This is a genomic window from Promicromonospora sp. NPDC050249, from assembly GCF_040656015.1.
GTDB lineage: Bacteria > Actinomycetota > Actinomycetes > Actinomycetales > Cellulomonadaceae > Promicromonospora.
Genome location: NZ_JBFAKY010000011.1, coordinates 115,344 through 169,521, shown reverse-complemented (window position 1 = coordinate 169,521; position 54,178 = coordinate 115,344). Strand labels below are relative to the sequence as shown.

49 protein-coding genes and 3 tRNA genes (1 of these 52 running past the window's edge) are annotated in these 54,178 nt (G+C 71.6%); 17 read left to right on the top strand and 35 right to left on the bottom strand.

Features of this window, described 5'->3' with window-relative positions; genetic code table 11:
• Positions 1-91 precede the first annotated feature (91 nt).
• Positions 92-1,660, bottom strand: a complete 1,569-nt coding sequence (locus tag AB0I32_RS11710) for an NAD(P)/FAD-dependent oxidoreductase (RefSeq protein ID WP_357505996.1) — start codon at positions 1,658-1,660, stop codon at positions 92-94.
• Positions 1,661-1,709: 49 nt separating this feature from the next.
• Positions 1,710-4,121: a Tex family protein gene (locus tag AB0I32_RS11705; protein ID WP_357505994.1), complete on the bottom strand. Its 2,412-nt coding sequence runs from the start codon at positions 4,119-4,121 to the stop codon at positions 1,710-1,712.
• Positions 4,122-4,377: 256 nt separating this feature from the next.
• Between AB0I32_RS11705 and AB0I32_RS11700 the strand changes: the two genes are divergently transcribed.
• The 3 genes from AB0I32_RS11700 (at position 4,378) to AB0I32_RS11690 (ending at position 7,294) form a co-directional block, all read left to right on the top strand.
• Positions 4,378-5,637 carry a serpin family protein gene (locus AB0I32_RS11700; protein ID WP_357505992.1) on the top strand — a complete coding sequence of 420 codons (1,260 nt, stop codon included), beginning with the start codon at positions 4,378-4,380 and terminating at the stop codon, positions 5,635-5,637.
• 104 nt (positions 5,638-5,741) lie between these two features.
• Positions 5,742-7,133 carry an OFA family MFS transporter gene (locus tag AB0I32_RS11695; RefSeq protein WP_357506014.1) on the top strand — a complete coding sequence of 464 codons (1,392 nt, stop codon included), beginning with the start codon at positions 5,742-5,744 and terminating at the stop codon, positions 7,131-7,133.
• Positions 7,134-7,135: 2 nt separating this feature from the next.
• The gene (locus AB0I32_RS11690; RefSeq protein ID WP_357505990.1) at positions 7,136-7,294 is read left to right on the top strand and encodes a hypothetical protein; all 159 of its coding nucleotides are present in this window, start codon (positions 7,136-7,138) and stop codon (positions 7,292-7,294) included.
• 15 nt (positions 7,295-7,309) lie between these two features.
• Here AB0I32_RS11690 and AB0I32_RS11685 read toward each other — a convergent pair whose 3' ends face one another.
• Positions 7,310-7,798, bottom strand: a complete 489-nt coding sequence (locus tag AB0I32_RS11685) for a MarR family winged helix-turn-helix transcriptional regulator (protein WP_357505988.1) — start codon at positions 7,796-7,798, stop codon at positions 7,310-7,312.
• Between the two features lie 28 nt (positions 7,799-7,826).
• On the opposite strand from AB0I32_RS11685, the gene AB0I32_RS11680 reads away from it, so the two are divergent.
• A complete protein-coding gene (locus tag AB0I32_RS11680) occupies positions 7,827-8,708 on the top strand; it encodes an alpha/beta hydrolase fold domain-containing protein (RefSeq protein WP_357505986.1) in 882 nt (293 codons plus the stop codon).
• Here AB0I32_RS11680 and fdhD read toward each other — a convergent pair.
• A complete protein-coding gene (gene fdhD, locus AB0I32_RS11675; RefSeq protein ID WP_357505984.1) occupies positions 8,681-9,493 on the bottom strand; it encodes a formate dehydrogenase accessory sulfurtransferase FdhD in 813 nt (270 codons plus the stop codon). The genes AB0I32_RS11680 and fdhD overlap by 28 nt on opposite strands.
• A gap of 164 nt (positions 9,494-9,657) precedes the next feature.
• On the opposite strand from fdhD, the gene AB0I32_RS11670 reads away from it, so the two are divergent.
• Together AB0I32_RS11670 and AB0I32_RS11665 are read left to right on the top strand one after the other, a co-directional pair.
• Positions 9,658-11,655 (top strand): hypothetical protein, encoded by a 1,998-nt coding sequence (locus AB0I32_RS11670; RefSeq protein ID WP_357505982.1) that lies wholly within the window; start codon positions 9,658-9,660, stop codon positions 11,653-11,655.
• A 90-nt stretch (positions 11,656-11,745) separates the two neighbouring features.
• The gene (locus AB0I32_RS11665) at positions 11,746-14,061 is read left to right on the top strand and encodes an FdhF/YdeP family oxidoreductase (protein WP_357506012.1); all 2,316 of its coding nucleotides are present in this window, start codon (positions 11,746-11,748) and stop codon (positions 14,059-14,061) included.
• 96 nt (positions 14,062-14,157) lie between these two features.
• Here AB0I32_RS11665 and AB0I32_RS11660 read toward each other — a convergent pair whose 3' ends face one another.
• The 3 genes from AB0I32_RS11660 to trmB all read right to left on the bottom strand — a co-directional run bounded on the left by AB0I32_RS11660 (position 14,158) and on the right by trmB (position 17,174).
• Positions 14,158-15,795: a cation acetate symporter gene (locus tag AB0I32_RS11660; protein ID WP_357506010.1), complete on the bottom strand. Its 1,638-nt coding sequence runs from the start codon at positions 15,793-15,795 to the stop codon at positions 14,158-14,160.
• A gap of 11 nt (positions 15,796-15,806) precedes the next feature.
• Positions 15,807-16,145, bottom strand: a complete 339-nt coding sequence (locus AB0I32_RS11655; RefSeq protein WP_357505980.1) for a DUF485 domain-containing protein — start codon at positions 16,143-16,145, stop codon at positions 15,807-15,809.
• Between the two features lie 231 nt (positions 16,146-16,376).
• Positions 16,377-17,174, bottom strand: a complete 798-nt coding sequence (gene trmB, locus AB0I32_RS11650) for a tRNA (guanosine(46)-N7)-methyltransferase TrmB (RefSeq protein WP_357505978.1) — start codon at positions 17,172-17,174, stop codon at positions 16,377-16,379.
• A 181-nt stretch (positions 17,175-17,355) separates the two neighbouring features.
• Here trmB and AB0I32_RS11645 point away from each other — a divergent pair, with 181 nt between their 5' ends.
• A complete protein-coding gene (locus tag AB0I32_RS11645; RefSeq protein ID WP_357505976.1) occupies positions 17,356-17,646 on the top strand; it encodes a hypothetical protein in 291 nt (96 codons plus the stop codon).
• Between the two features lie 12 nt (positions 17,647-17,658).
• On the opposite strand, the gene AB0I32_RS11640 is transcribed toward AB0I32_RS11645, so the two are convergent.
• Positions 17,659-18,234, bottom strand: a complete 576-nt coding sequence (locus AB0I32_RS11640; RefSeq protein ID WP_357505974.1) for a TetR/AcrR family transcriptional regulator — start codon at positions 18,232-18,234, stop codon at positions 17,659-17,661.
• A gap of 86 nt (positions 18,235-18,320) precedes the next feature.
• Between AB0I32_RS11640 and AB0I32_RS11635 the strand changes: the two genes are divergently transcribed.
• Positions 18,321-19,322 carry an alpha/beta fold hydrolase gene (locus tag AB0I32_RS11635; RefSeq protein ID WP_357505972.1) on the top strand — a complete coding sequence of 334 codons (1,002 nt, stop codon included), beginning with the start codon at positions 18,321-18,323 and terminating at the stop codon, positions 19,320-19,322.
• Here the strand turns inward: AB0I32_RS11635 and AB0I32_RS11630 are convergent.
• Positions 19,313-20,563 (bottom strand): HupE/UreJ family protein, encoded by a 1,251-nt coding sequence (locus tag AB0I32_RS11630; protein WP_357505970.1) that lies wholly within the window; start codon positions 20,561-20,563, stop codon positions 19,313-19,315. The two genes, AB0I32_RS11635 and AB0I32_RS11630, sit on opposite strands and share 10 nt — an antisense overlap.
• Positions 20,560-24,069: a metallophosphoesterase gene (locus AB0I32_RS11625; RefSeq protein ID WP_357505968.1), complete on the bottom strand. Its 3,510-nt coding sequence runs from the start codon at positions 24,067-24,069 to the stop codon at positions 20,560-20,562. The genes AB0I32_RS11630 and AB0I32_RS11625 overlap by 4 nt, the downstream gene beginning before the upstream one ends.
• Before the next feature lie 193 nt (positions 24,070-24,262).
• Here AB0I32_RS11625 and AB0I32_RS11620 point away from each other — a divergent pair, with 193 nt between their 5' ends.
• Positions 24,263-24,574, top strand: a complete 312-nt coding sequence (locus tag AB0I32_RS11620) for a hypothetical protein (RefSeq protein WP_357505966.1) — start codon at positions 24,263-24,265, stop codon at positions 24,572-24,574.
• Between the two features lie 48 nt (positions 24,575-24,622).
• Here AB0I32_RS11620 and AB0I32_RS11615 read toward each other — a convergent pair.
• From AB0I32_RS11615 to AB0I32_RS11605, 3 genes are all read right to left on the bottom strand, one after another.
• Positions 24,623-24,695: transfer RNA gene (locus AB0I32_RS11615), tRNA-Lys, on the bottom strand.
• A 106-nt stretch (positions 24,696-24,801) separates the two neighbouring features.
• Positions 24,802-24,877: transfer RNA gene (locus AB0I32_RS11610), tRNA-Lys, on the bottom strand.
• A 93-nt stretch (positions 24,878-24,970) separates the two neighbouring features.
• Positions 24,971-25,267: a co-chaperone GroES gene (locus AB0I32_RS11605; RefSeq protein WP_357506008.1), complete on the bottom strand. Its 297-nt coding sequence runs from the start codon at positions 25,265-25,267 to the stop codon at positions 24,971-24,973.
• Positions 25,268-25,415: 148 nt separating this feature from the next.
• Between AB0I32_RS11605 and bcp the strand changes: the two genes are divergently transcribed.
• The 3 genes from bcp (at position 25,416) to AB0I32_RS11590 (ending at position 27,222) form a co-directional block, all read left to right on the top strand.
• Complete coding sequence (gene bcp, locus AB0I32_RS11600; protein WP_357505964.1) at positions 25,416-25,895, top strand: thioredoxin-dependent thiol peroxidase; 480 nt, start codon at positions 25,416-25,418, stop codon at positions 25,893-25,895.
• Entirely contained in the window at positions 25,895-27,106 is a 1,212-nt protein-coding gene (locus tag AB0I32_RS11595) for an acyl-CoA dehydrogenase family protein (RefSeq protein ID WP_357505962.1), read from the top strand. Before bcp ends, AB0I32_RS11595 begins: the two co-directional genes overlap by 1 nt.
• Before the next feature lie 34 nt (positions 27,107-27,140).
• A tRNA-Leu gene (locus tag AB0I32_RS11590) sits at positions 27,141-27,222 on the top strand.
• A gap of 55 nt (positions 27,223-27,277) precedes the next feature.
• On the opposite strand, the gene trxA is transcribed toward AB0I32_RS11590, so the two are convergent.
• The gene (gene trxA, locus AB0I32_RS11585; RefSeq protein ID WP_357505960.1) at positions 27,278-27,640 is read right to left on the bottom strand and encodes a thioredoxin; all 363 of its coding nucleotides are present in this window, start codon (positions 27,638-27,640) and stop codon (positions 27,278-27,280) included.
• A 157-nt stretch (positions 27,641-27,797) separates the two neighbouring features.
• Here trxA and AB0I32_RS11580 point away from each other — a divergent pair, with 157 nt between their 5' ends.
• On the top strand, positions 27,798-28,367 hold the full coding sequence (locus AB0I32_RS11580; protein WP_357505958.1) for an NUDIX hydrolase family protein: 570 nt from the start codon (positions 27,798-27,800) through the stop codon (positions 28,365-28,367).
• On the opposite strand, the gene AB0I32_RS11575 is transcribed toward AB0I32_RS11580, so the two are convergent.
• Positions 28,364-29,995, bottom strand: a complete 1,632-nt coding sequence (locus AB0I32_RS11575) for an ATP-binding cassette domain-containing protein (RefSeq protein ID WP_357505956.1) — start codon at positions 29,993-29,995, stop codon at positions 28,364-28,366. The genes AB0I32_RS11580 and AB0I32_RS11575 overlap by 4 nt on opposite strands.
• A gap of 121 nt (positions 29,996-30,116) precedes the next feature.
• On the opposite strand from AB0I32_RS11575, the gene AB0I32_RS11570 reads away from it, so the two are divergent.
• A complete protein-coding gene (locus AB0I32_RS11570) occupies positions 30,117-31,322 on the top strand; it encodes a sulfotransferase (protein ID WP_357505954.1) in 1,206 nt (401 codons plus the stop codon).
• A gap of 63 nt (positions 31,323-31,385) precedes the next feature.
• Here AB0I32_RS11570 and AB0I32_RS11565 read toward each other — a convergent pair whose 3' ends face one another.
• Positions 31,386-32,390: a trypsin-like peptidase domain-containing protein gene (locus AB0I32_RS11565; protein WP_357505952.1), complete on the bottom strand. Its 1,005-nt coding sequence runs from the start codon at positions 32,388-32,390 to the stop codon at positions 31,386-31,388.
• Between the two features lie 179 nt (positions 32,391-32,569).
• On the opposite strand from AB0I32_RS11565, the gene AB0I32_RS11560 reads away from it, so the two are divergent.
• The gene (locus AB0I32_RS11560; RefSeq protein WP_357505950.1) at positions 32,570-32,968 is read left to right on the top strand and encodes a DUF3054 domain-containing protein; all 399 of its coding nucleotides are present in this window, start codon (positions 32,570-32,572) and stop codon (positions 32,966-32,968) included.
• Between the two features lie 6 nt (positions 32,969-32,974).
• On the opposite strand, the gene rdgB is transcribed toward AB0I32_RS11560, so the two are convergent.
• The 9 genes from rdgB to AB0I32_RS11515 all read right to left on the bottom strand — a co-directional run bounded on the left by rdgB (position 32,975) and on the right by AB0I32_RS11515 (position 41,064).
• Positions 32,975-33,652 carry an RdgB/HAM1 family non-canonical purine NTP pyrophosphatase gene (gene rdgB, locus AB0I32_RS11555; RefSeq protein ID WP_357505948.1) on the bottom strand — a complete coding sequence of 226 codons (678 nt, stop codon included), beginning with the start codon at positions 33,650-33,652 and terminating at the stop codon, positions 32,975-32,977.
• Between the two features lie 34 nt (positions 33,653-33,686).
• A complete protein-coding gene (gene rph / locus AB0I32_RS11550) occupies positions 33,687-34,436 on the bottom strand; it encodes a ribonuclease PH (RefSeq protein ID WP_357505946.1) in 750 nt (249 codons plus the stop codon).
• Positions 34,437-34,466: 30 nt separating this feature from the next.
• Positions 34,467-35,294: an MBL fold metallo-hydrolase gene (locus tag AB0I32_RS11545; RefSeq protein WP_357505944.1), complete on the bottom strand. Its 828-nt coding sequence runs from the start codon at positions 35,292-35,294 to the stop codon at positions 34,467-34,469.
• Positions 35,294-36,097, bottom strand: coding sequence for a glutamate racemase (gene murI / locus AB0I32_RS11540; protein ID WP_357505942.1), 804 nt, complete (start codon positions 36,095-36,097; stop codon positions 35,294-35,296). Before murI ends, AB0I32_RS11545 begins: the two co-directional genes overlap by 1 nt.
• A gap of 101 nt (positions 36,098-36,198) precedes the next feature.
• Positions 36,199-36,969, bottom strand: coding sequence for a DUF2017 family protein (locus AB0I32_RS11535; protein ID WP_357505940.1), 771 nt, complete (start codon positions 36,967-36,969; stop codon positions 36,199-36,201).
• Positions 36,966-37,274, bottom strand: a complete 309-nt coding sequence (gene clpS / locus AB0I32_RS11530) for an ATP-dependent Clp protease adapter ClpS (RefSeq protein ID WP_116674082.1) — start codon at positions 37,272-37,274, stop codon at positions 36,966-36,968. The genes AB0I32_RS11535 and clpS overlap by 4 nt, the downstream gene beginning before the upstream one ends.
• A 127-nt stretch (positions 37,275-37,401) precedes the next feature.
• Positions 37,402-38,850, bottom strand: coding sequence for a nicotinate phosphoribosyltransferase (locus AB0I32_RS11525; protein WP_357505938.1), 1,449 nt, complete (start codon positions 38,848-38,850; stop codon positions 37,402-37,404).
• A 109-nt stretch (positions 38,851-38,959) separates the two neighbouring features.
• Positions 38,960-40,765, bottom strand: coding sequence for a DEAD/DEAH box helicase (locus tag AB0I32_RS11520; protein ID WP_357505936.1), 1,806 nt, complete (start codon positions 40,763-40,765; stop codon positions 38,960-38,962).
• Positions 40,762-41,064, bottom strand: coding sequence for a DUF3039 domain-containing protein (locus tag AB0I32_RS11515; RefSeq protein ID WP_357505934.1), 303 nt, complete (start codon positions 41,062-41,064; stop codon positions 40,762-40,764). The genes AB0I32_RS11520 and AB0I32_RS11515 overlap by 4 nt, the downstream gene beginning before the upstream one ends.
• Positions 41,065-41,200: 136 nt before the next feature.
• Between AB0I32_RS11515 and AB0I32_RS11510 the strand changes: the two genes are divergently transcribed.
• The gene (locus AB0I32_RS11510) at positions 41,201-42,589 is read left to right on the top strand and encodes an ATP-binding protein (RefSeq protein ID WP_357505932.1); all 1,389 of its coding nucleotides are present in this window, start codon (positions 41,201-41,203) and stop codon (positions 42,587-42,589) included.
• A 20-nt stretch (positions 42,590-42,609) separates the two neighbouring features.
• Here AB0I32_RS11510 and nagB read toward each other — a convergent pair whose 3' ends face one another.
• From nagB to AB0I32_RS11480, 6 genes are all read right to left on the bottom strand, one after another.
• Positions 42,610-43,389, bottom strand: a complete 780-nt coding sequence (nagB, locus tag AB0I32_RS11505; protein ID WP_357505930.1) for a glucosamine-6-phosphate deaminase — start codon at positions 43,387-43,389, stop codon at positions 42,610-42,612.
• Positions 43,389-44,390, bottom strand: a complete 1,002-nt coding sequence (locus tag AB0I32_RS11500; RefSeq protein ID WP_357505928.1) for an ROK family protein — start codon at positions 44,388-44,390, stop codon at positions 43,389-43,391. Before AB0I32_RS11500 ends, nagB begins: the two co-directional genes overlap by 1 nt.
• 62 nt (positions 44,391-44,452) lie before the next feature.
• Positions 44,453-45,304: a carbohydrate ABC transporter permease gene (locus tag AB0I32_RS11495; protein WP_357505926.1), complete on the bottom strand. Its 852-nt coding sequence runs from the start codon at positions 45,302-45,304 to the stop codon at positions 44,453-44,455.
• Entirely contained in the window at positions 45,301-46,248 is a 948-nt protein-coding gene (locus AB0I32_RS11490; RefSeq protein ID WP_357505924.1) for a sugar ABC transporter permease, read from the bottom strand. The genes AB0I32_RS11495 and AB0I32_RS11490 overlap by 4 nt, the downstream gene beginning before the upstream one ends.
• A gap of 138 nt (positions 46,249-46,386) precedes the next feature.
• On the bottom strand, positions 46,387-47,679 hold the full coding sequence (locus tag AB0I32_RS11485) for an extracellular solute-binding protein (protein ID WP_357505922.1): 1,293 nt from the start codon (positions 47,677-47,679) through the stop codon (positions 46,387-46,389).
• 102 nt (positions 47,680-47,781) lie between these two features.
• A complete protein-coding gene (locus tag AB0I32_RS11480) occupies positions 47,782-48,933 on the bottom strand; it encodes an ROK family transcriptional regulator (RefSeq protein WP_357444814.1) in 1,152 nt (383 codons plus the stop codon).
• A gap of 308 nt (positions 48,934-49,241) precedes the next feature.
• On the opposite strand from AB0I32_RS11480, the gene AB0I32_RS11475 reads away from it, so the two are divergent.
• On the top strand, positions 49,242-50,216 hold the full coding sequence (locus tag AB0I32_RS11475; protein ID WP_357505920.1) for a DUF4349 domain-containing protein: 975 nt from the start codon (positions 49,242-49,244) through the stop codon (positions 50,214-50,216).
• A 21-nt stretch (positions 50,217-50,237) separates the two neighbouring features.
• Here the strand turns inward: AB0I32_RS11475 and AB0I32_RS11470 are convergent, their stop codons facing one another.
• The 4 genes in view from AB0I32_RS11470 to AB0I32_RS11455 are tightly spaced (at most 47 nt apart) and all read right to left on the bottom strand, a layout consistent with a single transcriptional unit that may run on beyond the window.
• Positions 50,238-50,642, bottom strand: a complete 405-nt coding sequence (locus AB0I32_RS11470; protein WP_357505918.1) for a RidA family protein — start codon at positions 50,640-50,642, stop codon at positions 50,238-50,240.
• 47 nt (positions 50,643-50,689) lie between these two features.
• Positions 50,690-51,895 (bottom strand): alanine racemase, encoded by a 1,206-nt coding sequence (locus tag AB0I32_RS11465; RefSeq protein ID WP_357505916.1) that lies wholly within the window; start codon positions 51,893-51,895, stop codon positions 50,690-50,692.
• A gap of 46 nt (positions 51,896-51,941) precedes the next feature.
• Positions 51,942-53,549: an amidohydrolase family protein gene (locus AB0I32_RS11460; RefSeq protein WP_357505914.1), complete on the bottom strand. Its 1,608-nt coding sequence runs from the start codon at positions 53,547-53,549 to the stop codon at positions 51,942-51,944.
• Positions 53,546-54,178: the 3' portion of a family 20 glycosylhydrolase gene (locus AB0I32_RS11455; protein ID WP_357506006.1), read on the bottom strand. The gene runs 84 nt beyond the window's last position; only the last 633 of its 717 coding nucleotides appear in the window; its start codon lies beyond the right edge, outside the window; it ends in the stop codon at positions 53,546-53,548. The genes AB0I32_RS11460 and AB0I32_RS11455 overlap by 4 nt, the downstream gene beginning before the upstream one ends.

The window sequence follows — 54,178 nt, the reverse complement described above, 5'->3', positions numbered from 1 at the left end:
GTCGAGCAGGCCACCCAGCAGGAAGTAGAGCTGCCGCAGACCCATCAGCGCGAATGGACAGGCGCTCTACTTCGGCAGTCGCCGCTCCGGGTCAGAGGCCGTAGGACTCCAGGAAGCGGAGCCAGACCTCGCTGACCGTCGGGTAGGCCGGGACCGCGTGCCAGAGGCGGTCGAGCGGCACCTCGCCGACGACGGCGATCGTCGCGGCGTGGAGCATCTCCCCGGCGTCGGGCCCCACGAAGGTGGCGCCCACCAGCACACGCCGCTGCCTGTCGACGAGCACCTGGGCGCGCCCCTTGTAACCGGGCGTCTCCACGCTCGCGCCGGCCACCCAGGCCAGGTCGTACGACACTGCCTCCACCGGGATGCCCGCCGCGCGCGCCTCACGTTCGGTCGGTCCCACCCACGAGACCTGCGGCCGCGTGAACACGACCTGGACCCGAGCGCTGTGGTCGGCGGTCGCGGCATACCGCGACCACGCCTTGCCCTCCTGCCCGACGGCGGGCTCCGGGTCACCGCTCGTGGGCGACCGGTCCCCCGCCTCCGTGCCGTACCGCGCGGCCACGACGTCACCGACGATCCGCGCCTGGTACTTGCCCTGATGGGTGGTCGGCGCACGGCCGGTCACGTCGCCGCAGGCGTACAGCCAGCCGCCCGGCACGCCGGTGACCTGCAACGACTCGTCGACGACGAGAGCGCCGCCGCGGCCGAGCCCTGACTCGTCCAGGCCCACGCTCTCGAGACCCACGTCGGCCGTGCGCGGCACGCGCCCGGTCGCGACGAGGATCTCGGCAGCGGTGATCTTGTCGCCGTCGGCGAGGGTGACGGTCACCGGGCCGGGGCCGTCCTCGGCACCGACGCCGGGGCGCTCGACCGAGGCCACCTCGGCGCCGGTACGCACGTCCACGCCCAGCGCGGTCAACGACTCCGCGACCATCTCGCCGGCGAACGGCTCGGCGGCGGACAGCAGCCCGCCGCGCGACAGCAGGGTCACCCGCGCGCCGAGGTCCGCGTACGCGTTGGCCATCTCGACGCCGACCACCCCACCGCCGACGACCACCAGCGACTCGGGGACCGTGTCCGATGCCGTCGCCTCGCGGCTCGACCAGGGCGCGGCTTCCGCCAGCCCGGGCGTGCCGGGCAGGACGGGGACGCTGCCGGTCGCGACGATCACCGCATGCCGGGCGCGCAGGAGCCGCTTCGCCGGGGCCTCTCCCGTCTCGGCCTCCCCGAGGCCGCTGTCCGCCCCGCCCTGCGCCTCGCTGTCGGAGCCTGCCGGCACCGTGACCTCGACGAGCCGCTCCCCGGCCAGGCGCCCGTGCCCGCGCACCAGGGTCAGCCCGGCGCTCTCGACCCAGGAGACCTGCCCGGAGTCGTCCCAGTTGCTGGTGATCTCGTCGCGCCGGGCGAAGACCGCAGCGACGTCTGGCGCGCCCGGATCCCGTAGGCCGGGCGTCTCCTTGGCCAGGGCGCGCACGGCGCCCGCCCGCAGCAACACCTTGGACGGCATGCAGGCCCAGTACGAGCACTCACCGCCCACCAGCTCGGACTCGACCAGGGCAACGGACAGGCCGGTGCGCGAGGCCCGGTCGGCGGCGTTCTCACCGACCGGGCCACCACCGATCACTACGACGTCGAACGTCTCCTCAGGAATGCTCATGCCGTCATCGTGGCCTTCCGGCGGCCCGATCGCCAGACGGCTCGGCGTGTCAGGCCAACCCGGCCTTGCGCAGCGCGTCCGCCATCGCGGTGTCGGCAGGCGCGGGGCGCCCGCGGCCGCCCTGACCGCCCTGGCCCTGACCGCCCTGCCCTCGCCCGTTCCGGCCGCGACCCTCGTCGCCACCGGGACGTCCGCCGCGCTGACCGCCACCCTGGCCACGAGAGCCCTGCCCGCCCGGACCTTCTCCGCCGGAGCGCGAGCCACCCGAGGTGCGGCCGCCGGTCACGCCGATCTCGTCGTCCAGGCGCAACGAGAGGGCGATCCGCTTGCGCGGCAGGTCGACGTCCATGACCTTGACCTTGACGATGTCGCCCGACTTCACGACCTCGCGCGGGTCGCTCACGAAGTTCTTCGACATGGCCGAGACGTGCACGAGGCCGTCCTGGTGCACGCCGACGTCCACGAACGCGCCGAACGCCGCGACGTTGGTGACCTGGCCCTCCAGGACCATGCCGGGCACCAGGTCGCCGAGCTTCTCGACACCGTCCGCGAAGGACGCCGTGACGAACGCGGGGCGCGGGTCACGGCCGGGCTTCTCCAGCTCGGCGAAGATGTCGGTGACCGTGGGCAGACCGAACGTCTCGTCGACGAAGTCGGTGGGCTTGAGCGTGCGCAGCGCGCTCCCGTTGCCGATGAGGGCCTTCACGTCAGCGCCCACCGCCGTCACGATGCGGCGCGCCAGCGGGTACGCCTCCGGGTGCACCGACGACGCGTCCAGCGGCTCGTCGCCGCCCGAGACCTTGAGGAAGCCCGCGCACTGCTCGAACGCCTTGGGACCGAGCCGCGGCACCTTCTTGAGCGCCGCACGCGAGGGGTACGGGCCGTTCGCGTCGCGGTACGAAACGATGTTCTCCGCGAGTGTCGAGGTGATGCCGGAGACGCGCGACAGCAGCGGCACCGACGCGGTGTTCAGGTCGACACCCACGCCGTTCACGCAGTCCTCGACCACCGCGTCCAGCGACCGCGAGAGCTTGGTCTCGGTGATGTCGTGCTGGTACTGGCCGACGCCGATCGACTTGGGGTCGATCTTCACGAGCTCGGCGAGCGGGTCCTGGAGGCGGCGGGCGATGGACACCGCGCCCCGGATGGACACGTCGAGGTCGGGCAGCTCCGCGCTCGCGTAGGCGGACGCCGAGTACACGGACGCCCCCGCCTCCGAGACGATGGCCTTGGTCAGGCCGAGCTCCGGCGCCTTCTTCATGAGGTCGGCGGCCAGGCGCTCGGTCTCGCGCGAGGCCGTCCCGTTCCCGATCGCCACGAGGTCGACGTCGTGCTTCCTGGCCAGGGTGGCGAGCTTCGCGAGCGACTCGTCCCAGCGGTTCGCGGGCGCGTGCGGGTAGATCGTCGCGTACTCGACGACCTTGCCCGTCGCGTCGACGACGGCGACCTTGACGCCCGTGCGCAGACCCGGGTCGAGGCCCATCGTGGCCCGCGTGCCTGCCGGCGCGGCGAGCATCAGGTCACGGAGGTTGGCCGCGAAGACGCGGACCGCCTCGTCCTCCGCCTCGGAACGCAGCCGCAGGCGCACGTCGATGCCGAGGTGCACGAGGATCTTGGTGCGCCAGGCCCAGCGCACGGTGTCGGCGAGCCAGCGATCGCCCGGGCGGCCCTGGTTCGCGATGCCGAACTGGTGCGCGATGGTCGCCTCGTAGGACGTCGGCACGCCTGCCTCGATGCCCTCCTCCGGCTCGATCGTCAGGTCCAGCACGTCCTCCTTCTCGCCCCGGAAGAGGGCGAGCACCCGGTGCGACGGCAGGCTGGACAGCGACTCGGCGAAGTCGAAGTAGTCCGAGAACTTCGCGCCCTTCTCCTGCGCGCCGTCGCGGACGGTGGACAGCATGCGGCCGCGCTTCCAGAGGCGCTCCCGCAGCGTGCCGATCAGGTCGGCGTCCTCACCCATGCGCTCCACGAGGATCGAGCGGGCGCCGTCGAGCGCCGCCACCGTGTCCGCGACGCCCTTGTCGGCGTCGACGTAGGGGCCGGCAGCCGTCGTCGGGTCGAGCGACGGGTCGCCGAGCAGCGCGAGGGCGAGCGGCTCCAGGCCGGCCTCCCGGGCGATCTGCGCCTTGGTGCGCCGCTTCGGCTTGAAGGGGAGGTAGATGTCCTCGAGGCGCGACTTGGTCTCCGCCGCCAGGATCTGAGCGCGCAGCTCGTCCGTGAGCTTGCCCTGCTCCTCCACCGACGACAGGATCGCCGCGCGCCGCTCCTCCAGCTCGCGCAGGTACCGCAGCCGCTCCTCGAGCGTGCGCAGCTGCGCATCGTCGAGCGTGCCGGTGACCTCCTTGCGGTAGCGGGCGATGAACGGCACCGTCGCGCCGCCGTCGAGCAGGTCGACTGCCGCCGCGACCTGCCCCTCCCGAACACCCAGCTCCTCGGCGATGCGCCGATTGATGCTTGCCACTTGATCCCTTACCTCACGTCTAGAAGGTCGGGACAGATTGTGCCCGCCGCCACTGACACTTGTCGCATCCGCCGGGCGTGTCAGACAGCCGGATCATGATGGCGACCTGAGAGTCCCCGCACGAACCGCTGCAAGCCCGACGCGGCTCGGCACACAAGAGGTCAGAACCTCGCCGCAGGCGCTCCCGCGTGCGGCATCCCCAGGAGGAACAGTGCAGCGTCCCAGCCCAGCCCACGGTCGAAGTGCCCACCGTCGGATGACGGCCCCCGCCGTCGTGGCCGCAGCGGCACTCGCCCTGACCGCTTGCTCCGGCGCCGACCCCGACGAAGGCCTGGAACGCTCCGACGCGGAGCGCACGGTCATTACCGTCGCCGACGCGCCCGCGAGCGCCGACGCCGTCCGCGCCACCGAGGAGCTGGGCCTGCTCGCGCTGCGTGCGACCGAGGAACCGGAGGAGAACGCCCTCGTCTCCCCCGCGTCGCTCTCGTTCGCCCTGGCGCTGCTCGCCGAGGGCGCCGACGGCGACACGGCAGCGGCTCTGGACACGGCGCTCGGCGCCTCGGGTGCCGACCGCACGTCCACCTACAACGCCCTCCAGGGCGCGCTCGCGGAGCACGACGGCGACCCGGGGGTCGCGCAGGACGACGAGCTGCCCGAGAAGCCGGTGCTGCACCTCGTGAACCAGGCGGTCCTGGACGACGAGCTCGAGGTCGAGCCGGCCTACCTCGACGCTCTCGCGACGTCGTTCGACGCCGGGGTCCAGCGCACCGATCTCGGCAGCGCCGGAGGCAAGCGGGTCCTGGACGCGTGGGTGAACCACCACACCGGCGGCCTGATCAAGAAGTCGGCGATCGAACCCGACGCGAGGCTGCGCCTGGTCCTGCAGAACGCCCTCCTGCTCGCGGCGCGCTGGGAGACGCCTTTCCAGGAGGGCGCGACCAGTGACGAGGAGTTCACGGGCCCTGACGGCACCGCGCCCACCGAGATGCTGCACGGTGCTCAGTTCTGGGCGTACGCGGAGAGCGACGGGTGGGCCGCCGTCCGGCTGCCGTATATCGACGCGTTCCACGCGGACGTGCTCCTGCCGCCCGTCGGCACGGACCCTGCGGAGGTCTCGCCCGAGACCCTGACCGCTCTCACCGGCAGCCTGGACACGGCCGCACCGCGGACCGTCGAGCTGGCGATGCCGACCCTGGAGCTGGAGCCGCCTGTCCTCGATCTGGCCCCCGCGCTGGAGGAGGCGGGTCTTGGTGGCCTCTACGACGGCCCAGACCTGTCCGGCATCACGACGACGGAGCCGCTGCGGCTGAGCCAGGCGTTCCAGCAGGCCTACCTGCGGCTGGACGAGGAGGGCACCGTCGCGGCGGCCGTGACCGAGTTCGGCATGGAGACGAGCGGCGCGGCGCCGGAGGAACCCGTCCGGATGACCGTCGACCGCCCCTATCTGCTGCGGATCGCCCACACCGAGACGGGCCTGCCCCTCTTCCTGGCCGCGGTGCGCAGCCCGCAGCACTGACCATTGACCGGGGCATCCGGCCGCCAGTAGCGTGCGCAGCGAAACGGGTGAAACCGCACCTCCCGCGGCCGGATCCCCCGAGCACGAGGAGGTGCGTGGTGGCGTTGTCGTTCCTCGACCGCGAGCACACGGTGGCCAAGCCCGGTTACAGCAGATGGCTCATCCCGCCGGCGGCGCTCGCCATCCACCTGTGCATCGGCCAGGCGTACGCGACCAGCGTCTACAAGAGCGCGCTGGTGGCGCACTTCGAGTCGAGCCTGACGGCGATCGGCGTCATCTTCTCCATCGCGATCGTCATGCTCGGGCTCTCCGCATCGGTGCTGGGCACCTGGGTGGAGCGTGCGGGTCCCCGGGCCGCGATGTTCGCGTCGGCCTGCTTCTGGGCCTCCGGGTTCCTCGTCGGCGCGCTGGGCATCGCGACGTCGCAGCTGTGGCTCGTGTATCTCGGGTACGGCTTCATCGGCGGCATCGGGCTCGGCATCGGCTACATCTCGCCGGTGTCCACGCTGATCAAGTGGTTCCCGGACCGGCCGGGGCTGGCCACCGGCATGGCGATCATGGGCTTCGGCGGCGGCGCGCTCGTCGCCTCGCCGCTCTCGCGCCAGCTCATGGCGTTCTACGACAGCGGCTACGACCCCTCCGACCCCACCTCCGTGGCCTCCGGCAGCGCCGTCACCTCGCTCTTCGTGACGCTGGGCATCGTGTACTTCCTCGTGATGATGCTCGGCGTCTTCACGGTGAAGGTCCCGCCGCCCGGCTGGGCGCCAGCGGGGTTCAACGCTGGTGCGGTGGCTGCCAGGCCGATGGTGTCGGCCGCGAACGTCTCGGCGGCGAACGCGATCAGGACCCCGCAGTTCTGGTTCCTGTGGACCGTCCTGTTCTGCAACGTGACGGCAGGCATCGGCATCCTCGAGCAGGCCTCGCCGATGATCCAGGACTTCTTCCGTGACGGCGGCACCTCGTCGGTCGCGCCGACGACGGCGGCAGGCTTCGTCGCGTTCCTGTCCCTGTTCAACATGGCCGGCCGCTTCGTGTGGTCGTCGACCTCGGACTACATCGGCCGCAAGCCGACCTACATCATGTATCTGGGCGTCGGGATGGTCCTGTACCTGCTCCTTGCGACCGTCGGGCACCTCTCCACGGTGATCTTCGTGCTCGTCGCCGCGGTGATCCTCTCGTTCTACGGCGGCGGCTTCGCCACGGTCCCCGCGTACCTGCGTGACCTGTTCGGCACGTTCCAGGTGGGCGCCATCCACGGCCGCCTGCTCACCGCGTGGTCGGCGGCCGGTATCGCCGGACCGCTGATCATCAACGGGTTCCTCGACGCCCAGGGCACGCCGGGCGAGCTGGTCGCCGCCGACTACCGGCCCGCGCTGTTCACCATGGTCGCCGTGCTCGCGGTGGGCTTCGTCGCCAACATCCTGATCCGCCCCGTGGCGGCACGGTTCCACGAGGCGCCGAGCCGCGCCGACGCGTTCTCCGAGGGAAAGGCGTGACCATGCCGGAACAGACCGCGACGCAGGCCGGACGGCCGGCCCCGGAGCCGACGTCGAACCAGGTCCCGCGACTGGTCGTCACCTGGTTGGTGGTGACCGTCCCGCTGGCCTACGGCCTCTTCCAGACGATCAGGAGCGTCATCCCGCTGTTCGCGGGGTAGGGCTGTCCGTCCGCCTCACCTCGTGCGGCCGTCCTCCAGCGCACCACGCACCGCCGCGAGGATCCGCGCGAGGTGGGCGAGGTCGCCGTCGGGCACACCCGTGCCGTGCAGCACCGCTGCCGCCTCCTGGTCGAGCGTCGGCAGCGCCTCGTCGAGGACCTGCTGCCCGGCGGGTGTGAGCGCGAGGAACGACGAGCGGCCGTCCTCCGGGTTGGCGGCGCGGCGCACCAGGCCGTCGCGCACCTGCCGCTCGACCCCCTTGCTCGCGGCACCCACCGTGATGCCGAGGCGCCGGACCACGTCCGAGACCCGGCAGTCGGGAACCTCGGCGATCACGCGAAGCAGGTCGATCCGGCCCAGCCCGTGGCCGTGCAGGCCGCGCAGCCGGGCGTCGAGCAGGGTGTAGAGCCGCACCTCGACGCGGACGAGATCGTCGAGCAGCCGCGCGCCGGCGGATCCCGCGTCCCGAGGAATAGATTCCTGGGAATCTTGTTTGGCTTCCATGGAATCTATCTTCGGGCATGGAGGAACAATGGACCAGAAGTCGCTCGCCGAGCTCCGCACCTTCTACGCGTCGTTCGGTCAGATGCCGGTGCCGGAGGGCACCCTCGTGTCGGAGACCGCGCTCGGGGACGTCCCGGCGCTGGACGTCGCCGTACCGTCCGTCGCCGACGACGCCGGTGTCCTGCTCTACCTGCACGGTGGCGGCTACGTGATCGGCGCCGCAAGCACCGGCGTCCCGCTCACCGCCGCGCTCGCCGCACGCGCCGGCCTGCGCGCGCTCTCCCTCGACTACCGGATCGCTCCCGAGCACCTGTTCCCCGCTGCCGTCGACGACGCGCTGGCCGCGTACCGGGCCCTGCTCGACGACTACGACCCGGCACGCGTGGTTCTCGCGGGCGACTCAGCAGGCGGCGGCCTCGCCCTGGCGACGCTGCTGGCCGCGCGCGACGCCGGGCTGCCGCTCCCCGCAGGGGTCGTCGCCTTCTCCGGCTGGTTCGACCTGACGCTGTCCGGCGCCAGCCTCACCGGCAAGGAGAGCGTCGACCCGGTGTTCGACGCCGCCGACATCCAGGAGTACGCGAACGAGTACCTGCCGGAGGGCGCCGACCCCAGCACCCCGCTCGCGAGCCCGCTGCTGGGCGACCTGCGCGGCCTGCCGCCGCTCCTGCTCCAGGTCGGCTCGTACGAGGTGCTGCTCGACGACTCCACGGGCCTCGCCGCCCGCGCCGCTGCCGCGGACGTGGAGGTGACCCTCGAGGTCTACCCGGGGAGCCCGCACGTGTTCCAGCACCACCACGCCACGGAGCCGGCGGCGGCGCGGGCGATGGACAGCGCGGCCGCGTTCCTCGGACGCGTGCTCGGGCAGGACCGCGGTCCGGCGGATCAGACCACCCGGTCCGCCCACGTGTAGACGTTCATCGAGTCGCCGCGCACGAAGCCGAGCAGGGTCAGGCCGCACTCGTCGGCCAGGTCCACGGCCAGCGTGGACGGTGCCGAGATCGCGGACAGCACCGGGATCCCGGCCCGCGCGGCCTTCTGCACCAGCTCGAACGACGCCCGCCCGCTGACCTGGAGGATCGTCCCGGCAGCTGGCAGGGCGCCGTCGCGCAGCGCCGCCCCGACCACCTTGTCGACGGCGTTGTGCCGGCCGACGTCCTCGCGGACATAGAGGGGCTCGCCGTCGGCGGTGAACAGGCCCGCCGCGTGCAGGCCGCCCGTCCGGTCGAAGGCGCGCTGACGCTCGCGCAGCAGGTCGGGCAGCGCGGAGATCACGTCCGAGCCGACGGTGACCGGGTCGCTCGCGACCGGCCAGCGCAGCCCTGCCCGCACCTCCACCACCGTGTCGGACCCGCAGACGCCGCACGCGCTCGTCGTCGCGAAGGCCCGCTGCCGCGGGGGCTCGACGCCGCGCGCGAGCGCCACCTCGACGGTGTTGTCCTCGTCGGGGCACAGCCGCATCGCCACGATGTCGTCCGGCGCGGCCACCGCGCCCTCCGAGACCAGCCAGCCGGCCACGAGGTCGAAGTCGTCGCCGGGAGTGCGCATCGTCACGGTCAGTGTGGTGCTGCCGGGTGCCGGACCTGGATCGACCAGCCGGACCATCAGCGGTTCCTCGACGGCGAGCGTGTCCGGGCGTGCCGCACGTGCGCCCTCACGGACGCGAACGACGCGCCGTCGATCGGTGACGACTCCCATGCCGTCATCCTCGCACCCGCACCGACCGAGATGTCCAGCGCGGGAAGCCGGGCGACAACCTTCGGCGCCTCGGGCAATTCACCCGTTAGTTTCGTCGAACGCCGTCGGCAGAAGGCACAGACTCGGTCTGCAGGGGGAACCAGCAGCCAGCGATGGAGCGACTCATGGACAGACTCGTACCGGTCACCAGGCTCGCGATGACAGCTGTCGCATGCACCAGCCTGCTCGTGGCGCCCCTGGCGGCCGTCCCGGCCACCGCGGCACCTGCGGCGCAGGCAGTAGAGCCCATACCCTCCGACATCCTCGCGACACCGGAAGATCTTGCCGACCTCGGCACCGTCCGCGACGTCGCGCTCGCGGGAGACTCCGTGCTCGTGGAGGTCGCGACCCCTGCCGGGCCGCACGTCTACCACCGCCCGCTGGCGGGTGGCGAGTGGTCGGACACCTGGGGCGGCCACGTCCTCGCCGGGGACCTCCTGGCGGCGGAGAACGACGTCGTGCATCTCGCGGCCGGCGGCACCGAGGTCCTCGCCTGGTCCCGCGACGGCGGCGGCAGCCGCGAGGTGCCGCTCGGCACCGTGCTGGGCCACGGCGGGGAGTGGATCATCTACACCGTCGAGCACTCGCCCCTCGACCGGCTGTTCACCCAGCCCATCACGGGTGGCGAGGAGGTCTGGCTCAGCGAGCCGAACGACGGCTACGGGGACCTCGACCCGGCCCTCGGTTACGCGGTGGACGGCAACCGTGCGTTCGTCGCGCACCCCGGGGTCGACTGGCTGCCCGAGCGGGGGGCGGAGACCTGGTCCTATCCGGCCTCCCAGGGCAACGACGCGCTCCGTTCGGACACCGAGGCGTGCCGGGTCCTCCCGGGCGCCGACACCGTCGAGGTCGCCGACGCCTTCGGCCGGTTCGCCCTCATGGCCTGCACCGACGGCGGCGCGGCGCTCACGCTCGACGACCAGGAGGTCTACACCCACATCCCGGTCTCCGCCGGCCTGCGGTCGCAGGACCTGTCGCTCGGCGCCGGGTTCGTGCTCGGCCGGTCGACGTCGGACGGCGCGCTTCTCGTGGTCCCCTACCTGGGCGGTACCGCGGGCACACTGGGCTCGACCACCGCCTTCGACCTGAACGACGCCGGCACCGCCGTCGCCTTCGTGGACGAGGCCCAGAACGCGCGTCTCGCGAGCGACCTGCAGGAGTGGTCCTCCGATCCGGCGACGGAGATCGTGGACAACGCGGCGCCCGTCGTCGGCGCGCCCGTCCACCGCTACCTCGGGACCACCGCGAACGGTTCCGTCGAGTTCGAGGTGGAGGCGTCCGGCACGGACCGGGCGACCCCACCGTTCCGCGCGACGGGTGTCGCGGAGCACGACTACCGCTACCGCCTGCGTCCCGCCGGCTCGACCGAGTTCGGTGACTACGCGCCCGTCGACGGCCAGCCCTACCCAGCGGGCGCGACGGTCTGCTGGTCCGCGACGGCGACCGACCGCGCCGGGAACACGAGCCAGTGGTCGGCCGAGACCTGCACCACCGCCGAGCGTCCCGCCCTCGCACCCACGTACCTGCCGGAATGGCCAACGGCCGCCGACATGAACGAGAACACCGGCGTGAACACCGTGTCGCCGAAGTACTCCTGGGGCACGACCGACCGGACGGTCACGGCGTACCAGGTGGGGCACTGGCTCGCCCGGGGCACGAACGTCTCGCTCCCCGCGACGGAGACGCTGTCCGGCGACACCGGCTCCGCGAGCTACGTGCTCAACGAGGGCGACCAGCGCTGCCTGCGCCTGCGCGCGCAGGACCAGGCGGGGTGGAGCGCCTGGACCGGCTGGTCGTGCGCGGCGGCCCCCATGGGCACCGACACGATGAACGGCGGCAACAGCACCGGCCCGTACTCGCACTACGCGAGCCCGGACAAGGGCCTGTACTCGGCGCGGCAGATCATCGGGAAGTCCGCCCGCGTGAAGGTGCACACCGGACCCTCGTACGGGGTCGTGAAGGTGTACATCGGGACGACGCTCCTTGGCTCCTTCGACGCGTACTCGGCGACCAACGGCGTCCGGTACGTGAACTTCGACGGGACCGCTCGCGTCACCGGCAACCTGCGTATCGCCGCTGCTGACAAGTACATCCGGGTCGGGGAGATCTACCTGCTCCGCTGACCCTGCCGGAGGGGGCGGGCTTCGCCGAAGCGGCGTCCGCCCCCTCCCGCGGGCGGGTGAATCCGGCGTAGGGTCGCAGGTGTGACCGACGTGAGCGACGAGGCCCGCACCGACGCCCCCGAGAAGAGCCTGCGCGTCGGGCCGCCCAAGAACAGTGCGGCGGGGGTGCCAGGGGTGGTCCATGGCCTGGCCCACGTCTTCGGGGAGGCGGGCGTCGCGAGCGGCCTGCGCACGCTGCCCCTGCTCAACCAGCACGGCGGCTTCGACTGCCCCGGCTGCGCGTGGCCGGAGCCCGGCAAGCCGCACCTCGCCGAGTTCTGCGAGAACGGCGCCAAGGCGGTCGCCGAGGAGTCCACCCGCAAGCGCGCTGACGCGGCGTTCTTCGCGGAGCACCCGATCTCCGAGCTGGCGACCTGGACCGACCACCGGCTGGGCAAGTCCGGCCGTCTCACCGAGCCCATGCTGCGCGACGAGGGCGCCGACCACTACCGGCCCGTGCCCTGGGCCGAGGCCCTCGACCTGGTCGCGTCCGAGCTCCGCGGCCTGGACTCGCCGGACCAGGCCGCGTTCTACACATCGGGCCGTACCAGCAACGAGGCAGCGTTCGTCTACCAGCTCCTGGCGCGCAAGCTCGGCACGAACAACCTGCCGGACTGCTCGAACATGTGCCACGAGTCCTCCGGCACCGCCCTGGTCGAGACGCTGGGCATCGGCAAGGGCAGCGTGTCCCTCGAGGACATCACCGACCACGCCGACCTGATCGTCGTCGTCGGGCAGAATCCCGGGACCAACCACCCGCGCATGCTCAGTGCGCTCGAGGAGGCCAAGGACCGCGGCGCGCGGATCGTGGCCATCAACCCGCTGCCCGAGGCCGGGCTGCAGACCTTCAAGAACCCGCAGCGGGTGCGCGGTGTGGTCGGGCCGGGCACGAAGCTCGCCGACCGGTTCCTCCAGGTCCGCCTGGCCGGCGACCTGGCCCTGTTCCAGGCGGTCAACCGCCTGCTCCTGGAGGCGGACGACGATGCGCGCACGGCCGGGCACCCGGGGGTGCTCGACCACGAGTTCATCGCCGAGCACACCTCGGGCTTCGCCGACGCAGCAGCCGCGTGGCGCAGCCTCGACTGGTCCGACGTCGATGCGGCGACCGGCCTGGACCGGTCGGAGATCGAGGACTTCGTGGGCGACGTCCTCGCCGCGGAGAGGATCATCGTCTGCTGGGCGATGGGGCTCACCCAGCACAAGCAGGCGGTCGCGACGATCCGCGAGGTCGTGAGCTTCCTCCTGCTGCGCGGGAACGTCGGCCGGCCGGGTGCGGGCGCCTGCCCGGTGCGCGGGCACAGCAACGTGCAGGGCGACCGCACCATGGGTATCTGGGAACGGCCGACCGAGGCGTTCCTCGACGCGCTGGCCACGGAGTTCGACTTCGAGCCGCCGCGCGCCCACGGGTACGACGTCGTCGACACGGTCCGGGCCCTGCGCGACGGGCAGCTCAAGGTCTTCATGGCGGTGGGCGGCAACTTCGCCGCCGCCACCCCGGACAGCGCCGTCACGGAGGCCGCGCTGCGCGACGTGCCGCTCACGGTGCACGTCTCGACCAAGCTGAACCGTTCGCACGTCCTGCCCGGCAAGCGGTCCCTGATCCTGCCCTGCCTTGGGCGCACCGAGCGGGACCGCACGGGCGGCCGCGAGCAGGTGGTGACCGTCGAGGACTCCATGAGCGTCGTACACACGTCCCGGGGGCGCCTGGCCCCGGCGTCCGAGCACCTGCGCAGCGAGACCGACATCCTCTGCGACCTCGCCCGCCGCGCCCTCGGCCCCGACGACGAGACACCCTGGGAGGAGTTCGGCAGCGACTACTCGCGCGTCCGCGACTCGATCTCGCGCGTCGTGCCCGGCTTCGACGACTTCGAACGGCGGGTCGCCGAACCCGGCGGCTTCGTGCTGCCGCACCCGCCCCGCGACGCCCGCCTGTTCCCGACCACGACCGGCAAGGCGAACTTCACGGTCAACGAGCTCGAGGTCGTCCAGGTCCCCGAGGGCCGCCTGCTGCTCCAGACCGTCCGCTCCCACGACCAGTTCAACACCACCGTCTACGGCCTCGACGACCGGTACCGCGGTATCAAGGGCGGACGGCGCGTCGTGTTCGTGCGTCCAGAGGACCTCACGGCCCTCGGGTTCGTTGACGGCGACACGGTGGACCTGGTCAGCGAGTGGACGGGGCGGGACGGCAGCACCGAGGAGCGCCGCGCCCAGGGGTTCCGGGTCGTCGCGTTCCCGACGGCGCGCGGGTGCGCCGCCGCGTACTTCCCGGAGACGAACGTGCTGGTGCCGCTGGACCACACGGCGGACCGCAGCAACACCCCGGCGTCCAAGTCGGTGGTCATCCGCCTCGAACCGGCCCGTTGAGCGTTGGTCCCTGAGAACAGCTGAGTGCTGGGTATCTGCCCTCCAGACACCTCCGGAAGGACAGATACCCAGCACTCAGCGGGGTGGTTCAGGCGGTCAGTGCGCGGTCGCCTTCTCGGCGCCCGCGCCCGTGAGGGAACGGACCTCCATCTCGGCGTACTTCTCGGGGTGCGACCGCTCCTTGCTCAGGAACGTGCCGACGATGCCGAGCACGAACGCGAGCGGGATGGTCACGATGCCCGGGTTGTCGAGCGGGAACCAGTGGAAGTCGATGGCCGGGTTGCTGATCATCGACTTGCTGAGCCCGGTGACCGGGTCGGCGGGCTTGCCCGACACGACCGGCGAGAAGATGATCAGGATGATCGTCGAGCTCAGGCCGCCGTAGATGCTCCACAGAGCGCCGGACGTGTTGAACCGCTTCCAGAACAGCGAGTAGATGATCGTCGGCAGGTTCGCCGACGCCGCGACGCAGAACGCCAGCGCCACGAGGAACGCGATGTTCTGCCCGTTGGCGAAGATGCCGCCGATGATCGCGATGATGCCGATCACGACCACCGTCCAGCGGGCCACCTTGACCTCGCCGTCCGGCGCGACCTGGCCCTTCTTGATGATCGAGGCGTAGATGTCGTGCGCGAAGCTCGTCGCCGCCGTGATCGTCAGGCCCGCCACCACCGCGAGGATGGTCGCGAACGCGACCGCCGCGATGATGCCGAGCAGGATCTCGCCGCCGAGCTCGAACGCGAGCAGCGGAGCCGCGGAGTTCTGCCCGCCGGGTGCCGCGAGGATCGTCTCAGGGCCGACCAGCGCCCCGGCGCCGTACCCGAGCACCAGGGTGAACAGGTAGAAGATGCCGATCAGCCAGATCGCCACGACCACGGACTTTCGGGCCTCCTTGGCGGAGGGCACCGTGTAGAAGCGCGTGAGCACGTGCGGCAGACCCGCGGTGCCGAGCACCAGGGCCAGCGCGAGGGACAGGAAGTCGAGCTGCGACAGGGCCGTGGCCCCGTACTGCAGACCGGGCTCCAGGATCGCGTCGCCCTTGTCGCCGGCCATGTCCACGGCCCCCTGCATGACTGCCGACAGGTTGAAGCCGAAGAGCGCGAGCACCCAGACCGTCATGATGCCAGCGCCCAGGATGAGCAGCGTCGCCTTGATGATCTGCACCCACGTGGTGCCCTTCATGCCGCCCACCAGCACGTACAGGATCATGAGCGTACCGACGATCGCGATGACGAGGCCCTGGCCGGCCTTGTCGGTGATGCCGAGCAGGAGCGCGACGAGGCCGCCCGCACCGGCCATCTGCGCCAGCAGGTAGAAGAACACGACGGCGAGCGTGGACAGCGCGGCTGCCAGCCGGATCGGCCGCTGCTTCAGCCGGAACGACAGCACGTCCGCCATGGTGAACTTGCCGGTGTTCCGCAGCAGCTCGGCGACCAGCAGCAGCGCCACGAGCCAGGCCACGAGGAAGCCGATGGAGTACAGGAAGCCGTCGTACCCGTTGATGGCGATGGCGCCCGCGATGCCAAGGAAGCTCGCCGCGGACAGGTAGTCGCCGGCGATCGCGACGCCGTTCTGCGTACCGGTGAAGTTGCGGCCGCCGGCGTAGAAGTCCGCCGCGGTCTTGTTCTCCCGGGACACCCAGAAGACGACGACCAGGGTGACCACGACGAATGCGCCGAAGATCCCGATGTTGATCCAGACGTTGCCGACGTTCGTCGCCGCTGCCGCGGCCATGACGGTCCCGTTCACAGCGCGCCCTCCTCGATCTCTTCGCGCAGGGCCTTGGCCCGGGCGTCGAACTTGTTGTTCGCCCACCGCGCGTAGAGCGTGGTGATCACGAAGGTGGACACGAACTGCAGCAGCCCGAAGATGAGACCGACGGTGAAGTTGCCGCCCACGCGGATGCTCATGAAGTCGTGTGCGTACGTGCTCATGAGCGCGTACAGGAGATACCAGACGAGGAACAGCGCGGTCATCGGGAAGACGAAGTTCCGGAACGCCTTGCGCAGGCTCTGGAACTCTTCCGATCTCTCCACGCGCTGATAATCGGTTTCCGTGGGCTCTGAAGCCCCTACGTCACTCATGACGCCTCCATTGGCTCATGGGGGCGCGCGCCTAGCCCGCGACCCGGTGCGCGCTTCGCACCTTGGCCCAATGTGCCGCACTTCACATGCCGGGGGCAAACAGATCACACGGTGGATTTCCGGACTTGACCAAGTCGTTATATTTCGCGGAGTCCATGTAGAGATCTCGAAAATGGACAGGTCACGGCCGTGCGAGTTGGCGTGCGGATCGGCGCGGCGGCTGGGGCCACATCAGCGCCGCACGTACTCCAGGTCGGCGATCTCCCGGCCGGCCTGGTGAGCCTTGCGCTCGAACCCCGTGAGCACGCGCCGCTCGAACCGCGGGGCGACGCCGCCGGGCTCGTGCGCGTTGGTGAGGTCGGCATCCGCCTCCAGCACCTCGACCATCTGCTCGGCGTACTCCGCCCAGTCGGTCGCGAGCCGCAACGTCCCGCCCTGCCGCAGCACGCGGGCCGCGAGCGCCGCGAACTCCGCGGTGACCAGGCGACGCTTGTGGTGGCGCGCCTTGTGCCAGGGGTCGGGAAAGAAGACCCACAGCTCGTCCACGGACCCGGCCGGGAGCGTGGTCTCGAGCAGCTCAGCCGCGTTGGCCTGGACGAGCCGCAGGTTCGGCAGCCCGTCCTGGCCGAGGGCCGCTCCGACCCGCTCAGCACGTGCGATCGTGTGGGCGAGCCCCGGCTGGTAGACCTCCACGGCGAGGTAGTCGCGTGCCGGGTCGGTGGCGGCGGCCTCGACCACTGCGTCGCCGAGGCCCGAGCCGATCTCGACGACGAGCGGGGCCCGACGTCCGAAGACCGCCTCGACGTCGAGCACGAACTCCGGGTGCACCGAGGTGCGTGCGACCGCCCGGGGCACGTCGACCAGGTAGGCACCGTGCCGCGCGGCCCACATCCGCTTCTGCTTGTCCGTGAGGCGGCCGGACCGCCGCACGAACGACACCGGCTTGGTCCGGAACCCCGCCAGCTCGGGCCGGTCCGCGGCGTCGGGCTCGTGGGCGGCGTCGGGCTGGGGAGGTACGGGCTGGCTCACGGGTAGAGCGTACGAGGTGGCGGCAGAGCGTTGCGTATCCGCAAGGATTCGGGACCCGGCGCGCACCCCCGCGGCGACGGACGGCAGTCTGGGGCAGACGCCCGGATCACCCAGCGAAGTCAGGACTGCGCATGCTCGCCGCCGCAACCGCCATCGACGTATGGCAGCAAGGCGAGCGCCCATGACCGAACGCGGCGCCTGCTCCCACGTCGAGCTCGACGGGCGCCGGATAGTCGTCGACCTGTCCGACGGCGACCTCGAGCGGCTCACAGCGATAGCGCACCGGCGCCGCATCGACGGTCCGCAGCTCGTCCTCGAGTGGATCCGGCGCGGGCTGCTGGGCAACCGTAGCTGGGCCGATCCGGGCGAGCGCCACGCCCTGCCCGACCGGGTGGCGCGGGACGTCGAGGTCGCGCGGCAGTCCGAGGATCTCTTCCGTGACCTGCTGGGCAGCCCTGCTGATCCCGACTGATCCGCAGGGCGGTCAGATCCGGCCCACCTCGGTCTCGAGCATCGCCACGGCCTCGGCCGGTTCGAGGTCTCTGACCAGGACCCGCAGGGTGAGGCCGTCGGCCAGGGCGAGCAGGCGCCGGGCCTGCTCCAGGGCCGCCTGGTCGGCGCCGTCGGCAGGACCGCCACGGTCGGCCTGGATGAGCCGGACGCACTCCTCCTCAGCCCCTCGCCGGGCCTCGGCCAGCACCTGGCGGACGGCGGAGTGGTTGATCGACTTCGCCACGTAGGCGTACCAGACGCTGACGCCCGTCCGGCCGGCGTCGTCCCGCGGGATCTGCTGGCTCACCACGTGCAGCAGGCGCTCGCGCGGTGCTGCTTCGGCGGTCTCCTGATAGCCGCCGTGCGCACTCTGGACGAGCGCGGTGCAGCCGGCCAGGACGAGCGCCTCCTTGGTGCCGAAGTAGTGCTGGATCCGGCCCATCGAGACGCCTGCGGCCGCCGCGACGTGCCGCAGGCTGACGCCCTCGATCCCGTGCTCGGCGATCACCAGCCAGAGCGCATAGACGATCTCCCAGCGACGTTCCTCGTGATCGACCACTTTCGGCATGCACCCAGGGTACCAATACGTTCGCATCGTAACGTGTTACGATGCGAACGTATTGGAAAACGACCGCACTCCGAGAGGACCCTCCGATGCGTAAGAACCACACCGGACCCAAGCGCCGCCGGTGGCCGGTCGTCCTGCTGGCGATCCTGGCCACGGTCTCGACGAGCGGCCTGGTGCTGCTCCTCGCGACCAGCAGCCCCGGCGTCGGCCACTTCCGCACGCCGGGAGCGCGCCAGGCCTACGAGGACGCCTACGCCGAGGCGCTCGGCCGCCTGCCCGAACCCACCGAGACGCACGACATCGAGACGACCTTCGGCACGGTGCGCGCCTACGCCTGGATCCCGGAGGAGCAGTCGGACACCACCCCCGTCGTCCTGCTGCCCGGACGCTCGTCCGCGGCGCCGATGTGGGGCGACAACCTGCCGCACTACATCGAGCACCGCACGGTCTACGCCTTCGACGTCATCGGTGACACGGGTATGTCCCAGCAGACCATCCCGATGCGCGACGTCGGGGACGCGGCGCGCTGGGTCGACGAGGCGATGGCGAGCCTCGAGCTCGACCGGGTACACCTGGTGGGCCACTCGCAGGGCGGCGGGCTCGCGGCCGCCGTCGCGGTGCGGTACCCGGACCGCCTGGCCAGCCTCACGCTGCTTGAACCGGTCCTGACCCTGAGCGCGCTGCCGCTCTCGGTGGTGTTCGCGAGCATCCCGGTCTCGCTGACGTTCCTGCCGGAGTCGTGGCGCGAGGCGGCACTGAACCAGATCGGTGGTGTCGAGAACGAGGAGGTCGACCCCGACGACCCGCTGGCGCGGATGATCAACGTCGGCGCTGAGGGCTACAGCTCGTCAGGACTGCCCAACCCCGTTCAGCTGACCGATACGGAGCTGAAGAGCCTGCCCATGCCGGTGTACGTGGCGATCGCGAGCGACTCCCCGCTGGCCGGGGGCGAGGCGGGGGCGGAGAAGGCGAAGCTGATCCCGGACGCGCAGGTCAAGGTCTGGCCCGACACCACCCACTCCCTCCCGATGCAGGTGGCACCGGCGCTGGACGCGGAGCTGGAGACGTTCTGGGCGGCTCATCCGTAGGTCAGACGCTCCACCACCCAGTAGAGGGCCACCGCCACGATGCCCGCGGTCGCCGTTCCGAGCACCCAGCGTGCGGTCCGCGGGGCTCGGACACGCAGCAGCACCAGCAGCGGGAACACAACGGCGATGAGGCCGAGCTGCACCGCCTCGATGCCCACGTTGAACGACAGCAGCGACCACAGCAAGGTCCACGACCAGGCCGCGTCGATGCCGAGCGCGCCCGCGAACCCGACGCCGTGCACCAGGCCGAAGGCGAACACGACGGGGAGCCGCCAGCGGTCCCAGCCGGTCAGCTCGTCCCGGGTCCCGGCCGGGGCTCGCCACCGCAGGGCATCCCTGATCGGGGCGGACGTCGTCCCGCCGTCACCGCGCACCAAGCTGGACACGCCGGCACCACCCCGCCCCCGCCAGATCAGGTACAGGTCCACCGCCGCCACCACCGCGATCGACGCGGCGATCACCGGCTCGACCACGATCGCCGGCACCGACACCACACCCAGCGCAGCGAGCAGGAACGTCACCGAGTGCGCGACGGTGAACGCGGTGGCGGTCCAGACGACGTCGCGCAGCCGACGGGCGCCGATCAGCAGCGCCAGCAGGAAGAGCACGTGATCGAGCCCGAACAGGAGGTGCTCGCCGCCCAGCACGAAGAACTCCCCCACCTGCTTGAGCAGGCGGTTCTCCCCCGTGGTGAGGGTGGGCGACGCCGCGGTCAGCACCGCGGAGCCTTCCTCCTCGTCGAGCGTGTACCGGATGATCGTCTCGGTGGAGTGCACGAACGACTCGGCGTCCGGGAAGAGGGCGCTGGAGACCTCGTGCACGCCCTCCGGCTCGCCGTCGCACGCGAACGAGTAGGTCAGGGAGGCGTACGGTCGTTCCCCGCGCTCCACCACGTCGGCGGCGTCGAGCGAGGGGGCGCACGGCTCGCCGTCGTAGGTGACGACGAAACGGCCGGTCACGTAGTCGTCGACGGCTCGCTCGTGCTTGTCGAGCTGTGCGAGCTGGTCCGCCCGGCCGGTCGCCTCGTACGCCTCGGCCCGCAGCCAGGCGGACTTCATGAGCAGGTCGTACTCGAGGTCGAGGACGGCGGTCACGTCCGCCGTCGGCCCATCCCCAGCAGACGGGGTCACCTCCGCGTAGACGTCGCTCGTGGCGTCGTGCGCCCACGCGGCCTGCCCGACGGCGGGGCTGCTCACCACTGCGAGCAGCCCCGCCAGGGCGACGGTGTGGCGGAACCTCAACGCCGCGCCGTGGTGAAGTACGCCGGCGAGGCCGTCGTCGTGCCGCCCCCGGAGGTGCGGGCCGTGACGAACCAGGCGTAGGTGCGGTCCGGCTTGAGGCCGGTCCACCGGACCGAGGCGACCTCGCCCGAGGACACGGTGTCGCTGCCGATCCGGTCTACCGGGTCGTACAGCACCACTGACTCGGTCGTGAACGACGTCGTGCGGGAGGTCAGGTCGACCGGCAGCACCATGTTGTCCTCGAGGCCGTTGTACCGGTGCTCGGTGTCGTACTCGGTGGCACCGAACTCGCCCAGCAGCGGCGAGTAGGTGTCGATGGACACCTCGCCGCGGTCGACGTCGAACTGCAGCATCCGGAAGAAGGACGCGCCGAACTGGAGCTGGTCGGCCGGGTCGTAGCCGCCGATCTGGGTGAGCCCGAGCTGGCCCGCGGACACCGTGTAGAACTGGTAGTCCGCCAGCAGCTCGACCACGCCCCCGCCGATGTCACCGACCACGGGCGGGCGCACGTTGGTGCCCACGCCGTGCCGGTGCCCGGCCAGCACCAGGAACACGTTCGGGTTGTCCTTGACGAGCAGGTTGTACAGCAGCGGCCCGTCCGACCCGCCGAAGTTGGCCCCGCGCCCGTCGGGCTCCGTTGACGGCTCCAGGTAGTCGTGCGTGAGCAGGACGCCGTTGCGGTCGGAGTAGCGGTCGAAGATCGACGCCGCCCACTCGGCCTCGTCCCTGGTCACGCCGTAGGACAGGCCCACGACCACGAAGTCCAGGCCGCCGGCCGAGAACAGGTCGTAGTGGTTCTCGTTCGAACCCGGCGTCATCGAGCCGCCGTACGTCGCGTTCTCCCAGTCCTCGGCGAGCGCCTCGTACCGGTCCGGCCCGAAGTGCTCGTCGAACAGCTCGGGGTCGGTGCCCGACTGGTTGTCGTGGTTGCCGGCGACGACGCCGTTCGGGATGCCCGCCGCGTCGATCCGGCCCTGCGCCTCGGACGCGAACGCGAACTCGCCGGCCACCTGCTCCTCGAGCTGCGGCGGGATCGCCCGGATGTTGTTCTCGATGATGTCGCCCGTGTGCGCCACGTAGGCGATCTTGCGCTCGTCGGCGTTGTCGACGATCCAGTCCATGACGCCCGTGTAGCCCTTGGCCCAGACGGCGCGCTCCTCGGCGGTCTCCTGCTCGACGGCGCCCTCGGTCAGGTACTGCGTGTCCGTGTAGTGGACCATCGAGAAGTCGTACCCGGCCGGGTCGGCGAAGCCGTTCGGGTCCCCTGGATCGATGTCGTCGGCGAAGGGGTCCTCGCCGGTGACCATCGCGTGCACCTTGCCCCGCAGCACGTAGTCGCTGGTCACCGCGCCCTCCAGCACGGTAGCTCCGTCGACGGCGCCGCGCGCCGAGGCCACGACGTCCCAGGCGTCGGTGTCGGGGTTCCAGGCCCGCAGGCTGACCAGACGGGCCGGGTCGGCGGTGCCCTCCCAGCGCAGCACCGGCGCGTCGACGCGGCCACGGACCGGCACGTCGAACCGCTGGTAGGTGACGTCGCCCGACGCCGGCGAGTCCGCGGACCGGTCGTCGCCCGGCTCCAGCGCCCGGGTGCTCAGCTTCTTCTCGCCCCGCACGCTCAGCGTGCTCGGGACCTCGGGCGCCTCGCCCTGCCAGGCCTGGCTCGGCGTGAGGATCTCGGCGCTGGAGAAGGTAGCGGTGACCCGGCCGTCGTCGGGCTCGGCGACCGTCGCGCGCAGGGTCGCGGTGCGTCCCACGTCCGAGGTGCCCGACGCCGGTGCGACGTTGGCGGGCACGTCCGGGATCCCGGCACTGACGAACGGGATCTCGTGGGTGACCTCGTTACCGAGACCGTCCGTCGCGGAAACCTCGATCGTGTGGCTGCCCGCGGCGAGGCCGGGTCCGACCGGGTCGCCCACGGCGATCTCCTCGCCGTCGAGCGTGATGTCGGGGCCCTGCACCACGCCGGAGGCGTCGTCCACCGAGACCGCGAGGGGCACGGTGGTGGTGAGCCGGTCGCCGTCGGCGGGCGTGGCGGAGACGAGGGCCGGGCCGGTGTTGTCCGTGAACAGGGCGCGGGTGGCGGTCTCGCCGGTCGTGGAGGTGGCGGCGAGCTTGTGCTCGCCGTCACGCAGCGAGGCGGTGTCGACGTCGGCGCGCAGGCCGCGCGCGGGGGCGTCCACGGCGAAGGTCACGGTGACCTCGCGCAGGGCGGTGCCGCTGGAGCCGCAGGTGCCGTCGCCCATCGAGTAGGAGGGCTTCAGCCCGACGCCGGCGGCGGTGCCCGCCGCGGGGGTCAGCGCGAGGTTCGAGATGGTGAAGTCGTCGCGGTTGCAGTCGCCCGCGAAGGTGCCGGTCACCACCTTGACGGCGTTGTCGCCGGGCCGCAGCCACTCGTTCGGGATGACGACGCTCGCGCGCTGGCTCGCGTAGGAGCCGCCGAGCGGCATCTCGATCCCGTTGACGACCAGCAGGTTGGCGGCGTTGCCGTCCACGGCGTTCGATCCGACGTTGAACGAGAACGCCGCGTCGCCGGAGCCGAGCGTCGCCGTGGTCTCCACCGCTTCGCCGTCGACGGTGAGCTCGGCGGTCGCGCCCTCGCCATCCGCCGGGCGGGCGCCGATGACGGTGACCGTGCCGTTGGCGAGCGTGCCGTCGGTCGGGGTGAGACGCGGGGCGCCGACGGGCGCGTTGTTCACGCGGACCTGGTGCGCCGTCGCGTCGCCGTCGGCCGTGCGTGCCTCGATGGTGTGCTCGCCGTTCTCCAGCGTGGTCGTGTCGAGGTCGGCGCTGAGCCCTGTGGTGCCCTGCGGGTCACCCTGCAGGAAGAACGACAGCTCGGCGCGCAGGAGCAGGCTCGTGTTGGTGCCGCAGCTGCCGTCGCCGAACGAATAGGTGTACTCGTTCTCCTCGCCGTCGGCGGTCTCGCCGAGCGGCTCGAGCGTGAAGTCGGAGAGCACGAAGTCGTCGTGGTTGACGCCGCAGTCGGTGCTGATGGTGCCGGCGACCACCTCGACGGTGTTCTCGCCGGTCACGAGGTACTCGTTGGGGATCTCCAGCTCGACGCGCTTGCTCACGGCGTCGGGCAGATAGATCGGCTCGGAGCCGTTCACCGACACGTAGTTCTTGTAGCGCGCCTCGGTCGAGTTCGTCGCGACGTTGTAGCCGAGGACCGACGTACCGAGCGTCTCGGTGGCGCCCGGCACGTCGGCGCCGTCGACGGTGAGGCGTTCGACGTCGTCACCAGGCGCGACGGGTTCGGCCGCGACCGGTACGGTCCCCTCGAGGAACTTGCCCTCGTCAGGTGTGAGGACGGGGCCGCCCGCCGCCGGGTCCGCCGGCTCGTGCGGTGCCGTCGACATAGCACCGGCAGCGGTGCCGCCGGCCTCCGCGGGGGCGGCGGACGACGACGTCGCGGCCCACCCCGTCATGGCGAGTGTGACCGCCGCGACCGCCGCGACGAGACCGGCCTGCTGCCGACCTCGCTGTTTCCTGGTGACTGGCCGCATGGCCGTCCTCCCTGTGGTCCGTGAAAGGTGGACGGCCCTGAGCACGCCCGGAGGTCAACCTGGACCGGGCGGGTGAACAGAACGGGTGCGGGAGGCAACAACCGGACAAATAGTCCATTGGGCCGGGTGAAGGGGCAGGTCAGCGACTACCTCGGGCCTGGGTGAACTTGCTGTCACGTCCTAGGCTCCGCACATGGCGAACCCTGACGACCAGATCCAGCTCTGCTGCCTCCTGTGGGCACACCCCGGTCAGGAGGCGGCGCTGACCGCCTATGAGGACCAGGTGCTGAAGCTGCTGCCCGAGCACGGCGGCACCGTGGTCCAGCGCGCGGTGTCCGACGGCACGGAGGGCCGGCCGCACGAGGTCCAGCTCTTCCGGTTCGAGAGCCAGGGCGGCCTGGACTCCTACCTCGCCGACCCCCGGCGCACGGCGCTGGAGAAGGAGCGGGACCGGGTGGTGGCGGGCACCGAGGTGTTCCCGGTCGAGCTGCTGCCGGGCACCTGAACGGGAAATGCGAAGGCCCCCACCGTGGTGGGGGCCTTCGACGTGATGTGCGCCATCATGGACTCGAACCATGAACCCGCTGATTAAGAGTCAGCTGCTCTGCCAATTGAGCTAATGGCGCCTGCGACGGAAAGATTACCAGGGCTTGGACCCTCTGGCTCACCATTACTTCCGCCTCACGACAGCCCTCGCGCACGCCCTCGAGAGGAGCCTGCTGGACCGCCGTCTGGTGCGCCATCATGGACTCGAACCATGAACCCGCTGATTAAGAGTCAGCTGCTCTGCCAATTGAGCTAATGGCGCCTGCGACGGGAAGAAACACTACCAGGACCTGCGCCGTCACCGGAAACCGAACGGGCAGCCCGGCCCTGTGAACTGCGCGACAGACCGACCTGCCTACAGGTACAGGCCCGTCGAGCCGTCCGCCTCGTCCCGCTCGGCCACGCCGTGCACGTCGCGCTCGCGCAGGAGCACGTAGTCGCGGCCCGCCAGGTCCACCTCGGCGCGCTCCTCGGGGTCGTAGAGGACGCGGTCCCCGACATCGACCTGGCGCACGTGCTCACCCTTCGCCACCACGGTCGCCCACGCGAGCCGCTTGGGCCCGACGGCGGTGGCCGGGATCACCAGGCCGCCCGTCGAGTGCCGCTCCGCGGAGTCCGTCTCCGGCTCGACCAGCAGCCGGTCGTGCAGCATGCGGATCGGGAGGTTGCCTGGCTTCGTAGCGGCGTTCGTCACAGCGGGGGTGCTCACAGGACAACGCTACGCGACCGGCGGAGAGTGTTGTCCACAGGTCCCGCCGGACGGGCCGCCGTCGGCCCGCGAGGCGGCTACGGTTACTCGCATGACCACACGTCTCGAGACCGGGGACAAGGCTCCCGACTTCACGCTCCCGACCGCCGACGGCTCCACCGTCAGCCTCGCCGACCTGGCGAAGAGCACCGACAAGGGCGTCATCGTCTACTTCTATCCGGCCGCCGCGACGCCGGGCTGCACCAAGGAGGCGTGCGACTTCCGCGACTCCGAGGCGTCCCTGCTGGGCGCGGGCTACGCCGTCGTGGGGATCTCGCCCGACAAGGTGGCCAAGCTGGCGAAGTTCGCCGACGCCGAGGCGCTCACCTTCCCGCTCGCGTCCGACGAGGACCACACGACGCTGGAGGCGTACGGCGCCTGGGGCGAGAAGCAGAACTACGGCAAGACGTATGTCGGCGTCATCCGCTCCACCTTCGTGGTGAACCCGGACCTGACGGTCGCCGAGTCCTTCTACAACGTGAAGGCGACAGGCCACGTGGCCCGGATCCGCAAGGTCCTCGGGCTCGACTGATGGGCTCGCCCGCCGACCTGCTCGACATCGACTCGGAGCTGAGCTCCGCTGAGCTGGCCACGCGCGACCGGGTCCGCGAGTTCGTGGACCGGCGCGTCCGGCCGGGCATCGCCCGCTGGTTCGCCGACGCGTACTTCCCCCGCGAGCTGGTGCCCGAGCTGGGCGAGCTCGGCCTGCTCGGCATGCACCTGGACGGCTACGGCTGCGCCGGCCGCTCCGCCGTCGAGTACGGGCTGGCCGCGCAGGAGCTGGAGGCCGGCGACTCCGGCATCCGCACCTTCGTGTCGGTGCAGGGCTCGCTGGCGATGTCGGCGATCCACAAGCACGGCTCCGAGGCACAGAAGCAGCGGTGGCTCCCCCGCATGGCGACCGGTGAGGTCGTGGGCTGCTTCGGGCTCACCGAGCCGGGTGCGGGCTCCGACCCGGCGAGCATGACCACGCGCGCCCGGTTCGTGCCGGGCAGCGAGGGCGGCGAGGCCGGCGGCGAGTGGGTGCTGGACGGCGCCAAGCGGTGGATCGGCATGGCCTCGTTCGCGGACATCGCGATCGTCTGGGCCAAGGTCGCCGAGCCGGCCGAGGGCGGCGGCGAACGGGACCGGGTCCGCGGGTTCATCGTGCCGACGTCGACGCCGGGGTTCGCGGCAGTGCCGATCGAGCCGAAGCTGTCGATGCGCGCGTCCGTGCAGTGCGACATCACGCTGGAGGGTGTCCGCCTGCCCGCGGACGCCCTGCTCCCGGAGCACCCCGGCCTGGCAGGGCCGTTCGCCTGCCTGGACGAGGCGCGCTACGGCATCGTGTGGGGCACCGTCGGCGCCGCGCGGGACGCGTTCGAGGCCGCGCTGGCCTACGCCAAGGGGCGCGAGCAGTTCGGCACGCCGATCGCGGGCTTCCAGCTCACGCAGGCCAAGCTCGTGGACATGGCGCTGGAGATCACCAAGGCGCAGCTCATGGCCCTGCGGCTCGGCAGGCTCAAGGACGCCGGGCGGCTGGAGGGGCACATGATCTCGGCGGGCAAGCTCAACAACGCGCGCATCGCCATCAACATCTGCCGCGAGGCGCGCACGGTGCTGGGCGGCAACGGGATCACGCTGGACCACTCGCCGATGCGGCACGCCAGCAACCTGGAGTCGGTGCGCACGTACGAGGGCACCGACGAGGTCCACACGCTCGTGCTCGGACGACACATCACGGGACTCGCCGCGTTCCGCTGACCTGCACGCCCGCTACCCGTAGACTGTGCGCCGCGCGCGAGTGGCGTAATTGGCAGCCGCGCCAGGTTTAGGTCCTGGTGTCTTCGGACGTGCGGGTTCGAGTCCCGCCTCGCGCACCCGCAGACGGCGACGGCCGCCTCCCGTGGGAGGCGGCCGTCGCTGTGGTTCGCGTCAGTTCTGCTGGGCGGCGAGGTCCTTCTTCACGACCTCCATGTCGAGGCCGCGGACGGCCTCCACCACCTCGGCGAGGCCCTTGGCCGGCAGCGCGCCCGCCTGGCGGAAGACCAGCACGCCGTCGCGGAACGCCATGAGCGTCGGGATGGACGTCACCTGCGCGGCCGACGAGATGCCGGGGTTCGCGTCGGTGTCGATCTTCGCGTGCACGATGTCGTCGTTCTTCTCCGAGGACGCCTCGAAGACGGGGCCGAACATCTTGCACGGCGGGCACCAGTCGGCCCAGAAGTCCACGAGGACGATCCCGTTGTCGCTGACTGTCTTCTCGAACGTGGCATCGGTGATGTCGACGGTTGCCATGTCGCGTTTCCTCTCGTTGTACGTCTCCCTGGTGCAGCACAGTTTCGCCCTCAGCTATTCCGGGAAGAGCGCCGCAGTGAGCGGCGCGACACCCCTGTGCCGGTCCGGACGGCGCGGGGGTAAGGCACCGCGCGGCGCGAACTGGTAGAACGGACCCGTGACGGACACTGCCGACTATCCCCAGGACGATTTCTACCGCGACCCCTCCCAGGCCTCGGGATGGCTGACGGACGAGGACCTCGCGGTCGTGCGGGCACAGCTCCCGCTCATCTACATCGACGCCATCCCGGTCCGGGTCGACGACTCGGGTGATGTGATCGCCGTCGGCCTGCTGCTGCGCGTGAACACGCAGGGCGTGATGACGCGGGCCCTGGTCTCCGGTCGCGTCATGTACCACGAGCGGGTCCGGGACGCGCTGCTGCGGCACATCGAGAAGGACCTCGGGCCCGTCGCGCTGCCGCAGGTCCCGCCGTCGCCGCAGCCGTTCACCGTCGCCGAGTACTTCCCGACGCCTGGCATCACCGCGTTCCACGACCCGCGCCAGCACGCGGTGTCGCTCGCGTACGTGGTGCCGGTGACGGGCGACTGCCGCCCCCAGCAGAACTCCCTGGACCTCGCCTGGCTGACGCCGGAGGAGGCATGCGCCGACGACGTCCAGGCCGAGATGATGAACGGCCAGGGCATGCTGATCAAGCAGGCGATGGCCCACGTGGGCCGGCTGCCCTAGCTCAGGTCCAGGACCGGCCAGTCCTCCAGGTCCGAGCGCATGCGGCGGTCGTGGGTTGCCACGACCACCGCGCACGGCGTGACCTGCAGTGCCCGGGTCAGCTCGTCGACCAGGTCGATCGACAGGTGGTTCGTCGGTTCGTCCAGGAGCAGCAGGTGCGGCGCGTGCAGCAGCGCCCGCGCGAGCTCGAACCGACGGCGCTGCCCGGCGGACAGCTCGGCAAGCGGCCGGTCCAGGTCCTCCTCGCTGAGCAGGCCCAGCCCCGCGACCGGCACCACGTGGTCCGGGTCGAGCTCGCCCGAGGCGAGCAGCCGCAGCGCTTCGTCGGCATAGGTCTCGAACCCGGTCCGCAGGCGCGCCTTGCCGGTGATGGGCGCGCTCTCCTGACCGACGACGCCGATGCGCGCCCCGGGCGCGACGAACCGGCTCCCCCGGTCCAGCTCCAGCGTCCCGGCCAGCGCGCCGAGCAGCGTCGACTTGCCGGTCCCGTTCGGCCCCACGATGAGCAGCCTGCCCGACGGCGGGATCGCTATCCGCGTGCCCGGCAGGTCCACGCGGGCACCGCCGTCGTCCCCCACGCGCGGCGAACGCACCTCCACCACGGGGTGGCTGGGGTCCCAGCCCGGCGACATCGCCGGAAGGTCCGGGAAACCGAGCTCGACCGGCGGCACCGGAACCTCGATGGCCTCGGCCTCGAGCTTCTGGACGAGCCGGTCGGCGGCCTTGACGTGGATGCGGGCGCGGGTGGCGCGGCGGTGTCCCTGGGAACCCTTGGGCGGGCGCCACGCATCGGACAGCCCCTCGTAGGCCTCGTCCAGCCGCTCGGCGAGCGCCGCCGCCCGCTTGCGCTCGGCGCGGTACCGCTGACGCCAGCGGTGCAGCGCCTGGTTCTTCGCGAACCGGTAGGCGAGGTAGCCCGGCTGCCCGTACAGCACGGGCTTGCCGTCCCAGGACGGGTCGAGGTCGAGGATCGCCGTGGCGACGTCGTCCAGGAGCTCGCGGTCGTGGGTGACGAGCACGACGCCGCCGCGCCACGCGACGAGCTCGCCCGTGAGGAACTCGATGGCGGAGTCGTCGAGATGGTTGGTGGGCTCGTCGAGCAGGAGCAGGTCGGAGCGCTCCGCCAGGCGGCACGCGAGGCGCACGCGGAACCGCTCGCCCACGCTGAGCTCGTCGAGACGGCGGGCGGGGTCGCGCGGCGCACCCAGCCGGGTGAGCGCCACCTCGACGCGCCGGTCGGCGTCCCAGACCGCGAGGTGCTCGGCGAGCGACAGGGTGCGTTCGAGCACCGCGAGGTCGCCCGAACCATGGTCGAACGCGGCGGCAGCGGCCTCTAGCTCGGCGGCCGCCGTCCGCAGGCCGTCGAGCGTGCCTTCGACCAGGTCGCCGATGGTCTGACCCGGCGTGGGGTGCAGCTCCTGCTCGACGAGGGCCACCGAACCGTGCCGCCGGACCTCGCCCGACTTCGGCTGCAGGTCACCGGCGAGCAGGTGCAGGAACGTGGACTTGCCAGAACCGTTCTCGCCCACGACGCCGAGCCGCGTGCCGTCGTTCACCGTGCAGCTCACACCGGCCAGCACGTCCCGCCCCGGGTACGCGAAGGCAAGATCCTGGGCGACGAGGTGCATCCGCCAAGCCTACGGGCCCTTCCGCACTCGGTGGACCTGGCTCTTTCCTTTACGCGTAAATGCGCGCTACGGGATGATATGTACCGCAGTTCTTCGTGCGAGCGCCCCACCGTGGAGAGACGTGACCGAGACCCCGCCTGCACTTCGCCTGACCAACCTGCTCCTCACGCCCGGTACCCGCACCCGCAAGCACCCGGACGCCGTGTTCGACCGGATGGTCGCGCAGGCCTCGCGCGGCCGCACACCGCTCAGCGCCGCGTACGCGGCGGATCTCGAACATCTCCGGCTGGTCCTGCGTGCCTTCGCGCGCTTTCCCGGCCTGAGCCCGCTCGGCTGGATGGCGGGGCAGGCGCTGGTGGAGTCCCGCATCCGGAACCGCGTGGTGGTCGGCGACCTCCGCGCCCGGCATCCCCGGATCGCCGACGAGCCGGTGGAGGCTCCGGTGTTCGTGGTCGGCATGCCCCGGACAGGCACCACCCTCACCTACAACATGCTGTCCAGGTCGCCCGCCCACCGCGGGCCCAAGCTCTGGGAGATGACGCACCTCGGTCTCGCAAGCGACGCCACGGCGGAGGCTGCGCTGATCCGGCGCACCCGGCGGAAGTACGCGATGGTGTCGCAGCTCAGCCCCACGTGGGACACGATCCACCCGCTCTTCGCGGAGGCCGAGGAGGAGGACACCTTCATCAGGGCCCACTCGGAGCTGCACTCCTCCGCCGTACCAGCGCCGGACTACGTCGAACGCCTGCAGACCTTCGACCACCGGCCGGACTACCGGTTCCTGCGCGACACGCTCCAGGTGCTCTCCTACGAGCGGCCCGCCCGCCGCTGGGTGCTGAAGCACCCGGCGAACCTCTTCCACATGTCGGCGATCCACGACGTGTTCCCCGACGCCCGGTTCGTCTGGACCCACCGGGCGCCCGAGGTCGCCCTCGCCTCGCTGTGCTCCCTGGCCGAGTCGGCGGAGCGGCTGCACAGGCGCCCGGACGCCGTGGACCTGGCCGAGACCGGCAGGACGTGGCTGGCGATCATGTCCCGCGGCGTGTCCCGTGCCCTGGCCCAGCGCGCCGCCCTGGGGTCCGACGTCGTGCACGACCTGCCGTACGAACGCCTCACCGGCGACCCGCGTGTGGCGCTGCCGGAGCTGTTCGAGGAGCTCGGCGCGCAGTGGGGCGCCGCCGACGAGGCGAACCTGGCCGCCGCCCTCGAGGCGCCGAAGCAGCGAGCGCCGCACCGGTACGACCTCGAGCGGTTCGGGCTGGACCAGGATCAGGTGCATGCGGCGTTCGCCGACTACCGGGAGCTGCTCCCGGCCTTGACGCGCTGACAACCGCTGGCCGAGCCTGTCGGCCTCGACAGACTCGACCAGCGGTTGTCGGCGGTCAGCGCATCAGCGGCTTGCCGCGGTGCTGTACAGCGACTGGGCGACGGTGCCCAGGTAGGGGCCGAACATGTAGTTGCGCAGCCGGCCGCCGTTGTACTTGAAGGAGTTCACCGAGTTGAGCGTGCCCAGGCCGGTGGACTCGTTGTAGTTGACGAACCACGGGCCGCCGGACGAGCCACCGGTCATGTTGCAGTTCAGGCCCTGGTCGGCGCTGCCGCCGTAGGTGTCCTGCACGACGGTGCCGTGGCACCACGCGATGTCCGAGCCGTCGTACGGGCTGCCGGCCGGGTAGCCGAACGAGTACATGTACTGGCCGCGCGTCTGGTTGAAGCCGATGGACTGCCCGCCCACGACGTCGGTCAGGTGCGCACCGTTGACGGTGTTCACGATGGCGAAGGCGAAGTCGTAGTCGAAGTCGCCGCTGTCGCGCCACTGGGTGGTCGTGATGAGCTGACGGGCCGTGAAGGTGCCGTACGGCCGGGCGCCGTCGTCATAACCGGGAACGAACGCCCAGTTCGTGGCGTAGGCGCCGGGGCCCTCGTTGAGGCAGTGCCCGGCGGTGAGCACGACGTCCTTGTTCCCGGAGGTCACGGCGCTGCCGGAGCAGACGTAGTTCGTGCCACCGAGCGTGAAGAACACCTTGCCCGTGGTGTCGCGGACCTCGCCACCGCCCGAGAAGTAGCCGCCCGTGAAGTCGGCGACCGCGGCAGGCGCGGCCTGGCGGACGACCGTCGGCTTGCCCACGGCCACCGCGTCACCCGCGGAGGACTTGTCCTTGCCTGCGACGAGGACGTCCGCCGGCACCGCGTTGCGCATCCGCTGGGGGGTCCAGTAGTCGACCACCTTGTCGTGCGCCGCGCGGGTCGTCGCAGCGTTGTGCACCGCGACGCTGCTGCCGGTGGTGTCGCTCGGCTGGGCCACTGCCGGCGCGACCGACGCGAGGGTGATGCTCCCACCAAGTGCCAGAGCTGCCAGACCCGCAAGAAGAGTGCGGGAGGGGTTGCTTCGCATGCCTGCCTCCTAGATCACACGGTCCGCCACATGGCGGGCTGAGTGATCTTGAGGCCTGGACGATTCGAGTACAAGGGTTATATATGTCCGACATGTAAACTTTTCACCCGGATGAAGCACGCTGCGCCGAGAACCGCCCCGATGCGGGCTCGCACACCTCCCCGGACTACCCTCGACGCGTGAGCACCACCGCCTCCCGCACCGCGCCCGTCTGGCCCGCCGCAGTGGCCGACGCCGTCGCCGTCCTCGCCTTCGCCCTCATCGGTATCGCGTCGCACGACGGGTCGCTGGTCGCCGCCTTCGGACGTGTGGTGTGGCCGTTCGCCCTGGCCGCCGCACTCGGCTGGGCGGTGACCCGCGCCTGGCAGGACCCGGCCCGCGTCTGGCCCACGGGCGTGCTGATCTGGTTCGTGACCGTGTTCGGTGCTCTGGTGCTGCGCGGTGTGTCGGGCCAGGGCCTCGCCTGGTCGTTCGCGCTGGTCACGGCCGTCTTCCTGGCGATAACCATGCTCGGCTGGCGTGCGCTGGTGACGGCGCTGCGCCGCGGCGCAGCGGCCCAGGACCGGTCCGCCGGCTGACGGCGCTCAGCGCGAGCCGGCGCCCAGCACCTCGAGGACCACCGGGGCCAGTGCGCGGAACGCCTTGCCGCGGTGCGAGATCGCGTTCTTCTCCTCCGGCTCCAGCTCCGCAGCGGTCCGACGTCGGTCGCCGTCCCCGCTCGCGTCGCCCGGCGCAGCCTCGTCCGGGACGAGGATCGGGTCGTAGCCGAACCCGTTGGTCCCCCGTGGCTCGGTCGCCAGCAGGCCCCGCATCTCGCCGAGGCGGACCTCCTCACGCCCGTCGGGCGTGACCAGCGCCGCTGCGCAGACGAACCCCGCCTGACGGTGCTCCGGGCGTACGTCCCCGAGCTGGCCGAGCAGCAGGTCGAGGTTGGCCTGGTCGTCACCGTGCTTGCCCGCCCAGCGGGCCGAGAAGATCCCCGGCGCACCACCCAGCACGTCCACGGCCAGCCCTGAGTCGTCGGCGACGGCGGGCAGCCCGGTCGCCGCGCAGACCGCCCGCGCCTTGATGAGCGCGTTCTCGGCGAACGTCACGCCGTCCTCGACGGGCTCCGGCGCACCGACCTCGCCCGAGGTGACCAGAGCGCCGTCCGACAGGTCGAGGCCGGACGCGGCGAGGATCGCCCGCAGCTCCCCCACCTTCTTGGCGTTGTGGGTCGCGAGGACGATCCGGGCGGCGGGCGGCACTGTCGAGGAGCTCATGCCCCGATCATGCCAGCCGCCGCCCGGCCCGTGGTCAGAGCTCCTGCGCGAGCGCGTCCTGCTGGATCCTGGCGAGCTCGGCGGTGCCGCCCACGGCGAGGTCGAGCAGCGCGTCGAGCTCGGCGCGGTCGAACGGCGCGTGCTCGGCGGTGCCCTGCACCTCGATGAACTTGCCGCCGCCCGTGACGACCACGTTCATGTCGGTCTCAGCGCGGACGTCCTCGACGTACGGCAGGTCGAGCATCGGCGTGCCGTCGATGATGCCGACGGACACCGCGGAGACCGTGTCGGACAGCACCTGCTTGCCACCCTTGACGTGCCCGTGCCTGCGCCCCCACGCGATGGCGTCGACGAGCGCCACGTAGGCGCCGGTGATCGCCGCGGTGCGGGTCCCGCCGTCGGCCTGCAGCACGTCGCAGTCGAGCACGATGGAGTTCTCGCCGAGCGCGCTCATGTCGACGACGGCGCGCAGCGACCGGCCGATGAGCCGCGAGATCTCGTGGGTGCGGCCGCCGATCTTGCCCTTCACGGACTCGCGCGCGCTGCGCTCGTTGGTGGCGCGCGGCAGCATCGCGTACTCGGCGGTGACCCAGCCCTCGCCGGAGCCCTTGCGCCAGCGCGGCACGCCCTCCGTGAAGGAGGCGACGCACAGCACGCGGGTCCGCCCGAACTCCACGAGCACCGACCCCTCGGCCTCGTCGAGCCATCCCCTGGTGATCTTCACGGGGCGGAGCTGGTCGGTGGCGCGCCCGTCGGCGCGGACGATGTCGGTGCTGGAGGTCATGCGACAACCCTAACGACCGGTCCCGCCCGGTCAGACCTCGTAGACCGTGCCCGGCTCCGCGATGTCCACCGGGCCCGCGTACGAGCCGCGCGCCTCCGCGAGGGAGTCCGCGGGGTCGTTCCAGACCGGCAGGTGCGTCAGCAGCAGACGGCGAGCCCCAGCCTCGGTCGCCACCTCACCCGCGCGGCGGCCGGTGAGGTGGATGCCGCGCTCGACGACGTCGTCGCGCCCCTCGAGGAACGCGGCCTCGCTGAGCAGCAGGTCGACGTCGCGCGCGAGCTCGACCACCGAAGGGCACGCGTCGGTGTCCCCCGTGTACGCCAGCGTCGTCGTGCCGCCCGACGCCGAGGGGCCGGTCACGCGCACACCGTACGTCTCGACCGGGTGGAAGACCCGGTGCGGCTCGATGGTCAACGGCCCGATCTCGACCCGCTTGAGGTCGGCCCAGGACCGGAAGTCGAAGTCGTTCTCCATCGACTCACCCTCGCTCAGCCCGTACGACAGCGCGACGTGCCGTTCCGCCGTCGACGGGCCGAAGACGGGCAGAGGCTGCTCCTTGCGGCCGGTACGCAACGAGCCGTGCTCGGGGTGGTACCGCAGGTACACGTAGAGGCCCGAGAGGTCGGCGCAGTGGTCGGGGTGCAGGTGCGAGATGGAGACCGCGTCGAGGTCCATGGGGTCCACGACCTGCTGCAGGGCGCCGAACGCACCGTTGCCCAGGTCGAGCAGCACGTTCCAGTCGCGCGCCTCGTGGCCCGCGGCGGCCGCCTCCGCGGCGGTGACCCGCACCAGGTACGACGACGCGGGGGTCGCCGGTCCCGGGAACGAACCGGAGACGCCGATCGGGATCAGGCGCATCAGACGGCCTCCACGAGTGAGACCTCAGGGCCGAGGAACCGGCTGGCGAGCTGCCCGAAGGGCGCGGGGTCGCCGGTGGTCAGGAACCTGTGCACGGGCGCGCCGGCGTCGGGCGCGCGCTCCAGGTCGTGCGCCACGAGGGTGCGGTACACGTCCTTCGCGGTCTCGTCGGCGCTGGAGACCAGCGTGACCTCCTCGCCCATGACGTACGAGATGGCGCCCGCGAGCAGCGGGTAGTGGGTGCAACCGAGGACGAGCGTGTCGACGCCTGCGGCCTTCACCGGGTCGAGGTACTGGTGCGCGAACTTCTGCACCTCCGGGCCCGACGTGCGGCCCTCCTCGACGAAGCGCACGAACTCCGGGCAGGCCTGGCTCGTGATGGTCAGGCCGGGCGTGACGTGGAACGCGTCGTCGTACGCACGCGACTCGATGGTGGTGCGCGTGCCGATGACGCCGATCCGGCCCGAGCGCGTGGTCGTCACGGCGGCGCGGGCCGCCGGCAGGATGACCTCGACGACAGGGATGCCGTGCCGCTGGGTGTACCGCTCGCGGGCGTCGCGCATCATCGCCGACGACGCCGTGTTGCACGCGATGACCAGCATCTTCACGCCCGCGGCCACGAGCCGGTCCATGGCGTCGAGCGCCATCGCGCGGACGGCGGCGATGGGCTTGGGGCCGTAGGGGCTGTTCGCGGTGTCGCCGAGGTACCGGACCTGCTCGTTGGGCAGCTGGTCCAGGATGGCGCGCGCGACCGTGAGGCCGCCGAGGCCGGAGTCGAAGATCCCGATGGGGGCGTCGTTCACGGGGTGAAGCCTAGCCACGACAACGCGTCGTCACCGGTGCTCGTGAGCCGCGCCACGCGTGACGCGTGACACGTTCCGGCAGGTCAGCGCCTCAGTCTCGGTCACAGCCCTGAGGCACCCGAACCCGGCGGACGCCGACCCCGCAGCTCGCTGAGCATCACGTCCATCAGGGTCTCCTGCGCATAGCCCGCCGCGACGAACACCCCGGACCAGAAGCGCCGGGCCGCACGACCGTCCGTCGCCACCGGGATCTCGCGACCGGCCTGCCTGTCCCACATGATCTCGTCGGTGAGCTGCATGACCTGCTCGTCGGACTTCAGCCCGAGCCGCTCGGCGATCACGAGGCGCACGTCCGTGAGCGCCCCCGCGAACTGCTCGGCGTCCTCGCGCGGGACCCGCACCGGCGGCGGGGCGCCGTGCCGGCCCAGCGGGGAGGGCGCGTCCTCACCCGTTGGCAGGTCGAGCAGCGCGGCGAACGCCTCGAGCCGGTCCACCTTCGCCTGGGCGACGTCGTTCTGGGTCAGCCGGCGGAACTCGTCGGCGATGTCCGAGTCGTCCTTGCTCGCGTCCGGCAGCAGCCGCCGTGCGGCGGGATCGGTCGGGATGCGGCCCACCCCGGTCACCCCGGTGAGCCGGGCGAGGTCGGCGTCGGTCAGCTCGTCCGGGGCGAGCAGGCCGTTGGCCCACGCCTGCCCCTTGCCCGGGCCCGCGTGCGCCGAGAGGCCTGGTATGTCGTCGTCGGGGAACAGGTCCAGGCCCGCCTCCTCGCGGAGCATGTCCGCGACATCACGCGCCACCCGAGCCAGGACGACCCGTTCCACCGGCTCGAACCTGGCCTCATAACCCCGCCGCATGGCGCGGAACGGTGTCATGCGGCTCCCCGCGCGCCCGACTCCTGCAGCGTCGCCCACAGGCCGAACCCGTGCATCGCCTGCACGTCCACCTCCATGCGCTCGCGCCCACCGCTGGACACGACTGCGCGACCGTTCTTGTGCACCTGAGTCATGAGCCGTTCTGCCTTGACGCGCGGGTACCCGAAGTAGCTCTCGAAGACGTACGTCACGTACGACATCAGGTTCACCGGGTCGTTCCAGACAATTGTCACCCACGGGTCCGCGACTCCCGCGAGGATGTCCGTCTCGGTGTCCTCCTCGACGGCCGTCCCGGCTGACCCCATGGGCGATAGCAGCGGCGGTGGGGAAGAAGTCACAAGTCTCACTCTAGGCGGTTTCGTCCCTCGGCTGGACACTCCTGTACAAGATTTTCGCGAAGTTGTCGCCTGGCTGTGACCTCGCGCCTCGCGGTCAGTAGAGGAGGTCGTCCAGACGCAGGTCCACCGTCGGGATCGCGGGGTCGCCGTCCGACAGCCGACGCGCGCTGCGCGGCAGCTCGGCACGCACCATGCCGTGGTTGATCGCCGCGTTCGAGACCCCGTACGGCCCCACCCAGCGCGAGTCGACGGCGCCGTCGACGACCATGGGGGCGAGCAGCGGGCGCAGGTCGTCGCTCTGCGGCGTCCACTCGGCCACCGCGGTGTCCGGGCCGGTCACCATGATCTCCTCGATCGCGTGCCCGTCGCGGCCGTAGCGCCGGGCGGCGGCCTTGCGCCCGCCCACCGACGCCTTGTTCGCCGACGCCTTGGCCACGGGCTGGAGCACACCCGACGAGTCGGCGCGAGCCACCAGCTTGTAGACCATGCCGCAGGTCGGCGCGCCGGACCCGGTGACCACGGACGTCCCGACGCCGTACACGTCAACGGGCGCGGAGGCCAGGGACGCGATGGCGTACTCGTCGAGGTCGGACGTGACGACGATCTTCGTGTCGCGGGCGCCGAGCTCGTCGAGCTGCCGGCGCACCTCCTGCGCCAGGCCGCTGAGGTCCCCGGAGTCGAGGCGCACTGCGCCCAGCCCGGTGCCCGCCACCTCGACGGCGGTCGCGACGCCCTGCTTCACGTCGTACGTGTCCACGAGCAGGGTGGTGCCGGGGCCCAGCGACGCGACCTGCGACTCGAAAGCGTCCCGTTCGTTGTCGTGCAGCAGCGTGAAGGAGTGCGCCGCCGTGCCGATCGTGTCCAGCCCGTACCGCATCCCGGCCTCGAGGTTGGACGTGCCGGCGAAACCACCGATCACGGCCGCCCGGGCCGCCGCGACGGAGGCCTGCTCGTTCGCCCGGCGCGAGCCCATCTCCAGCACGGGACGCCCGCCCGCCGCGCTCGTCATGCGCGATGCCGCCGAGGCCACCGCCGAGTCGTAGTTCAGGATCGACAGGATCAGGGTCTCCAGCAGCACCGACTCGGCGAACGTGCCCTCGACCTGCAGCACGGGCGAACCAGGGAAGAAGACCTCGCCCTCGGCGTAGCCCTGGATGGTTCCCGAGAACCGGTAGTTCGCGAGGTAGTCGAGCGTCCGGCGGTCGACTATGCCGTTCTGCTCGAGGTACGCCAGCTCGGCGTCCTCGAAGACGAAGTGTGGCAGCGCTTCCAGAACGCGGCCGGTCCCCGCCAGGACGCCGTACCGGCGGCCTGCCGGCAGGCGTCGCGTGAACACCTCGAACACGCAGTGCCGGTGCGCCGTGCCGTCAGCCAGCGACGCCTGGAGCATGGTCAGCTCGTAGCGGTCGGTCAGGAGCGCGACCGACGGGCGCACCGACGGCAGGGGTGCTGCGGGCAGCGGCCGAGGCTCTTCGACACCGTTGTCGAAGGCAGGCCACGAGTCTGTGAGCGAGGCGCCGATGCCCCGAAGCTCGTCGGTCATGCCCTCACGGTAGGCCAGCGAACCCACCTGGGCGGCGCGAACGGGGCCAAGGCGGCATCTTGTCTCACCATGCGGATCTTCGCAGTCACGTCGTCGACTCGTCCGAGCGCTACTTCTGCCCGACGAACCAGCGCCGGACCTGGGCGACGCGCGCGGCGAGCTGGTCGGCGGTCGCGAGCGGCACCTCCGGCCCACCGCACGTGCGGCGCAGCTCGGCGTGCACCATGCCGTGCGGCTGCCCGCTGCGCTTGGCCCAGGCCGAGACGAGCTTGGACAGCTCCTTGCGCAGCTCGGCCGCGCGGCGGTGCTCCTGCTCCGACCGGTCGTTCTCCGCCTGGCGGGCGGTCGGCGCGCCCCCGCGGGCCTTGAGGTGGTCCGCCTGACGCTGACGCAGCAGGGTCGCCACCTGGTCCGGCTCCAGGAGCCCGGGCAGGCCGAGGAAGTCCTGCTCCTCCGCGGAGCCGAGGTCGGCGCTCGTGCCGAACTCACCGCCGTCGAACAGGACCCGGTCGAACGAGGCCTGGGCCTCCAGCGCCTGGAACGAGCCCAGCAGCTCGCTCGACGCCTTCTCCTCCTTGTTGGCCTCCGCGACGAGCGCGGCCTCCGGGTCGTACTCGATGCCCTGTTCCTCGGCGGTCCGCGGGCGGTCGAGCGCGTGGTCGCGCTCCTGCTCCATGGTGCCCGCCAGGTTCAGCAGCGGCGCCACGCTCGGCAGGAAGATCGACGCCGTCTCGCCGCGCTTGCGGGCGCGCACGAACCGGCCGATCGCCTGCGCGAAGTACAGCGGCGTCGAGGCACTGGTGGCGTACACGCCGACGGCGAGGCGGGGCACGTCCACGCCCTCCGACACCATGCGCACGGCCACCATCCAGCGGTCGTCGCCCTGCGCGAACTCCTCGATGCGACCGGACGCGCCCTCGTCGTCGGACAGGACGACGACCGGGCGCTTGCCGGTGATCTCGTGCAGGTGCTTCGCGTAGGCGCGCGCGTTGTCCTGGTCGGTGGCGATGACCAGGCCACCCGCGTCGGGCACGGTGCGGCGCACCTCGGTGAGGCGCTTCTCCGCGGCCGCGAGCACCGACGGGATCCACTGCCCCTCCGGGTCCAGGGCGGTACGCCACGCCTGGCCGGTCATGTCCTTGGTCATGGCCTCGCCGAGCCGGGCGCTGACCTCGTCGCCCATCTTGGTGCGCCAGCGCATGTCGCCTGCGTACGACATGAACAGGACCGGACGGACCACGTGGTCGCGCAGCGCCTCGCCGTAGCCGTAGGTGTAGTCGGCCTTCGAGCGGCGGATGCCCTCGCGGTCGGCCTCGTACTCCACGAACGGGATGGCGGACGTGTCGCTGCGGAACGGGGTGCCGGTGAGCGCCAGCCGGCGGTCCGCCACCTCGAAGGCCTCGCGGACGGCGTCGCCCCAGCTCAGGGCGTCGCCACCGTGGTGGACCTCGTCCAGGATCACGAGCGTGGGCGCGGCCTCCGTGCGGGCGCGGTGCAGCGCCGGCTTGGCCGCCACCTGAGCGTAGGTGAGGGCGACGCCGTCGTAGTGCGAGCCGTGCCTGCCCTGCGAGTTCTTGAAGTGCGGGTCGATGCGGATGCCGACACGTGCGGCGGCGTCGGCCCACTGGGTCTTCAGGTGCTCGGTGGGTGCGACGACCGTGACCCGCCGGACGATGCCCTGCTCGAGGAGCTCGGTGGCGATGCGGAGCGCGAACGTCGTCTTGCCCGCGCCGGGCGTGGCGACGGCCAGGAAGTCCCGCGGGTTCTTCTCGCGGTAGAGCTCCAGGGCCTCCGCCTGCCAGGCACGCAGACTCGACGCCGTGCCCCAGGGGGCACGACGCGGAAAGGCAGGGCTGAGCGACGATGCGGCCGCAGACGACGGTGTGTGGGGCAGCTGCTGCGGCTGGCTCGTCACTTGGTGGAGTCGCCCTCGCCGCCGTCCTGCGGGTCACGAAGACCCTCGTAGATCTCCTTGCACCTGGGACAGACCGGGAACTTGCCCGGATCCCGGCCCGGGACCCACACCTTGCCGCAGAGCGCGATCACGGGCTTGCCGCTCAGAGCGGACTGCATGATCTTCTCCTTGCGCACGTAGTGCGCGAAGCGTTCGTGGTCCCCGGGTTCGGTCTCCTCCCGGGTCTCCTCGCGCTCGAGGACGCTCGTACCGCCCTGCGTGCGGGGGTCGTCCTGCGGGTTCGAGAGTGGTTCCGTCATGCCGAGAAGTCTACGCGGGACCACCGACAGCCACTCCGCCGAGACACGCTCAGGAGCAGGTCCGGGACCCCCGTCCGGTGATCCGGCGGCGGAAAGGCTTGCGGTGGTGTCGGTGACCACGGCTATAACTGTCTGCATGTCACATCCCCACCCCGAGAGGAGCCTCACCCTGCCCGACGACGGTGCCGCCCCCGACCTCGCCGACACCCTGGCCACCACGCTGACCGACGACCTGCCCGAACCCGACTGGCCGGACTTCGGCGACAACGACGAGGCCGCGCGCCGCGCGGTGGCCGCCGTGGCCGCCATGCTCGGCCGCCCCATCCCGGAACGGCCCAGGGACCCGCGCTCGTCGAGCGAGTGGCTCGCCCGCAGGTGGGACGTGGACGAGAGCGTGCTGGTCAACGTCTCACGCGACATGTCGCGCACGCTGCAGCGCCTGCACGCCTACGCCCTCCAGCGCTGGGTCGAGCGGCACCCGGACGTCGTCGCCGTGTTCGGCCCCGGCGGCGCCCCGCAGCGCGCGGCCCTCGACCTGGGCAACGGCACCTCCGTGAGCGTGCCCGCCGTGGCCACGATCCTCTTCCCCGCCGGGTCGGCGTACGAGACACCCGTGGCCGTCGAGGTGGCCTACCGGTACGGGACCCCGACGGTCACCGCCTTCACCCCGCCCGGCGGCCTCGCCCTCGCCGAACGCGTCCTCGCCGACCTGACCCGCACGCTGGAGGACGAGCACCCCTACCGTGGCGGCGTGCTGTCGGCGCGAGCGTCGACCGGTGCGGTGGAGCTGACGCCGGTCAAGCACACCGTGCAGGTGCGCGGCGACGTCGTGCTGCCCGCCGACCTCTGGCGCGAGGTGGACCTGTTCTGCTCGAGCGTCACCACGCGGCGGGACGCGCTGCGCGCCCTCGGCCACACGACCTCCCGCGGCCTCCTGCTGGCCGGCAAGCCGGGCGTCGGCAAGACCAAGCTCACACGCGTGATCGCGACGGAGCTCGCGGGACCGCTCACGGTGGTGCTCGTCACCGCCGAGGTGCTGCGCACCTGGATGACCGAGCTGTACGAGGAGATCCGCGGTCTGGGACCGTGCCTCGTGGTGCTGGAGGAGATCGACTCGGTGGCGTCGAAGGGCTCACGCGGCGACACGTCGTTCGCCGAGTTCCTCGACGCCCTGGACGGCACGCGGAGCTCGGACGACGTGCTCACCGTCGCCACCACCAACGACCCAGAGGCCCTGGACCCGGCGGTCAAACGCCCCGGGCGCTTCGACACCATCATCGAGGTGCCGCCACCGGACCAGGCCGGCCGCACGGAGATCCTGCGGCTCTTCCTGCCGCCTCAGTCCCCGGTCGACATCGCCCTGGTGGCCTCGTACCTCGACGGCGCGACGGGCGCCGACCTGCGTGAGGTCGCCCGCCGTTCGATCCTCGAGCACGGACCCGACGGGCTGACCACCGACCGGGTCACCGACGTGGCGACCTCCGGCCGGTGGAAGCCCGCACCCGTGGCGGGCAACTACCTCTGACGGGTACCGGACGCCGACCGTCAGAGGCCCTGCCAGTCGGGCTTGTCGGCGTACGTCTGCCGGTAGTAGTCGGCGAGCTGCAGGCGCGACGCGGCCGCGTCGTCGACCAGCACGGTGGCATGCGGGTGCAGCTGCATGATGGTCGCGGGCCACATCGCCGAGATCGGGCCCTCCACCAGCTGGTGCACCGCCTCTGCCTTGGCCCGTCCGGAAGCCAGCAGCACGAGGTGCCGCGCCGACATGATGGTCGCGAGGCCCTGGGTGAGGCAGTGCCGGGGCACGTCGTCGACGGACCCGCCGAAGAACCGTGCGTTGTCCTCGCGGGTCTGCTTCGTCAGGGTCTTGATCCGCGTGCGGGACGCGAGCGACGAGCCCGGCTCGTTGAACGCGATGTGCCCGTCCGTGCCGATGCCGAGGAGCTGCAGGTCGACGCCGCCGGCGTCGGCGATGCTCGCCTCGTACGCGGCGCAGGCGGCCGGCAGGTCCGCCGCGAGGCCGTCCGGACCCTGGACCGCCCCTGGCGCGAGGTCCACGCGGGACGCGAACTCCTTCTCGATGACGTTGCGGTACCGCTCGGGATGGTCGGCGGACAGGCCCACGTACTCGTCGAGCATGAACGCCCTGGCGCGCGCGAACGAGAGGCCCTCCTTGTGCCTGCGCACCAGCTCGTCGTACACCGCGAGCGGCGACGAGCCGGTGGCCAGCCCGAGCACCGCCTCGGGGTTGGCCCGGACCAGCCCTTCGACGGCGTCCGCGGCCAGCCGCGCGAGCTCGCCCGGGGGCGCGATCACGACCTCCATCAGCTTCTCCTTCCCAGGACGGCGGCGCCCACCGCCGCGACCGGAACGTGCGTCGGCGCGAGCTGGACCCGCTCCGCCAGCTTGAGCGACCCGAGGAAAGGCGACACCTTGGCCTGCTCCCGCAGGGCGTCCTGCACGGCGTCCAGCAGCTCCGTGCCGAGCTGGGCCACGCCCCCGCCGAGCACCACGTGGCGCACGTCGGTGGTCAGCACCAGCAGCCGCACGGCCGAGGCGGTGGCGGAGGCGAACCGGTCCTTGACCACTATCGCCTCCTGGTCGCCCGCGCGCGCGGCCTCGAACAGCTCCACCGGCGACGGCTTGCCGTGCCGCGACGGCCACGCCGCTTCCAGCGCCTTGCCCGAGGCGAACCGTTCCAGGCAGCCGCGCTGCCCGCAGGGGCACTCCGGCCCGAGCGGATCCACCGGCACGTGCCCGATCTCGCCGGCAGCCCCGCTCACGCCACGCCGCAGCTGCCCCTCGAGCACCAGGCCGGACGCGAGACCCGTACCCAGCGCGAGGAACGCGAGGTCCGCGTGACCACGCGTGCCGCCTGCCGGGTCCGCCGCACGTTCGAGCACGTGCGCGGCCCCGACGGCTGCCACGTTGAGGTCGTTCTCGACCACCACCGGCACACCGCCCAGCTCGGCGGACAGCAGGTCGGCGAGCGGGAGCTCGTCGTCGTGCACGCCGAGGTTGACCGCATGCTTCACGGTGCCCGAACGGTGGTCGACGATGCCGGGGATACCCAGCCCGACGCCGGCCACGTCCGCGAGCTCCGCCCCGCCCGACTCCACGACGTCGCGCACCGCCTGCGCCGCACCCGCGACGAGGCCCTCGGCGCCGTGCACGGTAGTCCGCCGCACGGTGCCGACCACCTCACCCTCGGGGTCGAGGAGCGCGCCGAGGATCTTCGTCCCGCCGATATCGAGGCCGACCGTGTACGCGGGCACCTGCCCGGACCCGGTCCGGGCGCTCCCCTTCCGCTTGCCGACCTTTCCCATCCCAACCCTTCGCTCGCTGGGCTCGCCCTGGCTGGACGTGCCCGTATCGGACCTGCTACCCATCAGCCCTTCACCGCGCCGGAGACCAGACCACCGGTCATCCGGCCCTGCACGATCAGGAAGAAGATCACCGCGGGGATCGCGATGAGCACCGAGGCCGCCATGACCGCTCCCCAGTTGGTGGCCTGCGTGGCCTGCACGAACGTGCGCAGCCAGAGCGGCAGGGTCATCGCCTCGGGCCGCTGCATGATCACCAGCGCCGTGACGAACTCGTTCCACGCCTGGATGAAGGCGAACACACCGGTGGCAACCAGGCCGGGGGCGAGCAGCGGGAACGTGACCCGCCAGAACGCACCGGCCCGGGAGCACCCGTCGATCATCGCTGCTTCCTCCAGCTCCTTGGGTACACCGTTCACGAATCCGCGCAGCGTCCAGATGGTGAACGGCAGGACGCCGGCCGCGTACACGAGCGTCAGGCCGATGATCGTGTTCAGCAGCTGCCAGCCGTCGATGATCCGGAACATCGAGATGATCATCGCCTCTCCGGGGATCATCTGGACCACCAGGATCAGGACGATGAACGTCCGGCGGCCCTTGAACTGGAACCGGGTGAGGGCGAGCGCGGCGACGAACCCGACGACCAGGGCGATCACCAGCGTCAGGAACGTGACCCCTATCGAGTTCAGCACGGCGGGCGCGAAGGGTGCCCGTGGGCTGAGGATCGCTGCCCGGTAGTTGTCCAGCGTGAACACGTCGGGGGTGGGGAAGAACGCGAGGTTCTCGCCACGGATCCGGTTGTTCGGCAGGAACGAGGTGCTGACCATCCAGTACACGGGGAAGGCCGAGAGCACGAAGACCATGAGGGCCAGTGCACCGAACCCGGTGTCGGCGAGTCGCTTGCGGATCTTGATCACAGCTCTTCCTCCCGCAGCGTGCGCCGCACATAGGGGTAGGCGATGGTCAGCATGACGATCACGAAGATGACGCCGATCGCGCTCGCCACGCCGTAGTGCCCCTGTGCCATACCCACCTGGTAGATGTAGACGCCGATGGTGCTGGTCAGCTCACGGTCACCGCCGATGTCCTGCAGCACGAAGACCTGCGTGAAGAGCTTCAGGTCCCAGATCATCGACAGGACCACGAGCACCGTGATGATGCTGCGCACGTACGGCAGCTGGATGAGCCGGAAGCGCTGGAACGCGCTCGCGCCGTCGAGCTGTGCCGCCTCGATGACCTCCTCCGGGATCTGCGTCAGGCCCGCGTAGAGCGTGAACGCGACGAACGGCACGGCCCCCCACACGACGATGCACGCCACGATCACGAAGAAGGACAGCGGGTCCAGCAGCCAGGAGTAGCCGAACCACCGGTCCCCGGTGATCGCGGTGAGCAGGTTGTTGACCACGCCGTACTGGGTGTCGAAGACCCAGCCCCAGACGGTGGTGGCGGCCAGCGACGGCATGGCCCAGGCCAGCAGCAGGCCGACCGAGACCAGGAGCCGCATACCCTTGCCGACCCGCATCATGAGCAGGGCCACGAGCATGCCGAGCACCATCGTGATGACCACGAGGACGACCATGAGCACGAAGCTGCGAGCCAGCACGGTCCAGAAGCCGTCGACGTCGGTCAGGATCGTCGTGTAGTTGTCGAACCCGACCCACTCGGCGGGCAGGCCCATGAGCTGGGCCCGCTCGTACTCCTGGAACGACATGGCGACCAGGCGAAGGATCGGGTAGCCGGTCAGCACGCCGAGGATGACCATCGTGGCCGACAGCAGCAGCCAGGGCAGGAAGGGGTTCCGGCGTGGCTGCCGGATCTCTTGGCGGGGTGGCGCCGTGGGTTCGAGAAGTGTGGTGCTCATGTCCTGTCTTCCTCGGAGGCGGCCGACAACCTCTCCCTCGAAGAGCGGCCGCGAGCATCAGGCGGGCAGTGGTGTCCCGTCCCGCCCGGGTTTCTGGGGTCGCACCGGGCGGGACGGGAAGTGGCGCTGACTCGGCGGTCAGCTGTTGAGGATCTCCTCGATGTCCGCGTCGAGCTTCTCCGCGACGGTCTTCACGTCCTCGCCCGAGGCGATCTTCGTGAAGGCGCTCTGCAGCAGCATCTTGGACTCGACGTCCGCCCACTTCGGGGAGGCGGGGGTCAGCTTGGCGTTGGCGGCTGCCTCAGCGGCGGCCTTGCCGATCGAGTTGCTCTGGTCGACCTTCTCGAAGAGCGAGGTCTTGGCCGGGAACAGGCCGATACCGGCGAGGATCGACTGGTACTCGTCGCTGAGCAGGATCTCGTAGGCGCTCATCGCGAGGTCCGGACGGGCCGACTTCTGCGCGATGGCGATGTTCGAGCCGCCGGCGAACACCTGCGCGGCGCCGCCGTCCTTGCCCGGGAGGGCGAGACCCTCGAGGTCCTTGCCGTACGTGGAGGCGCAGCCCGGCACGCCCTCGGGGTCCTCCGGCTCCTCCGGAGCGTTGATGGACCACTGGATCCAGCTCGGCGCGGAGAGGAAGGCGACCTTGCCTTCGCAGAACGGCACCTGCAGGTCGGTCTCCTGGGCGTCGGACGGGGCGTTGTTGCCCTTGGTCATGATCTCCTGGACCTGCTCCAGGCCGGCGAGTCCGCCCTCGGAGGAGAAGCCGGCGTCCCACGTGCCGTCCTCGGCCTGCTCGGCGATGTAGCCGCCGTTCTCCCAGATGAAGGGCAGGGCGTTGTACCAGTCCTGGCCAGGCCAGTAGACGCCGGACAGGTCGTCCGTCTTCAGGTCGACGGCGGTCTCGACGTACTCGTCGAGCGTCGTCGGCACCGGGGTGTCGCCCAGGATCTGCTTCGAGTAGAAGACGACGCGCGAGCCCGAGTAGTACGGCAGGGCGTAGTGCTTGCCCTCCCAGTCGCCGGCCTCGACGAAGCCGGGGATCAGGTCCGAGCCGCCCAGGGTCTCGAACTCGTCGGCGGTGATCTCGCGGAAGTAGCCGGCCGAGGTGAAGGCGGCCGCCTGGGTGTTGCCGATCTCGACCACGTCGGGCGCGTCCGAGCCGGCCAGCGCCGTCGTGTACTTGTCGACCAGGCCGTCCCAGGCCTGCTCCTCGATGACGAGGGTGCTGCCCGCGTTCTCCTCCTCGAAGGTCTTCTTCAGGTAGTCGCGCGCCTCCTTGGGCGTGTCGGTACCGACGAGCCAGACACGGACCTCGCCGGGTCCGGTCTCCTCGGGGGCCGCAGCGCCGCCCGCGTTAGCGCAAGCGGTGAGCGCGAGCGTCAGGGTGATCGCCGACGCCGCAGCGCCGACAAGACGGTTTCTGTTCACGTTTGTATTCCTCCCGGGATACGACTGTGTGTCGCGGTGCGTGGTGATGGCTCGAGTGGAAGCTCGATGTGACGCCTGCCGCCGACACGTGAACAGTGCTGTTCACGAGACCCCCAGCTGGGCGGAAAGCACGAGGACGGCGGCGCCCGCCAGCACCACGTCCTCGTCGAGTGCGGCCATCCGCAGCTGCAGGCCAGAGTTGATGGCCGGCATGGTGCGCTGACGGATGGTGTCCAGCGCGGCCTCGCGCAGGGGACCGTCGAGCAGGTCGCGTGGACCGCTCAGCAGCACCTCCGTGAGGTTGAGCGCGCTGACGACCGGGGCGAGGGTTACGCCAAGCACCCGGCCTGCCGACGCCAGTGCGGCGTCGGAATCTTCTGGGGTCTTGTCCGCGATCGCGCGGCGCAGCGCCGGCACGGACAGGACCGTCTCGAGGCAGCCCACCCGGCCGCAGGCACACTCGCCGTGATCGACCACCGTGACGTGGCCGATCTCGCCGGCGGCGTCGCCCTGGCCGTGCAGCCGCACGCCGTCGACCACTATGCCTGCGCCGACACCGGCGCCCACGGTGACCACGAGCATGCCGGAGCTGCCGCCGCCGTACGTGAACTCGCCGAGCGCCGCCGTGTTGGCGTCGTTCGCCACGTGCACGGGCAGGCCCATCCGGTCGCCGAGGATCTCGGCGAGCGGCACGTCGTACCAGCCGCGGTTGGGCGCCTCGACGACCCTGCCGTCCAGGTCGATGATGCCCGGCGAGCCGACGCCGACGCCGATCACGGGGTGGATCGCCGCAGCCACCAGCCGGCGGACGAAGCGGGTGAGCAGGTCGACGAGCTCGTCGCCGGTGCGTCCGTCGATGTCCAGCTGGCGGCGCACCATGATCTCGCCGGTGAGGCTGAGGACCGCGCCGCGCATACGGCCGTACTCCGTGAGGTCGACGGCCACTATCTGGTAGGCGTCCGTGCGGAGGCCGACCAGGATCGCGGGCTTGCCGACGCGCTGGCCGGGCCGCGTGCCGAGCTCCTCCACCAGCCCCTCGGTGATGAGCACCGAGACCAGGTCCGAGATCGTGACGCGGGTGAGCGAGGTCGCTCGTGCGAGGTCGGCCCGCGAGGTAGGCCCCTCGTGGAAGAGGTGCTGGAGCACCAGGGACCGATTGTGCGCCCTGGCGTGCTCGGGGAGCACCTTGGACGTCGCGCGCAGGCGTGCGCCGAGCCCTCGCCCGGTGCCGTTCCGCTCTGTCGTCGTCGCCATGTTTGTTAGTAGACCTCCTTAACAGAGTCGCTGTCCATCACCCGGAGCGGCCCGTAACAAGACTGTTACTTGGGTCACGTTGCTCCTGGTCGCCGGACGCACTCCGTCACCGTGTGCGGATTACTTCATGTACCTGACGAATCTGAGCCTGCCGTACCTGGCGGCGCCGGGCACGGCGTGACCGCAACGTGATCAAAAGCGGGGCAAAACCCAAGAAAAATTGGGTCACCGGGCCCACAAGTTCACAAAGGGATCACAGTTCTCAGGTGGGACACCGTCGGGCACCGCCGGGCTCCTACTCTCGTCACATGAACCGCAACCGGTCAGCCAGGGGGGACGTGGGCACGCCCGCGCGCCGACTTGCCCGAGCCCTCCTGGCAGCAGTCGTCGGAGGGACCCTCGCGGTCTCTCTCGCCGCCTGCTCGGGAGGTGGCGCGGGTGAGTCCGGCGCCTCCGACGGCGGTGGCGCCGACGCCGCACGCTCCGAAGGGTTCGCCGAAGGTGACGTGGCCGCCGACGCGGCGGGCGCCGTCGGCCTCGCCGAGTCGCCGGAGCAGGCAGTCGACCGGGAGCTCGTCACCACCGGCAACGCCACGCTCGCCGTGGACGACCCGTTCGACGCCGCGGAGCAGATCGCCGACCTCGTCGAGCAGGCCGGCGGCCGCGTCGAGGCGCGCGACGAGCGCGCGGCGACCGCGGACGAGCCGGGCAGCGCGTCGATGACGCTCCGTATCCCCGCCGACCGCGTGTCGGCCACGCTGGACGCCCTCGACAAGCTCGGCGAGGTGCGCGACCGCCACGTCGAGACGATCGATGTCACGGGCACCGCGCAGGACCTCGACGCCCGGATCGCGGCGCTGCGCACGTCGACGGACCGGCTGCGCGAGCTCATGGCCGACGCCGACCGCACGTCCGACCTCATCGAGATCGAGGCCGAGCTCTCCACCCGTCAGGCCGAGCTGGACTCCCGGGTCTCCGAGCGGAACCGGCTCTCGGACGAGGTGGCGATGTCCACCCTGCACGTCGAGATCGTCGCCGAGGGCACGCCGGCCGCCCAGGCGCAGCCCGGCGGATTCCTCGGCGGGCTGTCGGCGGGGTGGAGCGCGCTGGTGAGCACGTTCAACGTCGTCGTCCTGGTGCTCGGCGCGATCATCCCCTGGCTCGCGCTGGCGGGCGTGGTGCTGCTCGTGGTCGTCGCCGTCCGCAAGCAGGTCGCCAAGCGCCGGCCCGCGGGCCCCACCCTGCTGGAGACCGCGACACCGGCGCCGGCCCCCGCCGACTGATCCTTGTTCAGTCGGTGAGGATCAGTCGGTGATGGCCAGGGCGTCGATCTCCACGAGCATCTCCTCGCGCGGCAGGCCCACCATCACGGTGGTCCGGCTCGGCAGCACGCCGCTGGGGCAGTACTTCGCGACGAACTCGCCGTACGCCTCGTTCATGGCCGCGAAGTCGTCGCGCGTGGTCAGGTAGACCCGGAGCATCACCACGTCCTCGAACGACGCGCCGCCCGCCTCGACGATCGCCCGAACGTTCTCCAGGGTGCGCGTGGTCTGCCCGGCGACGTCGTCGAGGTGCACGTACTCCCCCGTCGCCGGATCGGTGGCGCCCTGGCCCGACACCTGCAGGAACGGCCCCTTGCGCACGCCCTGGTGGAACGTGAACGCGGGTGCGGGCGCGTCGGGGGTGGAGATGGCGGTCTTGGCGGTCATCGGGTTCTCCTCGTTCGGGTGGTGCGGCGTTCGGGTGGTGCGGCTGGTCAGAAGTCGAGAGTGATCCGCTCGGCGACCTCGTCGCCGCGGGTCACGAAGCCGGTGCGGTACTTGTCGAGAGTGGTGCACGGGTGCGAGATGCCGAACCCGACGACGTCGCCCGGCTCCAGCGGGCGCCCGGCCGCCGGGTCCACCGCGAGGTAGGCGTGCTGGTCGTTGAGCGCCGTCACGCGCACGTCCGCCAGCGGGTCGGCAGTCCCCAGCCGCCCCGCGGCGTCCGGCGTCCGCACGACGAGCGGCGTCGGCAGGTCGATGTCGAAGGACACGTCCCGGCGGCCCATACCGCAGATGACCAGGCCCGGCTCCGGCGCGGACAGCACGGAGCCCCAGACGGTGATCGCCGGCCGCAGCGCCGCGGCGCCCAGGCGCGTCCACGGGTCGGCACGCAGGTAGTGGCCGTGGTCGTGCGTCACGTAGGCACCCGACCGCAGCACCACCCGTGTCCGCACGTCCACGCCCGCGGCGTCGCGGACCGGCACGGTCAGGCGGTGCGTGACGACGTCGGCGAACGCGCTGCCGCCCGCGCTGAGCACGGTCGGTCCGTCGACGAGGCCGCCGATCTGCGCGCCCACGGCCCGCAGGTCGTCGCACCACCGGCCGACGGCGGCGAGCTCCTCGTCGCTGGTGCCGCCCGCCACCGGCCCCTCGTAGCCCGCGACACCGGCCAGCCGGAGTCCGGCGTCGTGCACGCGGACCGCGAGCACCACGGCGTCGGACACCGTGCGAACGCCCGTACGGCCGCCCGGTACGCCGAGCTCCACGAGCACGCCCAGCCGTGCGGTCACCTCGGGTGCGGCGCCGGCGAAGCCCGCCGCGAGCAGGTCGACGCCGCGCCCGGAGTCCACGTACACCCAGACCTCGTCGGCAGTGCCGTCGGCGAGCGCCGTCCGCAGCCACGCGATGTCGCGGGGATCGACGAGCTCGTTCGCGAGGAAGGCGCGGCGTCCCGCACCGGGGAGGCCCCAGCCGAGCGCCGTCCGGAGCTGTGCGGGCGTCGCCACCGTGGCTCCCCACGCCCCCGCGGCGACCTGCCGCGTCCAGATCTCGCGGGACATGTGCGTCTTGACGTGCGGCGCGTGCTCGACGCCCGCGTCCGCGAAGGCCGTCGCCACCGTCCCGATGTTGTGGTCGAGGGCCGCCTCGTCGATGGTCAGCAGCGGCCAGGTGAGCGTGGGGTCGTCGATGCGCAGCACACCCACATCCTGCCGTGTCCCGGGTGCTCCGCGCACGCGTCCGGGCTCAGCTCCGGGCCCGGGCCGCGGACCCGGCAGCGGCCGGACGCAGCCCGTGCCCCGGCGTGGCACCGGTGAGCCGCCCGGCTGCGAGCACGGGCACGCCGCCGACGAGCACGTCCTCGATACCCACGGCAGGAGTCCGCGGCGCCTCGTACGTCGCTTCGTCACGGACGCGGCCGGGGTCGACGAGAGCGAGGTCGGCGACGGCGCCCGGCGCGATCCGGCCCCGGTCCGCCAGCCCGAACCGTCGGGCCGCCCGAGCCGACAGGTGCTCAGCCGCGTCCCACCAGCTCCAGGAGCCGCGCCGCACGTGCTCGTCGAGCAGCCGGGCGAACGCGCCCCAGCCGCGAGGGTGCGGGCTGCCGCCCCAGTAGATGGCGTCCGACCCGGCGAGGTGCGCCTCGTGCCCCGCCAGCGTGCGGACCGACTCGGGCGAGTTGGTCGGCGGCTGCGCGAACACGCAGCTCGCGCGCAGCTCCGTGGCCGTCAGCACCTCGACCACGGTGTCGGGGGCGGACAGCCCGAGCCGCGCGGCGACGTCGGGCAGGGTGCGGCCTTCCGCCCACTCCATGCCGGGGACGGACGCGAAGGTGATGCGGGGCCAGAGGTCGGTCAGGCCGGCGAAGTGCTCGGCGAGGCGGACGGCGGTCGCCGGGTCGCGCAGGGCGTCGACCGTCGCGCGGGCATCGGCAAGGGGCAGCGACGGAGGCAGCGTCACCATGGACAGGATCGAGCATCCGCGCAGGTAGGGATAGGAGTCGTAGGTGACGTCGCGGCCCGCGGCCCGCGCTCCCCCGACGTGCTCCAGGAGCTCGCGGGCGGGGCCGTGCAGGTGGGAGACGTGCGTCGCGACGTCGGACGCGCGGGCGATCCGCATCAGCTCGTCGAGCGCCGCGACGCCCTTGTCCTCGTACCCGCGCATGTGGCTCACGTGCGGCAGCCCGCGCGCCGCGACGACCTTCGCGAGCGCGACGAGCTCCCGTTCGTCGGCATACACGGCGGGCACGTACTCGAGACCGGTCGAGAGGCCGCAGGCGCCGTCGTCCATGGCCTGCTCCAGCAGGCCCACCATCACGGCAATCTCCGCGTCGGACGCCGGCCGCTGCGCGGCCCCGAGCACCCGGTAGCGCAGGGTGCCGTGCGGGGCGAGGTACGCGACGTTCACCGGGACGGTGCGGTGGTAGGTGCCCAGCAGGTCGCCCACGGACCCGCCGGCGAACGTGGGGTGCACCCCGTCGATGGCGGCGAAGTACGTGCTCGCCCAGTCGTAGGTCGCGCGGTCGCTCGGGGCGAACGAGACCCCGTCCTGCCCCGTCACCACCGTGGTGATCCCCTGGCGCAGCATCGCGAGCTGCACGTCCTGCTCGAAGACGGCGGCCTCCGCATGCGTGTGCGCGTCCACGAAGCCGGGCAGCACGACCCGGCCGCCGGCGTCGAGGACTTCCGTATCCGGCTCGACACCCGGCTCGACGGCAGGTCCCGCACCGTCCGAGGCGCCGGTACCGGTGATCGTCGCGATCCTGCCGCGCACCACGTGGAGGTCCACCGGCTCGGACAAGGTTCCGTCGCGCTGCGGCACCCGGGCGGCGCGGACCAGGATCGTGCCGGTCATCCGTCACCCTCCGGGGTCTCGGTGACCTGCCCGCCGGCGGGCAGGTTCTCGACCCCGCCGTCGTCCCGCCAGCCGCCCATCCCTGCCCAGCCGCCGACGGCGGTCTCCGCCGCCAGGTCCCGCGGGTAGCCCTGGACGCCGGGCCGGGTCTGCCACGGGTGCGGCCCGGCGAGCGGCCGGTACTCGACGCCGTATGCGTCGAGGCGGGGCAGGTGCCGCCGCTCGAGTCGGCCCAGGAACTCCTTCGACGCGGCGGAGCCCTGCGTCCGGTCGGCCCGCGGCGACCAGGCGACCTCGGCGAACGCCGCCAGCCGGGGAAAGGTCGCGTAGTCGATGCGCCGGGCGCTGTCGAGGTGCTCGGTCCAGACCTGGGCCTGCGCACCCAGGAGCCGGCCCGCGCCGTCGGCCACGCCGACCAACGGCGCGGGCAGCGGCTCGAAGGCGTACACGTCCTCGACCGTCCGCAGAAAACCGACGGGGATCGGCTCGGCAGGATGCTCACCGGCCCGGTGGTCGAGGTAGACGGCCTGCTCAGGTGCCATGACGACGTCATACCCGGCATCGAGCGCTGCCGCACCCTGGGCATAACCGCGCCAGGAGGTCACAACCACGTCCCGCGGCAGCATCGG

What these genes read in the sequence shown, in the direction of transcription:
- AB0I32_RS11480 (WP_357444814.1), bottom strand. Translation starts at nt 48,933, where the DNA reads ATGGCGACGACGACAGAGCGGAACGGCACCGGGCGAGGGCTCGGCGCA.
- AB0I32_RS11660 (WP_357506010.1), bottom strand. Translation starts at nt 15,795, where the DNA reads ATGGCCGCGGCAGCGGCGACGAACGTCGGCAACGTCTGGATCAACATC.
- AB0I32_RS11680 (WP_357505986.1), top strand. Translation starts at nt 7,827, where the DNA reads ATGGACCAGAAGTCGCTCGCCGAGCTCCGCACCTTCTACGCGTCGTTC.
- AB0I32_RS11710 (WP_357505996.1), bottom strand. Translation starts at nt 1,660, where the DNA reads ATGAGCATTCCTGAGGAGACGTTCGACGTCGTAGTGATCGGTGGTGGC.
- AB0I32_RS11525 (WP_357505938.1), bottom strand. Translation starts at nt 38,850, where the DNA reads ATGACCGACGAGCTTCGGGGCATCGGCGCCTCGCTCACAGACTCGTGG.
- AB0I32_RS11565 (WP_357505952.1), bottom strand. Translation starts at nt 32,390, where the DNA reads ATGCGAAGCAACCCCTCCCGCACTCTTCTTGCGGGTCTGGCAGCTCTG.
- AB0I32_RS11655 (WP_357505980.1), bottom strand. Translation starts at nt 16,145, where the DNA reads ATGAGTGACGTAGGGGCTTCAGAGCCCACGGAAACCGATTATCAGCGC.
- nagB (WP_357505930.1), bottom strand. Translation starts at nt 43,389, where the DNA reads ATGGAGGTCGTGATCGCGCCCCCGGGCGAGCTCGCGCGGCTGGCCGCG.
- AB0I32_RS11460 (WP_357505914.1), bottom strand. Translation starts at nt 53,549, where the DNA reads ATGACCGGCACGATCCTGGTCCGCGCCGCCCGGGTGCCGCAGCGCGAC.
- trxA (WP_357505960.1), bottom strand. Translation starts at nt 27,640, where the DNA reads ATGGCAACCGTCGACATCACCGATGCCACGTTCGAGAAGACAGTCAGC.
- AB0I32_RS11690 (WP_357505990.1), top strand. Translation starts at nt 7,136, where the DNA reads ATGCCGGAACAGACCGCGACGCAGGCCGGACGGCCGGCCCCGGAGCCG.
- rdgB (WP_357505948.1), bottom strand. Translation starts at nt 33,652, where the DNA reads ATGAGCTCCTCGACAGTGCCGCCCGCCGCCCGGATCGTCCTCGCGACC.
- AB0I32_RS11515 (WP_357505934.1), bottom strand. Translation starts at nt 41,064, where the DNA reads ATGACGGAACCACTCTCGAACCCGCAGGACGACCCCCGCACGCAGGGC.
- AB0I32_RS11595 (WP_357505962.1), top strand. Translation starts at nt 25,895, where the DNA reads ATGGGCTCGCCCGCCGACCTGCTCGACATCGACTCGGAGCTGAGCTCC.
- bcp (WP_357505964.1), top strand. Translation starts at nt 25,416, where the DNA reads ATGACCACACGTCTCGAGACCGGGGACAAGGCTCCCGACTTCACGCTC.
- AB0I32_RS11510 (WP_357505932.1), top strand. Translation starts at nt 41,201, where the DNA reads ATGTCACATCCCCACCCCGAGAGGAGCCTCACCCTGCCCGACGACGGT.
- clpS (WP_116674082.1), bottom strand. Translation starts at nt 37,274, where the DNA reads ATGGGGTCAGCCGGGACGGCCGTCGAGGAGGACACCGAGACGGACATC.
- AB0I32_RS11685 (WP_357505988.1), bottom strand. Translation starts at nt 7,798, where the DNA reads ATGGAAGCCAAACAAGATTCCCAGGAATCTATTCCTCGGGACGCGGGA.
- AB0I32_RS11490 (WP_357505924.1), bottom strand. Translation starts at nt 46,248, where the DNA reads ATGAGCACCACACTTCTCGAACCCACGGCGCCACCCCGCCAAGAGATC.
- AB0I32_RS11620 (WP_357505966.1), top strand. Translation starts at nt 24,263, where the DNA reads ATGGCGAACCCTGACGACCAGATCCAGCTCTGCTGCCTCCTGTGGGCA.
- AB0I32_RS11475 (WP_357505920.1), top strand. Translation starts at nt 49,242, where the DNA reads ATGAACCGCAACCGGTCAGCCAGGGGGGACGTGGGCACGCCCGCGCGC.
- AB0I32_RS11700 (WP_357505992.1), top strand. Translation starts at nt 4,378, where the DNA reads ATGACGGCCCCCGCCGTCGTGGCCGCAGCGGCACTCGCCCTGACCGCT.
- AB0I32_RS11670 (WP_357505982.1), top strand. Translation starts at nt 9,658, where the DNA reads ATGGACAGACTCGTACCGGTCACCAGGCTCGCGATGACAGCTGTCGCA.
- fdhD (WP_357505984.1), bottom strand. Translation starts at nt 9,493, where the DNA reads ATGGGAGTCGTCACCGATCGACGGCGCGTCGTTCGCGTCCGTGAGGGC.
- AB0I32_RS11575 (WP_357505956.1), bottom strand. Translation starts at nt 29,995, where the DNA reads ATGCACCTCGTCGCCCAGGATCTTGCCTTCGCGTACCCGGGGCGGGAC.
- AB0I32_RS11605 (WP_357506008.1), bottom strand. Translation starts at nt 25,267, where the DNA reads ATGCTGCACGACCGGCTGCTGGTCGAGCCGGAGACGGACTCCGCGGAG.
- AB0I32_RS11500 (WP_357505928.1), bottom strand. Translation starts at nt 44,390, where the DNA reads ATGGGAAAGGTCGGCAAGCGGAAGGGGAGCGCCCGGACCGGGTCCGGG.
- rph (WP_357505946.1), bottom strand. Translation starts at nt 34,436, where the DNA reads ATGACCTCCAGCACCGACATCGTCCGCGCCGACGGGCGCGCCACCGAC.
- AB0I32_RS11470 (WP_357505918.1), bottom strand. Translation starts at nt 50,642, where the DNA reads ATGACCGCCAAGACCGCCATCTCCACCCCCGACGCGCCCGCACCCGCG.
- AB0I32_RS11625 (WP_357505968.1), bottom strand. Translation starts at nt 24,069, where the DNA reads ATGCGGCCAGTCACCAGGAAACAGCGAGGTCGGCAGCAGGCCGGTCTC.
- AB0I32_RS11635 (WP_357505972.1), top strand. Translation starts at nt 18,321, where the DNA reads ATGCGTAAGAACCACACCGGACCCAAGCGCCGCCGGTGGCCGGTCGTC.
- AB0I32_RS11645 (WP_357505976.1), top strand. Translation starts at nt 17,356, where the DNA reads ATGACCGAACGCGGCGCCTGCTCCCACGTCGAGCTCGACGGGCGCCGG.
- AB0I32_RS11640 (WP_357505974.1), bottom strand. Translation starts at nt 18,234, where the DNA reads ATGCCGAAAGTGGTCGATCACGAGGAACGTCGCTGGGAGATCGTCTAT.
- AB0I32_RS11545 (WP_357505944.1), bottom strand. Translation starts at nt 35,294, where the DNA reads ATGCGCCTGATCCCGATCGGCGTCTCCGGTTCGTTCCCGGGACCGGCG.
- AB0I32_RS11535 (WP_357505940.1), bottom strand. Translation starts at nt 36,969, where the DNA reads ATGACACCGTTCCGCGCCATGCGGCGGGGTTATGAGGCCAGGTTCGAG.